The 57,671-nt window shown below is 42.2% G+C and carries 47 protein-coding genes and 1 tRNA gene (1 of these 48 running past the window's edge); 34 read left to right on the top strand and 14 right to left on the bottom strand.

The genetic code is table 11. The features are described from left to right. Both A2W93_06430 and A2W93_06425 read left to right on the top strand, forming a co-directional pair. Positions 1-426: the end of a hypothetical protein gene (locus A2W93_06430; GenBank protein OFY53257.1), read on the top strand. 873 nt of this gene lie to the left of the window's left edge; only the last 426 of its 1,299 coding nucleotides appear in the window; the start codon falls outside the window, past its left edge; it ends in the stop codon at positions 424-426. A 103-nt stretch (positions 427-529) separates the two neighbouring features. Beyond that, complete coding sequence (locus tag A2W93_06425; protein ID OFY53256.1) at positions 530-2,173, top strand: hypothetical protein; 1,644 nt, start codon at positions 530-532, stop codon at positions 2,171-2,173. 158 nt (positions 2,174-2,331) lie between these two features. Here A2W93_06425 and A2W93_06420 read toward each other — a convergent pair whose 3' ends face one another. From A2W93_06420 to A2W93_06405, 4 genes are all read right to left on the bottom strand, one after another. Next, positions 2,332-6,006, bottom strand: coding sequence for a hypothetical protein (locus A2W93_06420; GenBank protein OFY53255.1), 3,675 nt, complete (start codon positions 6,004-6,006; stop codon positions 2,332-2,334). A gap of 94 nt (positions 6,007-6,100) precedes the next feature. Further along, the gene (locus tag A2W93_06415) at positions 6,101-6,721 is read right to left on the bottom strand and encodes a hypothetical protein (protein ID OFY53254.1); all 621 of its coding nucleotides are present in this window, start codon (positions 6,719-6,721) and stop codon (positions 6,101-6,103) included. Positions 6,722-6,756: 35 nt separating this feature from the next. Next, positions 6,757-7,545: a hypothetical protein gene (locus A2W93_06410; GenBank protein ID OFY53253.1), complete on the bottom strand. Its 789-nt coding sequence runs from the start codon at positions 7,543-7,545 to the stop codon at positions 6,757-6,759. Next, positions 7,535-9,223 carry an amino acid transporter gene (locus A2W93_06405; protein ID OFY53252.1) on the bottom strand — a complete coding sequence of 563 codons (1,689 nt, stop codon included), beginning with the start codon at positions 9,221-9,223 and terminating at the stop codon, positions 7,535-7,537. The genes A2W93_06410 and A2W93_06405 overlap by 11 nt, the downstream gene beginning before the upstream one ends. Positions 9,224-9,373: 150 nt before the next feature. Here A2W93_06405 and A2W93_06400 point away from each other — a divergent pair, with 150 nt between their 5' ends. Beyond that, the gene (locus A2W93_06400) at positions 9,374-9,664 is read left to right on the top strand and encodes a hypothetical protein (GenBank protein ID OFY53251.1); all 291 of its coding nucleotides are present in this window, start codon (positions 9,374-9,376) and stop codon (positions 9,662-9,664) included. Between the two features lie 91 nt (positions 9,665-9,755). On the opposite strand, the gene A2W93_06395 is transcribed toward A2W93_06400, so the two are convergent. The 5 genes from A2W93_06395 to A2W93_06375 all read right to left on the bottom strand — a co-directional run bounded on the left by A2W93_06395 (position 9,756) and on the right by A2W93_06375 (position 13,141). Continuing rightward, a complete protein-coding gene (locus A2W93_06395) occupies positions 9,756-10,697 on the bottom strand; it encodes a hypothetical protein (GenBank protein ID OFY53250.1) in 942 nt (313 codons plus the stop codon). 106 nt (positions 10,698-10,803) lie between these two features. After that, entirely contained in the window at positions 10,804-12,219 is a 1,416-nt protein-coding gene (locus A2W93_06390; protein ID OFY53249.1) for a hypothetical protein, read from the bottom strand. Positions 12,220-12,293: 74 nt separating this feature from the next. After that, the gene (locus tag A2W93_06385) at positions 12,294-12,539 is read right to left on the bottom strand and encodes a hypothetical protein (GenBank protein OFY53248.1); all 246 of its coding nucleotides are present in this window, start codon (positions 12,537-12,539) and stop codon (positions 12,294-12,296) included. Beyond that, positions 12,536-12,757 carry a hypothetical protein gene (locus tag A2W93_06380; protein ID OFY53247.1) on the bottom strand — a complete coding sequence of 74 codons (222 nt, stop codon included), beginning with the start codon at positions 12,755-12,757 and terminating at the stop codon, positions 12,536-12,538. The genes A2W93_06385 and A2W93_06380 overlap by 4 nt, the downstream gene beginning before the upstream one ends. 6 nt (positions 12,758-12,763) lie before the next feature. Next, on the bottom strand, positions 12,764-13,141 hold the full coding sequence (locus tag A2W93_06375; protein ID OFY53246.1) for a hypothetical protein: 378 nt from the start codon (positions 13,139-13,141) through the stop codon (positions 12,764-12,766). A gap of 548 nt (positions 13,142-13,689) precedes the next feature. Here A2W93_06375 and A2W93_06370 point away from each other — a divergent pair. Both A2W93_06370 and A2W93_06365 read left to right on the top strand, forming a co-directional pair. After that, positions 13,690-14,274, top strand: coding sequence for a hypothetical protein (locus tag A2W93_06370; GenBank protein ID OFY53245.1), 585 nt, complete (start codon positions 13,690-13,692; stop codon positions 14,272-14,274). After that, on the top strand, positions 14,274-15,032 hold the full coding sequence (locus tag A2W93_06365) for a hypothetical protein (GenBank protein ID OFY53244.1): 759 nt from the start codon (positions 14,274-14,276) through the stop codon (positions 15,030-15,032). The genes A2W93_06370 and A2W93_06365 overlap by 1 nt, the downstream gene beginning before the upstream one ends. Before the next feature lie 9 nt (positions 15,033-15,041). Here the strand turns inward: A2W93_06365 and A2W93_06360 are convergent, their stop codons facing one another. From A2W93_06360 to A2W93_06350, 3 genes are all read right to left on the bottom strand, one after another. After that, positions 15,042-17,513, bottom strand: a complete 2,472-nt coding sequence (locus A2W93_06360) for a hypothetical protein (protein OFY53243.1) — start codon at positions 17,511-17,513, stop codon at positions 15,042-15,044. Between the two features lie 51 nt (positions 17,514-17,564). Further along, positions 17,565-18,425, bottom strand: a complete 861-nt coding sequence (locus tag A2W93_06355; protein ID OFY53242.1) for a hypothetical protein — start codon at positions 18,423-18,425, stop codon at positions 17,565-17,567. Positions 18,426-18,522: 97 nt separating this feature from the next. Then, complete coding sequence (locus A2W93_06350; GenBank protein OFY53241.1) at positions 18,523-19,968, bottom strand: hypothetical protein; 1,446 nt, start codon at positions 19,966-19,968, stop codon at positions 18,523-18,525. A 159-nt stretch (positions 19,969-20,127) separates the two neighbouring features. On the opposite strand from A2W93_06350, the gene A2W93_06345 reads away from it, so the two are divergent. The 18 genes from A2W93_06345 to A2W93_06260 all read left to right on the top strand — a co-directional run bounded on the left by A2W93_06345 (position 20,128) and on the right by A2W93_06260 (position 37,307). Beyond that, a complete protein-coding gene (locus A2W93_06345; protein OFY53240.1) occupies positions 20,128-20,619 on the top strand; it encodes a hypothetical protein in 492 nt (163 codons plus the stop codon). Between the two features lie 75 nt (positions 20,620-20,694). Continuing rightward, positions 20,695-21,633: a hypothetical protein gene (locus A2W93_06340; GenBank protein ID OFY53239.1), complete on the top strand. Its 939-nt coding sequence runs from the start codon at positions 20,695-20,697 to the stop codon at positions 21,631-21,633. A 35-nt stretch (positions 21,634-21,668) separates the two neighbouring features. After that, complete coding sequence (locus A2W93_06335) at positions 21,669-22,373, top strand: hypothetical protein (protein OFY53238.1); 705 nt, start codon at positions 21,669-21,671, stop codon at positions 22,371-22,373. After that, the gene (locus A2W93_06330) at positions 22,374-23,468 is read left to right on the top strand and encodes a dehypoxanthine futalosine cyclase (GenBank protein ID OFY53237.1); all 1,095 of its coding nucleotides are present in this window, start codon (positions 22,374-22,376) and stop codon (positions 23,466-23,468) included. Positions 23,469-23,841: 373 nt separating this feature from the next. Continuing rightward, entirely contained in the window at positions 23,842-25,242 is a 1,401-nt protein-coding gene (locus A2W93_06325; protein ID OFY53236.1) for an exodeoxyribonuclease VII large subunit, read from the top strand. Next, complete coding sequence (locus A2W93_06320; GenBank protein ID OFY53235.1) at positions 25,239-25,457, top strand: exodeoxyribonuclease VII small subunit; 219 nt, start codon at positions 25,239-25,241, stop codon at positions 25,455-25,457. The genes A2W93_06325 and A2W93_06320 overlap by 4 nt, the downstream gene beginning before the upstream one ends. A gap of 249 nt (positions 25,458-25,706) precedes the next feature. After that, positions 25,707-26,495: a hypothetical protein gene (locus A2W93_06315; GenBank protein ID OFY53234.1), complete on the top strand. Its 789-nt coding sequence runs from the start codon at positions 25,707-25,709 to the stop codon at positions 26,493-26,495. Continuing rightward, positions 26,495-27,649 (top strand): 1-deoxy-D-xylulose-5-phosphate reductoisomerase, encoded by a 1,155-nt coding sequence (locus tag A2W93_06310; protein ID OFY53233.1) that lies wholly within the window; start codon positions 26,495-26,497, stop codon positions 27,647-27,649. Before A2W93_06315 ends, A2W93_06310 begins: the two co-directional genes overlap by 1 nt. 1 nt (position 27,650) lies before the next feature. Next, on the top strand, positions 27,651-28,973 hold the full coding sequence (locus A2W93_06305) for an RIP metalloprotease RseP (GenBank protein ID OFY53232.1): 1,323 nt from the start codon (positions 27,651-27,653) through the stop codon (positions 28,971-28,973). A gap of 116 nt (positions 28,974-29,089) precedes the next feature. Then, positions 29,090-31,558, top strand: a complete 2,469-nt coding sequence (locus A2W93_06300) for a hypothetical protein (GenBank protein OFY53231.1) — start codon at positions 29,090-29,092, stop codon at positions 31,556-31,558. A 270-nt stretch (positions 31,559-31,828) separates the two neighbouring features. Continuing rightward, positions 31,829-32,170, top strand: coding sequence for a hypothetical protein (locus A2W93_06295; protein ID OFY53230.1), 342 nt, complete (start codon positions 31,829-31,831; stop codon positions 32,168-32,170). A gap of 264 nt (positions 32,171-32,434) precedes the next feature. Next, positions 32,435-33,763, top strand: coding sequence for a hypothetical protein (locus A2W93_06290; protein ID OFY53229.1), 1,329 nt, complete (start codon positions 32,435-32,437; stop codon positions 33,761-33,763). Next, positions 33,760-34,518, top strand: coding sequence for a hypothetical protein (locus A2W93_06285; GenBank protein OFY53228.1), 759 nt, complete (start codon positions 33,760-33,762; stop codon positions 34,516-34,518). The genes A2W93_06290 and A2W93_06285 overlap by 4 nt, the downstream gene beginning before the upstream one ends. A gap of 73 nt (positions 34,519-34,591) precedes the next feature. Further along, positions 34,592-34,876: a hypothetical protein gene (locus A2W93_06280; GenBank protein ID OFY53227.1), complete on the top strand. Its 285-nt coding sequence runs from the start codon at positions 34,592-34,594 to the stop codon at positions 34,874-34,876. A gap of 17 nt (positions 34,877-34,893) precedes the next feature. After that, positions 34,894-35,364 carry a hypothetical protein gene (locus tag A2W93_06275; protein ID OFY53226.1) on the top strand — a complete coding sequence of 157 codons (471 nt, stop codon included), beginning with the start codon at positions 34,894-34,896 and terminating at the stop codon, positions 35,362-35,364. Between the two features lie 17 nt (positions 35,365-35,381). Continuing rightward, positions 35,382-36,341 carry a hypothetical protein gene (locus A2W93_06270; GenBank protein ID OFY53225.1) on the top strand — a complete coding sequence of 320 codons (960 nt, stop codon included), beginning with the start codon at positions 35,382-35,384 and terminating at the stop codon, positions 36,339-36,341. A gap of 59 nt (positions 36,342-36,400) precedes the next feature. Further along, positions 36,401-36,610 (top strand): hypothetical protein, encoded by a 210-nt coding sequence (locus A2W93_06265; protein OFY53224.1) that lies wholly within the window; start codon positions 36,401-36,403, stop codon positions 36,608-36,610. Between the two features lie 85 nt (positions 36,611-36,695). Next, positions 36,696-37,307 carry a hypothetical protein gene (locus A2W93_06260; protein OFY53223.1) on the top strand — a complete coding sequence of 204 codons (612 nt, stop codon included), beginning with the start codon at positions 36,696-36,698 and terminating at the stop codon, positions 37,305-37,307. A 124-nt stretch (positions 37,308-37,431) separates the two neighbouring features. Here the strand turns inward: A2W93_06260 and A2W93_06255 are convergent. After that, a tRNA-Leu gene (locus A2W93_06255) sits at positions 37,432-37,515 on the bottom strand. 223 nt (positions 37,516-37,738) lie between these two features. On the opposite strand from A2W93_06255, the gene A2W93_06250 reads away from it, so the two are divergent. From A2W93_06250 to A2W93_06235, 4 genes are all read left to right on the top strand, one after another. Then, a complete protein-coding gene (locus A2W93_06250) occupies positions 37,739-38,464 on the top strand; it encodes a hypothetical protein (protein ID OFY53222.1) in 726 nt (241 codons plus the stop codon). A gap of 73 nt (positions 38,465-38,537) precedes the next feature. Beyond that, positions 38,538-39,152, top strand: coding sequence for a deoxynucleoside kinase (locus A2W93_06245; GenBank protein OFY53221.1), 615 nt, complete (start codon positions 38,538-38,540; stop codon positions 39,150-39,152). A 1-nt stretch (position 39,153) separates the two neighbouring features. Next, the gene (locus A2W93_06240; protein ID OFY53220.1) at positions 39,154-39,933 is read left to right on the top strand and encodes a hypothetical protein; all 780 of its coding nucleotides are present in this window, start codon (positions 39,154-39,156) and stop codon (positions 39,931-39,933) included. Between the two features lie 6 nt (positions 39,934-39,939). After that, positions 39,940-40,770, top strand: a complete 831-nt coding sequence (locus tag A2W93_06235) for a hypothetical protein (protein OFY53219.1) — start codon at positions 39,940-39,942, stop codon at positions 40,768-40,770. A 250-nt stretch (positions 40,771-41,020) separates the two neighbouring features. Here the strand turns inward: A2W93_06235 and A2W93_06230 are convergent, their stop codons facing one another. Next, the gene (locus A2W93_06230) at positions 41,021-42,028 is read right to left on the bottom strand and encodes a hypothetical protein (GenBank protein ID OFY53218.1); all 1,008 of its coding nucleotides are present in this window, start codon (positions 42,026-42,028) and stop codon (positions 41,021-41,023) included. A gap of 437 nt (positions 42,029-42,465) precedes the next feature. Between A2W93_06230 and A2W93_06225 the strand changes: the two genes are divergently transcribed. The 7 genes from A2W93_06225 to A2W93_06195 all read left to right on the top strand — a co-directional run bounded on the left by A2W93_06225 (position 42,466) and on the right by A2W93_06195 (position 57,484). Beyond that, positions 42,466-42,918, top strand: a complete 453-nt coding sequence (locus tag A2W93_06225) for a hypothetical protein (GenBank protein ID OFY53217.1) — start codon at positions 42,466-42,468, stop codon at positions 42,916-42,918. 48 nt (positions 42,919-42,966) lie between these two features. Next, the gene (locus A2W93_06220; GenBank protein ID OFY53216.1) at positions 42,967-44,634 is read left to right on the top strand and encodes a hypothetical protein; all 1,668 of its coding nucleotides are present in this window, start codon (positions 42,967-42,969) and stop codon (positions 44,632-44,634) included. A 551-nt stretch (positions 44,635-45,185) separates the two neighbouring features. After that, on the top strand, positions 45,186-45,500 hold the full coding sequence (locus A2W93_06215; protein ID OFY53215.1) for a hypothetical protein: 315 nt from the start codon (positions 45,186-45,188) through the stop codon (positions 45,498-45,500). Next, positions 45,487-47,859, top strand: a complete 2,373-nt coding sequence (locus A2W93_06210; GenBank protein OFY53214.1) for a hypothetical protein — start codon at positions 45,487-45,489, stop codon at positions 47,857-47,859. The genes A2W93_06215 and A2W93_06210 overlap by 14 nt, the downstream gene beginning before the upstream one ends. A 987-nt stretch (positions 47,860-48,846) precedes the next feature. After that, the gene (locus tag A2W93_06205; GenBank protein ID OFY53213.1) at positions 48,847-49,161 is read left to right on the top strand and encodes a hypothetical protein; all 315 of its coding nucleotides are present in this window, start codon (positions 48,847-48,849) and stop codon (positions 49,159-49,161) included. A gap of 15 nt (positions 49,162-49,176) precedes the next feature. After that, entirely contained in the window at positions 49,177-51,975 is a 2,799-nt protein-coding gene (locus A2W93_06200; protein ID OFY53212.1) for a hypothetical protein, read from the top strand. A 1,390-nt stretch (positions 51,976-53,365) separates the two neighbouring features. Further along, positions 53,366-57,484, top strand: a complete 4,119-nt coding sequence (locus tag A2W93_06195; protein ID OFY53211.1) for a hypothetical protein — start codon at positions 53,366-53,368, stop codon at positions 57,482-57,484. Positions 57,485-57,671 lie beyond the last annotated feature (187 nt).

Raw genomic sequence — 57,671 nt, 5'->3', positions numbered from 1 at the left:
CAGGGAATTTTTCCGGCCTCGCTGGTGTTTACAACAGATCTGCATTCGCTCGGACAATTTGTTCAGGATGGAAACCGCATTCTTTTCGAAACTTTTCTGTCAGTCGGAAAGCCGGAAAAAGACATCGAAATACCAGTGCTGAACAGCAACAGCGACGAATTGCTATATCTCGAAGGCAAGAAAATGAGTTATGTGAACCGCAAAGCCGAAGAGGCAACAAGGTTTGCCCATGTGCAAGGCGGGGTGCCGGTTTTGGCACTCGAAATGCCGGAACTGAGCGAATTCACTCTTGGCGAAATCATGTATTTCTTTGAATTTGCCTGCGCTCTGAGCGCTTACACGCTTGGAGTAAATCCATTCGATCAGCCCGGTGTGGAGGCCTATAAGCAGAAGATGTTTGAGTTGCTTGGAAAGAATAAGAAATAGCGAAGTTGAGATTATGTCACGCGTCGGGAGACGCGCGCCCAGGTTGAGGTCAAGGTGAAGGTCGAGGATGTTAAAGTTTGTAAAGTTCATTAAGTTTGTAAAGTTGAAAGGCTACATAAATAATATAACTGTGAAGGCAAGACAATTAACCATGTTGCATTTTTTCTATGCCCTTGGCGTTTTGTGTTTATTCTCAGCTTGTGCGACCGTTGAAAAACCCAATGGCGGGCCGTCGGACAGAACAGCGCCCAAAATGGCTGCAGCTACACCGGCGGACTCCGCGGTAAATTTCAGCAGCAATCAAATTGTTTTGGAATTCGATGAATTTGTAAAACTGAACAATCCGAACAGTCAGGTGCTCATCAATCCTTTTCCGCAGGAAAAACCAGCGTTGACCGTACAGGGAAAAAAAGTAAAAATTGAGCTTAAAGATCCGTTGTTGCCAAACACCACTTATCATATTTTCTTTGGCAATGCCATTCAGGACATCACTGAAAATAATCCGGCAGCTGGACTTGATTATGTTTTTTCGACAGGATCGTTTCTCGACAGCTGCTCGCTGAGCGGATTTGCCGGAGACGCTTTCACTCAAAAATTTACCGACAAAGCATGGGTAATGCTGTATAAAAATCTGAGTGATTTGCGCGACACATTGCCCGTCTATATTTCGCATGTTAACGACAGAGGCGCTTTCAAGTTCAGAAACGTTGCGCCCGGAACGTACTATCTGTGCGCTTTGGAAGACAATAATTCAAATTACAAATTTGATGTTCCCGACGAAAGAATTGCATTTTTCACGGAACCATTTGTTTTGTCTGCTGAAAAAGCCACCATTGATTCTGCCAATCTATATCTGTTTACAGAAAAGGCCACCATTCAAAAACATCTGAAAACAGAAATGATCCATTATCACACTGTGCGATCATCGTTCCGCTTACCACTTGAAAATCCAAAAGTCACTATTCTCAATAAAAAAGGTGAAACAACTTTTGCATGGAATGAAAAAAAAGATTCAATAGTTTTCTACGTAAAAGGGACAGAAGCTGACTCGCTTAAATACATCATACAGGATGGAACATTCAGTGATACATTGGCGCAGGCGCTGAAGTTTAAAGGACGGCAGAAGGATTTTTCAACTGATACATTGCTGCGGTTATCATCCTCGGCGTTGCTTGAAAAAATTGCTCCCGGAGAGGATTTTATATTGTCGTGTATGATACCGATCGAAGTATGGGACACCTCAAAAATCATCTTTGCGCTGAACAAAGACACACTTCCCGCCGTTTTTACAAAAGCTGATGAAACGGGCCAACGCTGGAAGCTGCAGCACCAGCTGAAGCCAGGCGACAACGCTGTGCTCATTATTAAAAAAGGTGCTGCCACCGACATTTTTGGATATAAAACAGACAGCACAAAAATCAGTTTCAGAATGATCGCTGAAAATGAAGTCGGGACGCTGGTGATTGATTTAATGAATCTGCCCGGCAAGCCATTGATTGTTTCAGCAAGCACCAAAGAAAAATCATACACGCAGGTATCAGCGCCCGAAAGCGATAAAGTTATTTTCAAAAACATGCTTCCCGGAGAGTACGAATTAAAAATAATAGTTGACGAAAACGAAGACGGAGAGTGGACTCCCGGGGTTTTCGATCAGCGGTTGCAGCCAGAAAAAGTATTCACAATCCCCCGCCCCGTACAGGTGAAAAAAAGCTGGGACTCGAAATTGAGCTGGAATCTGGAGTATTGAAAATCAACAGAAGAAGGTATTAAATTCCGGTCGCTGTCTCCTTCGATACGCCGCAAGCTATTTACTTCCAAAGAGCTATGAGAGCGGCACTCAGGATGACAGCAGCTTTTGAGTCATTTTTGATTTAGGTGGAAACCCTCGCTTTGTACGGATTTCACTTACTCAGCAAGCGATAATTCGACGCTGAATGTTGTGCCGGAATTTTCAATTGATTCAAACCATATGCGGCCTTCGAAGCCAGTGACAATGTTTTTCACCATGGCGAGACCCAGTCCGGTTCCTGACGATTTCGTTGTGAAATTTGGCTGGAAAATTTTCTTCTTTTGTTCCTCCGACATCCCGGTTCCGTTGTCCTGTACAACAACCAGCGCTTTCCCATCTTCAACTTTAAGCGTCACGTGGATCATGCCCCTGCGCTCAGGAACAAAGGCCTGCTGCGCATTTTTAAGCAAGTTGTTGAATACCCGCAGCAACTGACTTTCGTCGGCATACACATAGAGCGCAGTATCAGGGAGCTGCAGCGTGATGTCGTAATCTTCGCTTCTGTATAAAGTAATAACACTTGACAGCACATCGTTGAGACAAATTTTCACCACCGTGGATTCGGGCATTTTTCCAAAATGCGAGAAGGCTGTTGCAATATCACTTAAACTATCGATTTGCTCAACCATTGTCTGCGAGTAGCGTTTCAGACGTTCATTGAAATCTTCCGCTTTATCGTTCCATGCCTTTTCGAGATACTGCGTGCTGAGTTTCATGGGAGTGAGCGGATTCTTAATTTCGTGTGCAACCTGCTTGGCCATTTCGCGCCAGGCCATTTCGCGCTCCGACTGTGCCAGCAACTCAGCTTTAAAAGCCAATTCTTCGATCATGCGATTGTATTCAAACACCAGGTCGCCAATCTCATCGCGACGCTTCCACTTGATTTTTTCGTTGGTTGTGCCCAGTTTAATATTCCTCAATTTATCCTTGATCAGTCGCAACGGTTGAGTGACATAATTAGACACAACAACCGTGATGAGAACTGTAAGTAAAATGATCAGCATGTAGATATTGATGAATGTGCTGATGAACGAAGAAATCTCTCTGCTGAGCTCATTTTCACGTGCAAAATAAGGAAGATTCAGATACGCAATATTTTCATTTCTATCGTTGCGCACCGGAATATATACTGACATGAAAGCCATTTCGCCAATGTGTTCTGTGATCAGCAGAAAAGAATGATTACGCTGCGAGAGCATGGCAAACGCGCCTGCACTCATACGATCAGAAATCAGCTGCTTGTCGAATATCTGCGGACGTGTAGTTGCCAGCAGCTTTCCATTGAGAGAATACACATTGAGATCCGTGAAAAAAACCTGACTAAACTTCAGCAATAATTCCGTAACATATTGATCATCGCCCGGTGAAAGCGGACCATATTGCGAGAGTTTATGTTCTAATTCCACCACAAGCGAATGGGCTTTTTCGCTCACAATTTCTTCATTCTTGCTTTTATTAAGACTTCGCAGATTGAGTACCGATATCATTCCGGCCACGAAGAAAATAACGAGAATAATCATAATAATCATCCACTGCAAACGCGAAGAAAACGAGACTGCCAGTCGAATTCTGAATCCAAATACCCGACCTGCAATCAACATGAAACAAACAGCGAGCAAGCCGAAGAAAAGCAGAATGTAGCTGAAAGGCGCCAGTGAAGAAGGTATGTCTCGATCGCTTTCAGTAATGATCAGCACAAGCCGGTCAGAAACTGTCAGCTTAAAATGTATATAGCCATTTTCGTGAATGACCGTTTCATCAGGCATTGAATTGAACAGAGCACTTATGCGCGTCGGATAATTGAATTTTCCGTAACGCGAAACGAGCCCGTCGTCGAGATATCTTGCGTATGCAATATTGGACGGAACTGTTTTTATTCCGCTGTTTACATCAACGAGCAAATCGGGATAGCCCAGACCTTTTTCGTATGAGGCAGGAATCAGTTCCGCGAAGATATAGGATGTATCGCCCGGAGCTTCCAGTTTTATTTTGCAGAGATAATATCCTCTTCCGGTTCCGTCATTAATAAAAACCACATTATCGGCAAGAGAAGGAATCCCGGTTCTGAAAGAAATATCGTCAAAAAAATCAATACAGGAAACGTTGGTGTCTGCAGGCTGTATCAGGATTTCTTCGCCTGAATGACACCAGGTCGTCTGCAAAAAATATTGTCCCAGATAACCATTGAAATATCTGCGTTTCAGATATTGAGTTACATTGAAATCTTTTATTTTTTTATACGGATCATTCAACAAAACACTATCGCCAGAAATTTCAGGAAGCAAGTCACCGAGAAATTCTTCCGTAAGCGGATCCTGTTCTGTCGCAAGATTGAGCGAAAGCAGTTTCAGCTGATCGTATTGTTTTTGTTGTATCGCATAATTGAGCGACACCGTTGTAATCCCTGCAGCCAGCACAAGATTGAGCAACAAATACACCGTCCGGTTGCTGTACATGTGGCGCGAAAAAACAAACTGCATTATGAGCAGGTATGCAGAAATGGACAAAAACAACCAGACATTGAGGCCTGCAAGAAACGAAACAACAACTCCAATTGACAGAAACACAAGCGAGATCAGAAGCCATGTGCGGAAATACAGACGCAGACGACTTACCAGCGAAATCATAAGATAATGCAACAAAATAATGCAGCAGAATAAAAGGAAGAGCGTAAAAAGCATGAGCGCCGAGCGAATGTCGAGCGACAGAATATTATTGAACGTGAAATTGATTGACGTGTTAAAAAGAAAAGCGTTGATCCCGGAAATTACAAAATACGCCAAAGTGGCTGTACACGCATAAGTCACAAAAAGAAAAGCAATGCGTGGAAAAACATTTTTTCGTTTTCTTCCGGCAAGCAAAAGCAGTTCGCGACTAAAAAAAGAAATCCAGGTTACAAACAGAAAGGCCGCCATCAGGAGCGGTGCCAGCTGCGGAAATCTGCTGGAAAAAGCAAAAAAAGCAGGATTATTTACACTCAGTTGCTCATAGATCTGAAGCGACAAAAATTCTTTTCCAAATAAAAATAAAATCAGCGGAACTATTGCAAGATAAAGAAGCTTGAGCCAATAAAACTTCTTCAACAAAGATGCGCGTTCAGCAACGGCGTAAAACGCCATAGCAAGCAATACCAGCGAAAGAAATAAAAGCAAAACCACCGTTATATCCTGCACAGCAGATAAAGGTTTGTCTTCTTTGTTGAAAACAACAGGAATCGGATTTGTAATCCCCTCAACCGAAATCAAGGTGTCTGCTTCATTCTTTTCTGCTACAATGCTGAATCTGCAATCGCTGCACAGATTCGGACTCACACGGCTGATGAGATAACTATTCTGATAAAAATAGCTGCTTTGCAATAGCACCAGCGCGTAAAACCTATAACTCCCTTCTTGAATACTGCGAACAAGATAATAACCATTTCCGTCGAAAACGATGCTCCCCGAACGCAGCGTGTCTGCGCTATCTGGCAACGGTGTCCGGTTGTCGCTCCAAAAGATTAGAGAATCGTGATGATTAATAAAAATTGTGGCATTCAGCGATTCTGCTTTTTTACTAAACGATCCAATGGAAAGCATCGAAAATGGATCATCCAGATACATCGGATTTGAAGCCCAATTCAGCAAAGAATCTGTTTCTGAAATTGTCTCCTCCAACCCAGAGCTAAACAGATCGATCTGCTTTTCCGAATTGCGGAGATTTCCGGCAGGAATAAAATAGATAATAATCAGCAGCACTGCCGAAAGACAGAGGAACAGAACTGGTGATAATTGCCGGAGTTTTTTCAGAATCATGCTGAGAGATGTTATACAAACCTACATTATTTTTCTGAAATATCAATAAACATCACGAACCGTTTTTTCAACCACACACTTTGCAGCAAGGCAATTACAAGCCAATATTCACCGTATGGTAGTATATCAGCGCCATCAGAAAATAACGCGGAATGCGAAGTGATGACCACAGCAACATCCTTTTTGTTGGATAGTTCATCATTCCGACGATCGCCATTACCAACGTGAACGGCAGAGGAGTCAATGCTGCAGCGGCAACCAGCCAGCTACCCCATTTCTTTGTATTGCGGATATACTTTTCAAATCGCAACGTAAAATATGCATTCACTTTTTTATTTTTCCTGATCAGCTTTCCGAAACCAAAAGTGAGAATACCGGCCAGATATGACATGCTTGCAAGTATAAAAAGCGCCAGCCACTTATATTCAAGTCCTTCGCTCCAGATGATAAACAAATCAGAAGGAATCAAACCCAACAAAAGTTCAGCTCCAAATGCGACCAGAAACACCAGCCATCGCGGCACATGGTTAACCAAATAGTCAAATGTCGCGTCGATATCGAAAATGGTTTTCTCAGCAATAAGAACCAACCCCACTACCACTGCAAGCAGAAGAAGAAAGTTGAGCATGCTCTTCCCAACCTCAGTGTAGAATCCTGTTCTTTTGAAATAATGATAACGCAAGCGCCATCTTCGCAAAAATCCACCTTTTCCCATTTATAAGAATTTAGGCAAATATAATACAACCAACGCTAATCGGCAAGTAAAACAACGATGGCATCCTTAATATTTATCAGGCCAGCCATGTCGGCAGTCAAAACGACAATGACCACAATCATTACCCACCGAATAATTTCTGAGCCCCTTTTTATTGCCATGCGTGAAGCAACAAAAGCTCCAATCACATTTCCGATTGCATGAATGAGTCCGTATTTCCACATCACCTGATCGTTGATAATGAAAATGATGAGTGAAAAAGGAACATACAGCATCACCAGCAGATTTTTCATCACATTGGCTTTCATCAGATCAAGACCCAGTCCCAGCACTATGGCGGCCAACAAATAATATCCGACACCCACATGCAGAAATCCGCCATAAACGCCAATTACAAAAAACAACGGATAATTCCATTTTTTCACAGGCAACTCAAGCAATGCAGCATTACCTTTCAGCCACAACGAAGGTTTGAACAAAATAAAAGCAAGCATGATGATCATGATGATCACAAAAGCGTAACGAATAATATCTTCGTTCAGTTTTACAGCAATGAATGACCCCGCCACAGACCCGATGACCGTTGGTATTCCGACACGTAAACTTTTTTTCCAGTCGACGAGGTGACTGTTCTGAAAACTTGAAACCGAGGTGAGTGTCTGAAAAAACACCGCCAGCCGGTTGGTACCGTTGGCCACTGTAAGCGGCAATCCGAGCCATGTGAGAACCGACAAAGAAATAATGGTTGCTCCGCCCGCCATAGTATTGATGAATCCGACAAGCAGTCCGGAACAAATGAGAATAACAACAACATTAGTCTCCATGGCGCTTTCCAAGTTTGCTATGCTTGCGTCCGAAAGTAAAATAAATAACGAGGCCAACAGCCAGCCAAACGAAAAAACGCAGCCAGTTGGTGACACCAAGTTCTGACATCAGGTATAAATTAATCAGCAGTCCAACCACCGGAATAAAGCTCCATTGGCGGATTGTAGCAGCTATCATCACCACGATGGCCACACCAAAATAGATTAAAACCGGAATTCTTTCCCCCATAAATGCTTCCAACGAAAAATCGCTGGTGAACATGAACAGTGCAATATAAGCAGGAACCAGCAACAGCGGAACCCAAACGCGCGAATTCATATATGGAATGCGAAAACCTTTTCTGATTTCAGGATCGCTTTTATCAAGCAGAATGACGCCACCGGTTACCAGCACAAACGCAAACAATGTCCCGATGCTGGTCAGGTCGGTCATCTCCGTAAGATTTGTAAACAACGCAGGTACCGCAACCATAATTCCGGTAATGACCGTGCTGAATGCCGGCGTTTTATATTTGGGGTGAAGTTTCGAAAACCGCTTTGGGAGCAGTCCATCGCGACTCATGCTCATCCAGATGCGCGGCTGACCCACCTGAAAAACAAGCAGCACACCCGCCATTGCAATCAATGCAGACAAAGCAATAATGCCACTGAGCTGCGACATTCCAACTTCATCAAACACGAATGCCAGTGGATCACCTACTCCAAGTTTTTCATAAGGCACCATTCCGGTCAGAATAAGCGCAATGACAATATAAATCACCGTTGTTATACCCAGCGCATACATCATGGATCTCGGCAAATCGCGCTTCGGATTTTTACATTCTTCTGCCGTGGTACTGATGGCATCGAATCCGATGTAGGCAAAAAAGACACCAGCCACTCCTTTCATCATGCCCGAAAAACCATTGGGTGCAAAAGGTGACCAGTTGTCGGGATTCACATAAAAGGAACCCACGGCGATTACAACTATCAAAATAATCAGCTTCAGCGCCACCATCAGATTACTTGCAATTTTCGATTCGCGGATACCGCGAAAAACAAGAATGGAAATCAGTGCAACAATACAGAATGCAGGAATATCGGCAATCAGATGCACACCGCCAATTTGTGGCGCATTGATCCAGGCCAGATAACCCTCGCGCAAAGGCGCATCAATACTACCAAGTTCGGAACCTTTCGCTAACAACGCTGAAACCGTTTCATGCGCCCGAGAAGCAGTGAGAAAATCCACCGTCATAAATTCCGGCAAATGCCATCCGAAGCCCGTTAGAAAGCCCGTAAAATAATCGCTCCACGAAATGGCTACGGCAATATTTCCGATGGCGTATTCCATAATCAGGTCCCACCCGATAATCCAGGCGAACAGCTCCCCAAAACTGGCATAAGCATACGTGTAAGCACTTCCGCTGATAGGTATGGAGCTGGCAAATTGTGCATAGGCCATGGCCGAAAATCCGCACGCAATCGCAGTTATCACAAACAATAACGAAACAGATGGACCGCCTTCGACAGCGGCTTTTCCGATGGTGCCAAAGATTCCGGCCCCAATGATAGCAGCAATTCCCAGCGCCGTCAGATCGACCACGCCCAATGTGCGTTTCATGGGCTTATCGTCCTTTTCGTGCTGCGCGACAATATCGGCAACCGATTTACGTCTGAATAATTCGCGGAAGCTCATCCGGAAAATTTTAGTTGCGCAAACTTACTCAAATTTCTGAAAATCACCAGAAATAGCCGAATGAAGTTCCCGGTCACTAAATGACCACAAGCTTTGCCTGTGAAAGCCGGGATCTCTTCGTATACTTCAGACTTCTGTTGATTTTCACTCTTGCAGCGCTTTCATTTTTGGATTGAGCATCATACGAATTTTTACACAGATAATCGACTTTTTCCCGATTATCTGTGCATTTTTTGGTATCTCCCGGCCATTTTAAGTGAATTGTATTTGCAAAGTATCCAGACTGAATGGAGACTTTTGAGTAAATGTATCCATTTTGAATGGAAACTTTGTATCAGCACCACACAAAAAACATCCGGCACTGAATTGCTACAATGCCGGATGAAAGAATTTGAAAATTACATAAAGATAAGGAATGTCTACATTGTTGAATTAGTGTGATTTGTATAAACAATTTAAACACAAGATGCTACAGTTATTTTAGGAGTTTGCTGACGTTTTCGCAAACAAGAAAACAACAATGTAAAAGAAGCTATTTAAACGTGATAACACAATACTTTTCTGCACTGTCCATATACAACACTGCATACAATTCATTTGTCGATTTCCACTCGCCAACCTCAGAAATCTGAAACGAACCCGATGAAAGATCTTTTTCACAGAGCATAACAATATTTGCGCCTATGGCCGAATATATTTTATAATTGGGGTCACTCCAGGATAACCCAAAAAGACTGTTGACAAATGTGAAAAGAACTGACCCATCCGGTGATAAAACAGGCAGTTCATTAAACGTAAATTCAGCTCCGGTAGCTTTGCTGACGAATATGAAAGATGAACTTTCATAACAACCAGTTTGAACAACAAAAAAATCTTTAAAATCACCAATGTGTTCATATACAGTAAAATATTCTGGACCGACTGCCTCGCATGGTGTTTCTTTATAAACCACATTTTTGCCCGTCGCAAGTGGCAAGACTAAAACATGATTTATAGTTTTTATAAGGCGACTGGTGTCATACATATTGCTCACAAATGCTTTAGATGCAATGTAATCAGCCTGATTTATACTTCTGACTACAATGTACTTATCTTCGTAAACGACAGAATTTCCCATCATAATTTCCTTTGCATCTTTAATAAACCTGCATTCGGTTTTCTCAAAATCACCATTCATATATTGCCCATTCTCATAAGAAACCCGAAACAATTTATTTTTTAAAGAAGCATTTATTTCACCGAACCCATCACCAAATGCAGATGTCGTGGTGTTGCTAAGTAAACCAAATTGTATTGGTACGAAATCAAATGGCACATTCGAAATTTCTACAAATTCAATCTTGTTGTTTTTTGAATCATGGAACTCATAGAAATAATGAGTTACATCCATAATATCGTAATAATAGGCTGTGTCAAAAACTGCTTCGGTGGTATTTGTTTGTGCATGGCAAAACAGGCTTAAATTAATTAACATGCAAAAGGCCATGCCTGCAAATGATATTTTCTTCATTTTATCCTTTTTCAAAAGCACCTACTCTCTTCCCGCTTTTCGGCTTCCGCGTTTTTTAATCGCTCTATTGTTATTTAAAACTGTTGCAAAGGCTAACGATAATGATCGCCTCTATTGCACTACCTTTAAATAAAAACCCATCTTCAGCTTTTTCTTTGCTGTCAGCTTCTGAATCAAATCTATTCCCATTCACATATCCATAATTATAATAATGATCAGAAAGTCTCTCTCCCGTTGATTCTGACACAGTATAAATCTTAACAGAACCATCCGCCTCAATTACAGCTTCATTATAGTGTTTTTGCCGATAAAATATTTTCTTTCCATTTCTAATCAAAATTTTTGATCCAGTCGCTTTCCATTCTCCAAATGAATTTTCCAACCTACTATAATGACGTCTATATACTGTGTTATTTTGATAGTAAGCTACAAATCTGCCATCTCGATAATCACACAGTTTTGTTGATGCATATGGTAACGTTTTGTCTTCGAGCATTATCTTTTCATTTGGCGAATTTGCTGCCAATAGTTCTTCCCTTGCTTTTTTTGCTTCAACGGCATACTGTTCGTGTCGGGCAGTTTCTAATAAAGAATAAAGTATATTTTTATTGACATTATTGAGTTCTTTTAATTTTTCAGTGCACAAATCATTTATTAAAGATGAGTCCGCAATTTGCACTGGTTCTAATGAATAATAATGTGATTGATTATCCACTTGTGAATAATAACTCACTTCAGATAAATTATTACCATCCATTTGATAACTAACGCTGTTATACTTTAAAGATTTTTTTCTATTATCAAAATAACTATAAAGATTTGAACTCATTGTACCAGGGTGCTCAACCTCATCAGGAACATCTGACAAAACAATATCAATGGGCAACTTCAGTAATCCAAGTGCGGCCATTTGTTCTTTAGCAACAATATACATTTCATTTGCTTTTTTATAATCATATATTTTTGTTTCATAATAAACATGTTCAAATTCAACACACTCTGCAACAAATTTATAATGCACAATTTCATCAATGATTTCAGCCATTGCGAGCCTTTCCTTTACTTTTCTCTCTTCTTCCTGCTTTTTTTGTTGTATTTCCGCAGCTTTAATTTTAACATCATTTAATTTTTCAATATATGTATCTATGTTGCCTTTTTTAGGGTGATCATCGTGCTTCATTATTTCAAACCATACATCCGCCGAATCAGCATATTCAACTGAAATCATTGACGTAGCTTTATTGAAATAAATCACAGCTATATTTTCACTAGCTAAATACATAAAATCCATTTGTAGAATAGCCTTATTTGTCCAAACCCCATACTTATCAAGTCGTTCATTATAAAACTTTTTAAGTAAAGGCAATGCCTCATCAAACTTTTGTTCCTTCAATAAAGGCTCAATATCCTTTTTGTAATTTGTTGCTTTCTGAGCTGAAAGACAAAACGACAAAAACACTAAAGCACCAAAAATAAACAGTCGCATAAAAAATATTTATTTCAACGCCTACTCTCTTCCCGCTTTTCGGCTTCCGCGTTTTTTGAATTAGTTTTACTGTTTTAAATTTCAATTGTCTGTCCAGGATAATTGTTTAAATCAAATGTAATGATTGCAGATACAGTGTCCTTCTCTTTATGCAAATAGATGTTGTGCCCACGATTACCTACATATGAACTAATATAGTTATTGAGGCGTATTCTTGCATCATTCATCATCAGGATATCAAATGGTGGTATGATCACCCAAAATACTGCAATAAAAACACGACCATTTTGGTCTCTGAATTCTTTTAATTCTGCATTCATAGCTCTGTCTGTTTTTTAATACCTGCTAGTTGTTTCATGTCTTCAACTTCTTCTGTAGAAGATATATTTTCGAATGTAGAGAAAGTCCTATCAAAAATATTTTCATCAGATAAAATCTCAAAGAATTCTTTCAATTTTTCTACATTTTCAGTATAGAAAATCGCAGAAGTACTTTTGCTATTGTTCGCATAGTGAATAGTTATTTCAACTTTTTTCATCTTATGTTAATTAAATGGTCCAGAATTACCGCAGTAAAAATATAATGCAGTTCCGAAATCCTGCAGCGGGTCTTCATGTGCTGTGGATGTGTATGCATCAAACGCAATACTAATTTCGTCAGATTCATATTTTCCACTTTGGAATAAACCAGGAATTTTCCACGTATACAATACTTGTCTGTCGCCATCAGCATTGTGAGTTTCCCTTTTCCCTGACGGATATCCCCATGCTCTATAAAAATCCCCATATTCGTGACCTTTAATATATTTCCACGCATCCTGGCCACATTCGCAGTCATACGCCTTCCTTACTTCCTTTGGCCCGCATGCAGAAAGGCCAATTATAACAATGGATACATAAACAAACGCCAACCTATTTCTCATATTCATTTTGTTATTATTAAAATTTTGATTCACTACTATTTACTTAAATGGTCATATTGTTCCTTAGTAACTTTTCCATCTCCACCGCAAGATGAGCAAGTTGTATATTCTCCTGTTACATTGTTTATTCTTTCACCCGACCCATTACAATGAGGACAATCATAAGAAGATTGGCTAGATTCTGTAGTGACTTTAGAATCTGAAGAACTTTTGTTGTTTGATTTTTTTCCAGAGCAGCCAACTTGAAAAACTAACAAACTTGAAATGATTAGAATAGCAAATCCAAACAAAATTTTCTTTTTCATTTTTCTCTTATTTTAATCCATGCCTACTCTCTTCCCGCTTTTCGGCTTCCGCGTTTTTTGGTTTTATACCGTATTAATCAATCGAAAAATGTAAATGTTACAATGCGTAATAAATATTGTATATTTCTGATTATGATTGATTTAATAGACGTTTTGAACTTTTTCGCGATACAAAAGAATAAAGATTATTAATAATCGAAAATGCAACCTATGTATATCACATTTTTACGTAAGTTTGCGACAATGAATCCGGAGGTGTCGTTTCACATATTGCAGCAAGCTATTACAGCAGGAAACCATGTTGTTTTCGGCGATTTGTATGCCGTATACCGAAACGATTTCATACGCTTTGGCTGCAAAAAATCGGGCTGCACAGAAGAAGAATGCGCCGATGCTTTTCAGGAAGCCGTGATTGCATTGTATGAAAATATCAGAGACAAACGTTTGACGGAGATGAATTCTTCGGTTAAAACTTATTTGTTTTCGATTGGCAAATTCAAACTAATCAACCTGCAGAAAAGAAAGCTCCTGCATGGTAACTTTTGTTCGCACGAATTGATTAATGGGAACACATGCGATGTGAATCTGATGGAAACAAAAAGCAATTCGGAGCATATAAAAAAACAGGTGGGAGCGTTTCTGACCGAACTCTCCGAAGAGGAAAGGGTGATTCTGGATCAATATTATATACAGGAGCAACCTCTGAAAGAAATTGCTGCTGATCTGGGCATTAGCGAAGGAGCCCTTCGCAAGCGAAAGTTTGATATACTGAAACGCTTGTCATTAAAAGCAAAAAAAATTCTGTTGGTTTGTTTGAGTGTATTATGATGGATGAAGAAAAAGACATAGAACTGGCAGAATCATACCTGTTGCACCGGATGACGGAGCAGGAAGCAGCGGCATTTGAAAAACGCATGATTGCTGACGAAGAGTTGGTAACCAATGTTGAAATATTGCGCACATTAATTGACAAGATTAAAGAAGAAGACGAGAAAAATCTGAGGTCGGTATTAAAAAACAAAGAAGCCGGATTCAGCGACAAGCGCGGCAACAGAAAGCCTATACGGCGTATCGTATTTCGTGCAGCTGCCATTCTGATACTTATGCTCGCTTTGTTTGCCATCCTGTATCCATCATTGCGCAGTAATCAATCAAATACCATAGAACTGGCCACGAAATACAAACCCTCCGAGCCAGGTTTGCCGGTATTGATGGATCATACTACAAATATTAATTTCAACGAGGCGATGAATCTTTTCCGGTCGGGAGACTTTTCCGCCGCAGGGCGCAATTTCAACGAAATGCTAAGCAAAAAACCCGTCAATGACACCTTGTTATACTTTTCCGCCCTCTGTCATTTTGAAACAAACAATTATTCAATGGCCGAAAAGAATCTCAAAAAACTTCTTTTGGAAAAGGAATCTGTTTGGAATCAAAAAGCGGAATGGTGGCTGGCTTTAACGCTGGTAGCTGAAGATAAAAAAGCAGAAGCGGCAATAAGTCTTGAAAAAATTCAAAACAATCCGCATCACTCATTCAGTAAAAGTGCATCAGCATTGCTGTGTGAAGAGTATTTCAACAAATAAAACGGATTTTTATTTCTTATTCTGACTCAACTTTTTCCGTCGGCGTAAAAACACCAGCAACAGCAATCCAGCCAGCACAGCCGATCCCGCTACGGCTGCTAACACAAAATACTGATTTTTCCTTTGAGTACTCTTTAATGAAACAGTCAGATTATCGCCTGTACATTGTATCGAAGCCCAGTAAAACGGATGAGCCATTTCGGGATGTTCTTTCCTGAACAAAGCTTTTGCCTCAACCAAAGCTGCGTGAACGGGATATCCCTCGCTCAGAAAGCGGTAAAATGAAGACATTATCAGAGCAGAAGCCTTATCATCAGCTTTCCATAAAGAAGTGATAACAGCAGGAGTGCCGTTTACTGCAAAACTACGTCCAAGGTTATCGGAGCCTTCGTACATTTTTAAAACGCCTTTCCCACTTTCGCACATAATCAAGCAGGCAATTATTGGCGTTGATAAAAGATTTTCAATTTCACTATACGTCACAACAGCTGAATCATTAAGTAGCAATGCTGGTTTCATTATCGAGCTATCGAAATAGCCATGCGCACTTATCTGTAAAATATAGGGATTCGAATTTTCAATTTCCTTTAAATGATTTGCCGAAACAGCATCGTATTGATGTTTTAAATCATCGCACAGTTTGCGGTTGAACAATAAGTCAGGATACTTCTTATAACTTGGATTCACCGTAAAAACCGCTACATTACTATCGAAATGGTCCTTTCTGAATAGTGGATTAATCAATAAGGAAAAGCGATTCTGAATGTTGTATTCATCACCAAAAAAATGATTTTTATTTTTTAAATCGGGAAGTAATGCATCAAACGGCACATTGCAAAAATCAGCCTTAGAGGAGATGTGAACAAATCGTTTCCCAATCATATATCCGCAAACAGGCTTTATAAATGAATTGTATAATGAATTCAAAGCAATATAAACCGAATCTTGTGTGTCGTTTATAAATTCAGGATTGGCAAGTACAGACAAATCAGAAAAATCGGGTTTTGTTCCGGTATAATAGTTCAATTCCCCGTTTGACACAATGAATATCACGAAAGGATTATAATATGATGAATAATAATCAAGAAAAACATGCCTTGTATATTTAGTGAAAAAAATATTTTTTTGTATCCCATCAATAAAATATTGTTCGTTGTATTTACTGTTTTGTTTTTCCTTCCGGGAAGCAAGCAAATCAAGGTATCTCGATTGCTGACTGTGGCAAAAAGCATCCGTTAAATATTTTTTATTGCCGGTTAACTTGTACAGTTCCAGTTCGGCAAAAATCAAAGCATCAAACTGAAATAAATTATACACTTCAAAAACAGATCCCAGTTTGTCTGTTTTCAGATTATTAATTAAGTCAATATATACTTCATATGCAGCTGAAGTATTTGCATACAACTCGTTCAAATGTTCTTTCTTTTTTTGAAGAAGATATAAATTGATAAGAAAATCACTCTTAAACATCATCACATTCAATTTGCCTGTTTTAAAAAACATACGGTCAAGCTTCCCTGACACATTGTTTTCATTAAGAATCTGAATTGATTGGTTCGCATAACTCAAGCAATTCAAATTATTGTCAATCGTATTCCCAAAAGTATACTTTTGAACCAGCGCCTTTGTGAAATACAGTGTTGATAACGGATTTGGGTTGTCATTGAATTTGTTTCTAAGATACAACTCCCTGTCATAAAGTTCCTGTGCCCTGATATAACAATACTCAGAAAATGCACGATCGGGATTCTTATTGGAAGGCTCATCACGAAAATGAAGGGCAAGGTCAGTAAATGCATTTGCCTTGTCATGAATAAAATCAGGCAGGTAATAATTCAGCCATGGGTGCGGTATTGCGGCGATAGAGTCAAGTTTTGCTGCTACCTGAATACAAGTTTTCTTTTCATTACCGCGCATATAATAAATTTTGTACGCATAAACATATGTCCGCAAAATCTCCGGAGCATTTACTTTGTTACGCTCTTCAATGGAGCATGAATTAATTAGCTCAACTGCCTCTGATGAATAAATCATGGCGCTGTCGATGGCAATCATATAATTAAAACACCGCGCCAGATTACTGTAACTTTCGGCAAGCAGGCCTTTCCTGTTTGAAAAAAAACGGCGCTTAACTGATAAGGAAAGTTCCCACACACGCTTTGCTTCTTCAATATCATTCACAGAATATAAAATGTGACCTTTAACATCCAATGCTCCAGTCAATGCAGGGGTTACTTTTATTCCATTTTTATAAAGTGATTTGATTACAAAATCATTAAGTGATACTGCTTCGTCAATGTTTCCATGTTTTATATATAAAAAACTAAGTTTGTTCAAGTTTTGCAGAACACTATCCGAAGCACTATTCTGAGTGCTGCAATTCATTTTAAGGACAGCAATTTCAGATTCAAGTGCGCAGGGTTGAGCATTTAAAAAACGTACAACAAATAAAGAAACAGTAAAAATTATTATTCTATTCATCAATGTTTGTAGTGAAAAATATGAAGCCCGTGAATTATTAGGAGGCTACTATCAATACGTCTTCGTCATCGAAGCCGGAACAAGAATGGTGAAATCACCTTTGTTCAGGTCTTCCGGAGCGGGATTCAGAATGTCATCCACTTCTGAAACGGAGATGACTATGATTTTTAAAGCAGAATTTTTCTTTTTAATATACCATGCAATGCCTTCGCCGTAATCGCTGTGAAAAGAGCCATTATAATGAATAAAGGTGTGTCCGGGTTTCATGTTCTGCAGAATGAATTGCGCCATGGTTGCATCTTTGGCGGCCTGCGCCTTTGGCAGATTGGCGTTTGCGTGACCTCCGCCCATGCCGCCCATACTCATCATACTTTTATAGCAATTCAGATTTTCGTCGTAGGCCATGGGCAATGTTGCCATAAAATTTTTTGCGTCAGCACTTAATGAATCAAGTGCCTCAAATCCGCCTGCAGCCACCATCGACGCATAGCGGCGCGGAATGTTTGAAGCTACAAATGTCAGCTTCTTTTCTTTGGCAAATTCAATCAGTGGTTTATAGTCGGTCTGATAATTATTCCACAGTTTTGCTTCGTCCTCGAAATTTTTCTGTTTGATTTTGCCGGCCAGATATTCATCAAGCAATAGCTGGTTGTCGGTTTCGAACATTTCGGCACCCAATATAATTTTTCCGGCCTTCTTTTCGTGAAGCGCCGCAGTAATTTCATATTCCATCCAGTGACAGATCGGGTTGTTGTGGTATTCGCCGATAAATACAATGTCGGCAACAGCGAGCTGATCAATAAATGTTGTCCAGCCAACTTCTTTACCCGCAGGATTTGAAAGCACATAGGCGGGTTTCTGCGCTGTTGCGCTAAATGAAATAAGCAGAAGAAAAAATGAAAGATATTTCATATTCTGGAAAATTTGGAGGTTCTGGTTATTCTTCTCACCGACTCTTCCAGGACACTTCGTGACTCTGGACGGTCGGGAGCAAATCGAATATCTGATATCATCTCTTTCGCTCCGCTTCGTCTTTCAGGAACTGATAGAAAAGCCGCACGCCGACACCGGTTCCGCCCTGTGGCCAGTAATTCCAGGCGCTTTCCATAAAGGCAGGGCCAGCGATATCGAGATGGATATATGGATAGTCGGTAAATTTTTCGAGAAACTTTCCTGCTGTGATGGCACCGGCATACTTGCCTCCGATATTGGCCATGTCAGCTACACTCGATTTAAGCTGTTCGGCATATTCATCCCAAAAAGGAAACTCGACAATACGTTCAAAAACCTCTTCAGCAGCAGCATGCAGACGTTCGAAATAACCAGAGGCTCCTGATTCCATACCAACAATGGCATAATGACCTATAGCAGCATGAGCGGCTCCGGTGAGAGTTGCAATATCAATAACAACAGCCGGATCATATTTCTGAGCATAGGCCAGTGCGTCGGCGAGAATGAGACGGCCTTCGGCGTCGGTGTTTTGTATTTCGACCGTTTTTCCGTTCATCATAGTGAGCACGTCGCCAGGCGCATAGGCATTGCCTCCCGGACGATTGTCGGTAGCCGGAATCAGTCCGACCACATAAACCGGCAGCTGCATGGATGCAATTAATTGCAGGGCACCGGCCACAGCAGCTCCGCCCGACATATCGCATTTCATATCGGCCATAGAAGCGCCGGGTTTAAGATTCAGTCCGCCTGTGTCGTACATTACCCCTTTGCCAACGAGAATAAATGGTTTTTTATTGACATGTTTTTTGGGCTTGTATTCCAAAATAGTAAAAGTTGGTTCATCAACGCTGCCCCTGTTTACGCCAAGCAATCCACCCATTTTCAGCGCTGTGATTTTTTGTTTTGAAAGTACCTCAACTTTCACCGGAACATCTTTCAGAAAAGAAGCAATCTGCTTAGGAAACGAAACAGAAGTAAGCGCCGATGGAATCTCATTCACCAGATCACGAGCAAAAGAGACAGCATTATGCATACGCATCAATTCAAATATATGAACATGTTCCACCATTGTCTGGCGAATCAAAATTGAATTAAGGTGCTTCTTGGGTTCGTTGTTTGTTTTATACTTCAGAAACTCGTAATTGCCAAGCAGCATTCCTTCCAGAAAATATTGCGTCAGCGCTTGTTCTTCGAGATAAACATCCAGCGATATTTCCTGAATTTTCTCCTTATTCGTGATTTTTACAACATCGTTACCAAGGCGACGAAGCTTCTCAAGATCCGATTCCTGCTTGATTTTTTCAGGAATAAAAGCCACAATGTCCAAATTTGGAAGTCGGTTGAAATACACAATTTTAGCTTTGTCTTTTCGCAGCCGGGTTTTCATATACGCCTTTTCCTCCTTCGAAAACAAGCCGGCAGGCAGACTTTCGGGCGAATCGGTCAGATAAACGGTAGTGCCTACTACAGTGCGGCGGCGATATAGTCCAATTTTGACTTCCATGATTTTTGTTTTTACAAAAATACTAAATATTAAGGCTTGTCAAATATTCCTGTATAAACCTTTTGTAAAACTAGAGACTCTGTCGATAATAACATTAGGCTGACCCTTGCCATTATGAATAATACCGAACTTTGCATATTAATCAATATCGACAATTTAGTGAGAAAAGAAATGAAAGAAAAAGACAACAGACAACAAAAAAAGGGTTCTGAAGTAATGGAGAAAGCCATAAAGGTTGTTTTTCCGGTAGTCGCAGGATTATTCGCCAATATTCTGATGTTGCTTTTGTTTTTCATAATTGTTGGCCAGAATCACGCACTTTCACTAGGATACAAACATTTTTTCCTTTATTATGCCCCATTGTGCCTTATTATTGCTATTCTTTTTCAAATACTTATTGTTATTCCTGTTTTTTGCAAATATCAGTTTACAACAATCCGACAGCAAACCATTGGTATAATTGCCCTATTTATAATTTCCGTTTTTGGCTCAGTAGCATTCGCATACCAGGTTTCAAGCTTAGATTCAACTCCTTTTGATTATATTACTGACGCGATATATAGCTTTATGTTCATTTTCGTTTACTGGCTCATCAACATTTATGTCATGGACAAACTGTGTAAAATTGAAGACTCTGAAAGACAGGATTAAAATCGGATGACTTTCTGAGATTAGTGCAATTTGCCGTGATTTTATAAATGTTTTTTATCTTCGCAAAAAAACGGCATGAAGAAATTTATACTATTCTCTGCACCCACTGCGTTTTTCCTGACTCTGTTAAACATCGTATCAGCTCAGAATACCCAGCTCGCCGGAATGGATTTCGAAAATTGGAGTCAGAATTATTACAATGTAATGTTTCCTTCAAATTGTTATTGGGAAAATCAGCCAACAAGTTTCTGGGCCAACTCAAATGCTGCGACTACCATTGTTAATGATTTCTGTTGCGAACGCACTTCAGACTGCAATAGTGGAAGCTATGCGGCACATCTTGAAACAAAAAGCATTTTTGGTGTTCCTGCTGCCGGCAATCTTTTCACAGGAACATTTGTTGCTGATGGATTCAATTCGCAGGCCCTGCGGGGCGTTCCGTTTACTGACAAACCGAAATCTATTAAGGGATATTACAAATATACGCCGGCCAATTACAACAATGGAAGCGCCACTGTTCCGGACACCTGCGCCATTTACGCCATCCTTTCCTATTGGGACGGCATGCAAAGAGTGGAAATCGCCAGAGCTGAAATGTATTCAGCCAATATTGCATCTTCTTACACTTTGTTTGATCTTGATTTTATATATTATTCTAATACAACGCCCGATACTGTTTCTGTGGTTTTTGCATCTAGCAAATACGGCGATCTGTTTGAGGGCGGCATTGGAAGCACGTTGATGATTGACGATGTGGAATTTGTTTACCCGGTTGGATATGCTGAAGACAATACCTTCAGCAAAGTTTGGAACGATGGCGAAAACTGGATTTTTTCTTTCCGAACGAATGCTGATCGCAGCATTTTTCTGTACGATGTTTCGGGCCGTTTAATTTACAAAAAGTCAACTTCTGAGCTCAATCACAAGACGTCGTCAGACTTCTTGAATCACGGAATATTTCTGTACAAAATTGTTGAAGGAGAAAAAACCTTCAGCGGCAAACTGGTCAAATAATGCGTTTTTTTGTTGCCTTCTTAAGTATCTTTTTTTTGCCGAATTATTCGTCGGCACAGGATGTGACCATTGGGCCAAAAATCGGATTCAACATCGGAGCTCCGCTGCCTCTTGGCAACATTCCGGAAGGCGCCAAAGGTACGCCGCTCGCCTGTCATAATCTGGGCGTTTTTGTCAATTACAAAATCTCAGAAAAATTCAGCATTCAGGCAGAAATACTGTACAACCGCAAAGGAGCTCATTTCACCACTCCGCTCGACAGCATGTCTTATACCGACCATATGCAGCATCCTTTGTATCCCGATGTCTGGCTTGATGTGGAAACATTCTTCAATGGCACTGCTGAAGGCGCTTTCGATAATTATTATCTTGAATTTCCTTTGTTGCTGTCGTACAAAATCGGTCAGTCAAAATGGTCTTTAATGGTGGGTGGATATTATGGTTGGCTTGCACAGACAGAGACGCATGCAACAGCTACCGGGTATGTCGGTTACGATCCGGCATTACGTGAAGAAGTGCTTGATTTTGCCGAAAATACTCGAGAATACGATTACGGAGCATTGATAGGCACTACCTATAAAGCCAGCGACCGCATCGATATCAACATCCGTATTTCATTCGGAATGGAATCTGTTTTTGTTGATGACTACGAAAAAATCGATTACTCGCTCAACAATATGTTCGCACAGTTTACCGCCAGTTATTCATTCATACCAGCCAACTGGTTTACAAAAAAATAAATGCATACCGATTGCTCTACCTTGCTTGCAAAGCCACTCAATGGAGAAGAACTTTCTCCAAAAGACGCTTTGCAAATTTATGAACAGGCATCCTTTCCTCAGCTGATGGTCGCTGCGCATGCAATGCGTATGAAGCTACATCCTGAAAATGAAGTTTCATGGATCATCGATCGTAATGTAAACATCACCAACATTTGCATCACCGGATGCCGGTTTTGCAACTTCAGCTGCTCAAAAAACAGTACTTCGGCTTATGTTACAACACGAGATGAATACCGCAAAAAAATCAGCGAATTGTTTGCGCTTGGCGGCAATCAATTGTTGTTGCAGGGCGGCCTGAATCCTGCGCTGGATCTGCAATTTCATTGTGATCTATTTCGCTGGATGAAATCAGCATTTCCGGAATTAAAATTACATGCATTGAGTCCCGCCGAAGTGGATTTTATGGCGCGTACCGAAAAATTGTCACACACAGAAGTTCTGCAAACATTGATGAATGCAGGCCTCGACAGCCTTCCGGGTGCCGGAGCTGAAATACTGAGTGATCGCGTGCGGAAGATTGTATCACCTTCTAAAATCAGCGCTGATGGCTGGATTGAAGTGATGCGTGCTGCACATAAACTTGGGTTGATTACATCAGCTACCATGATGTTTGGTCATGTGGAAACCATAGAAGAGCGCATTGAGCACATGATTCGTATCAGAGATTTACAAAAAGAAAAACCCACAGGTGCGCCTGGATTTTTATCGTTCATTCCCTGGCCGTTTTACGGAAAAGATACGACACTCATGAAAGAAGGACTGGTACAAAACTTTCCAACACCGCTTGAATACATACGTTTGATTGCCACGGCCAGATTGGTTTTGAACAATATTCCGAACATTCAGGCATCGTGGCTGACGGTAGGAAAAACAACGGCTGCGGTTTGTCTTTATGCGGGCGCCAACGATCTGGGCAGCATCATGATTGAAGAAAATGTAGTGTCATCGGCCGGCGCATCGTATCGAATGCATGCTGATGAAATGCAGCAGCTGATCAGCGATTCAGGGTTTGGGCCACGTCGGAGAAATCAGGACTTTACAGACGCAGAGTAATTTCGCCACAAGGGCACGACGTGTCACGTTTTACGTGAAGACACAAACATCTTTCTTCCGCGAATGACGCAAATTCACGCGAAAATCATTTTTTATTACTCGATATAACCCTTCGATTAACGCTAATAGAATCACCCTTCATCTGCGATGAAGACTGATTCAGTTGGTCGCTCGAAAATCGCGCGCAGAGGGCGCAAAGTCGCAGAGAGGTTGAAGAAAACGCTGCATCGCTCAAAAGACAACGCGCTGAGATTGCAACGACGCTGAGGATTTTCTCGCAGAGAGATTGAACCTAACATCACCGTACGGACCTGATATTTTTCATCTTTGTTGACTTGAGAATTTGCTATCTTTACAAACAAATTTAATTTACATGCCTGCGGCAAACAACACCAACAAATTCCTGACTCTGAGCGAGATTCTGTCGCAGGTTCGGATTGTTGTTGCCCGTGAGTTTTCGATGCCGATATGGATCAAAGCCGACATGCTCAAGCTGAATCACTATTCGGCATCGGGCCATGCTTTTCCGGAGCTGGTGGAAAAAACCAATGGGAAAGTCACCGCCAAATGTCAATCAATGATCTGGGCCGACGACCTGCAACGAATTGCCACAAACTTTCGTCAGGTCACTGGCAAAACACTCTCCGACGGTATTGAGATTTTGTTTCGCGCCGAAATTCGATTTCATGAACAATTCGGAATGCGGCTCCGCATCATTGACATCGACGCGCAATACACGCTCGGTCAGATGGCGATGGAACGCAAAAAAACCATTGAAAAACTGAAAACAGAGGAGCTGTTTTTTTTAAACAAACAGATTTCTCTTGCTGAAATTCCCGGACGACTGGCCATCATCAGTGCCGCTACCAGCAGGGGTATGCACGATTTGAAAAATATTATTTTCACAGCAGGTGCCGCCTATAAAATAAAAATGACATTATTTACAGCAGTGCTGCAAGGCGCTCGCGGAGCCGAAACCATTGCGTCGCGAATTCTACAGATTGGAAAGCGCGCTGATGAATTCGATGCCATTCTCATCATTCGCGGCGGCGGCGATGACACCGGAATGGACTGCTACGACGATTATGCGCTGGCCCGCACAGTGTGCGAATGTCAGCTGCCGGTTATCACTGGAATCGGGCACTCAACGAATGAAACGGTGACCGAAATGGTTGCACATACAAACAAGATTACACCGACCGATGTAGCCTATTTTGTTGTCGGAAAGTTTTCGGAACAACTGATGCGACTGCAGGATCTCACTGCGCAACTAAGCGCTCAAGCACTTATGACTATAGCCGAACAAGAGCAGTTTTTACAGGATTTGGCGCAATCGGTTTCCGAAATCGCCCGCGAAGAATTTCAGCAACAAAAAGACTTTCTGATGCAGGCCGGAAACATTATTCAGCAGAAATCATTTCAGAAAGTTGCAGCTGCAACAACAAAACTTGATTCAAGCGCTGCTGAACTCCGGACGGCTTCACAGCGGGTTATTATGACACAACAGCACCGCACCGATATGCTAAACTCATCGCTAAGTCAGCATTTTCAGAGTTTTATCCGGAAGAATAATTCAACACTCGATATTCTGGAAAGCAAAGTGACGATGCTCGATCCGCAAAATATTCTTCGTCGCGGATACTCCATCACATTGCATGAAGGTAAGATTGTGAAAAGCGGCAAAGCTCTTAAAGACGGAAGCGAAATTGAAACGGTGCTTCTTGACGGCCGCGTCAAATCCATTGTTCAGAAAAATAAAAAAGATAAAAAATGAGTGAACAAAAGTATTCCGAAGCCATGGCGGAGCTTGAGGAAATTGTGAACGCCATTGAAAACGACAACCCGGATCCGGATGAGCTGATTGTTAAGGTAAAGCGTGCTGCCGAGTTGATTCAGTTCTGCCGCAAGCGGCTGCTGAACACCGAAACGGAGATTAACACCGTGTTGTCGAAATTGAAAGAGATGTCGGATGGTAGCGAAAGCCAATAAAAAAATATCGATCGTTTTCAGGCAAACATAATATTCCATCGTCTGATGGCGACGCAGGAGCCAGAGGATATGGAATCGTTATGTTTGCAGCAAAACCGACGATTCCATATTCTGCGATTCCCTCCGAACGATGGAATATCGGTTTTGCACTTCTGCATGAATTTGAATAAAGCAGTTGTGCGATATTGTTTCAGGATTAGCCCCAAATGGAAAATTTTAACGATATTTGCACCTCTTCTTAAAAAGCAAATGAAAAAAGACAATGCATTCAAACGACTGCTTCACAAGCTGCGGATACCATACCGGCTTGTGATTATGAATGACAGCACCTTTGAAGAAAAATTCTCTCTCAAGCTGTCGCGTCTGAACGTATTTGTAGTATTTGCCCTGCTTTCGTTTCTTTTAATAACCCTGACCGTTTTTCTGATCGCATTCACTCCAATACGTGAGTACATCCCGGGTTACGGCAATGTTGAAGCTCGGGAAATGGTGTACGAACTCTCGCTCAAATCCGATAGTCTTGAACAGGAGCTGGTTGCACGCGATGTGTATTTTCGTAATTTCTTTGCTGTTCTGACCGATGCAGATTCAAATATTCTCGTCAGCAATTATTCCAATTACTCCGAAAGCAGTACCAGCAGCGTTGTTTCAGAAAACACAGACGCCACAGGACTTTATTTTCTTACTCCACTTGAAGGAAGTATTGTAAGTAAATATACGCCTGCAAACAGGCATTACGCCATTGATATCAGTGCTCCGAAAGGCAGTCTTATCAGCAGCATTTCTGAAGGAACGGTGCTTTTCTCCGACTGGACTCTTTCCGGCGGAAACACGCTCATCATCCTGCATCCCGGAAAAGTTATTTCAGTGTATATGCACAATCTTTCGCTATTTGTAAAGCAAGGCGAAACCATCCGCGCAGGCGATCCGATTGCCGTCATTGGAAATTCGGGTGAAAATTCTACTGGACCTCATTTGCATTTTGAACTCTGGATTAACCTGCAACCGGTGAACCCCGAAAATTATATTACTTTCTGATGAAGCAGCGATTAGCCATACTTGGTTCAACCGGTTCTATCGGCCTGCAAACACTGGATGTTTGCCGAAAATTTCCTGATCGCTTCGAAGTTGAAGTACTGACAGCCGGAAAACAAGGCGGAGAGCTCATTCGACAGGCGCTGGAATTCAATCCGAACATGGTTGTCATAGGCGACGAATCGCAATATGACGTTGTTTCCGAAGCCTTAAAAAATACCGATATCAAGGTTTTCTGCGGCAGCAAATCCATCGCAGAGGCAGCAACCGTTGAATCAGTCGATACGGTGGTTCTGGCCCTGGTGGGAATTTCAGGACTTGCACCCGCCTATGCCGCATTGAAAGCCGGAAAGAAACTTGCCCTTGCCAACAAGGAAGTGCTGGTTGTGGCTGGTGAACTTATTGCAAAAACATCCATCGAAAACCGCGCTGCCATTATTCCCATCGACAGCGAACATTCGGCCATCATGCAATGTTTGCAAGGTGAATCGTCGGCTACTATTCAAAAAATAATTCTGACAGCATCCGGTGGTCCGTTCCGCGGATTCAATATGGATCAGCTGCAAAATGTAACTCGTGAACAAGCGCTTGCACACCCGGTTTGGAGCATGGGAAATAAAATTTCCATCGATTCAGCAACCATGATGAACAAAGGGTTTGAGGTGATCGAAGCACGCTGGCTTTTTAATGTTCCGGCAGAAAAAATCGATGTCGTCATTCACCCGCAATCCATTATTCATTCGATGGTGCAGTTTGTCGATGGTTCGGTAAAAGCACAGATGAGCCGCCCCGACATGCGTCTGCCCATTCTGTATGCACTCACCTGGCCGGAACGCATACCAGCACCTTTTCAAACCGAAGGCATAAAAGACATCTGGTCGCTGACCTTTGAAAAAGCCGATACTACCACATTTCGTCACCTCCAATTTGCCTTTGAAGCGCTGAATAAAGGTGGCGGCGCACCTTGCGTACTCAATGCTTCGAACGAAGTCGCTGTCGAGCTTTTTCTAAATAATAAAATTTCATTCACCGGCATGCAAAAAATGTCGGAGTCTGCACTCAACAACATTTCTGCGGGTGTACCTGCCAGCATCGAAGAATATCTGGCACTCGATCTCGAAACCCGCGCCTATTGTCAAACTTTGAATCTCAAGTAAAATGGAAATATTCATCAAAATCGTTCAACTCCTTCTCAGTCTTTCAATTCTTGTTATCCTGCATGAATTCGGACATTTCATTACTGCCCGCATGTTTGGAACAAGGGTGGAAAAATTCTATCTGTTTTTTGACCCTTGGTTCTCGCTGTTTAAATTTAAGCGGGGCGATACCGAATACGGAATTGGCTGGCTGCCCCTCGGTGGCTATGTGAAAATCTCTGGGATGATTGACGAGTCGATGGACAAGGAGCAGATGAAACAACCGGCTCAGCCGTGGGAATTCCGCAGCAAGAAAGCCTGGCAGCGCTTTATAATCATGGTAGCCGGCGTTATGATGAATGTAATTCTCGCCATACTTATCTACATAATTATGCTGGCAGCCTGGGGTGAAAAATATTTGCCCAATGCTGAATTGAAGGATGGTATTGCCGTTGATTCACTGGCCATGCAGACCGGACTTCGCACCGGCGACAAAATCATGAAAGTGGACAATATTGTTATTGAAGACTTTTTCGATATTGTTCCCAACATGTTGCTTGAAAACGCAAAAACACTGACGGTTGTTCGCAATGACACCGAAAAAGTATTGGATATTCCAAGTGACTTTCTAAAGAAAATGATCGATTCGGAGCGCGCCAACATGATTATGCCGCGTATGCCGATGATCATCGACAGCATTGTGCCCGGCTCCGTTAATGCCGCATCAAAGATTAATAAAGGCGACCGCGTGATTGGAGTCAATGGAAAACTGATTCATTACCATGATGAGTTTAAAGCTGAAGTTGAAAAATATAAAAACCAGGAAATCACGCTGCGCGTTCTCAGAGGCACCGAAGATTTGACTTATCCGGTCAAGGTAAACGACAAAGGCCAGCTCGAAGTGATGATTGTGACCGACCTGAACCGCTTTTTCAATATTGCAACGCACGACTACACCTTTTGGGAAGCCATTCCGGCAGGATTCAGCAAAGCCGGCACCAAGATATCGGAATACTGGAAACAGCTCAAGCTCATGTTTAACCGTGATGTGCGCGCCTATGAAAATGTAGGTGGATTCATCACCATGGGCAAGATTTTCCCGGGTGTCTGGGACTGGCAGGCCTTCTGGAATCTGACCGCCTTTCTGTCGCTCATGCTTGCTGTGCTCAACATTCTCCCCATTCCGGCACTCGACGGAGGTCATGTAATGTTTGTACTCATTGAGATGATAACCGGCCGAAAGCCTTCGGAAAAGGTGCTCGAAATTGCCCAATACATCGGGTTTGGGCTTCTGCTCACGCTTTTGGTCTGGGCCAACCTCAACGATATCCTGAAACTTTTTTAAGCTCTGTTAACCGTTTGTAACCCACCTTTATTGTTAAAGGTGTTGCATGCGCGTGGGTGGGGGTGTATATTTGTGGGATTGATTTTGCCAGAAAATCTCTTCAAAACCATCTGCTTATGAAAATTACAGGAGCTATTTCATTTTATGTCAGAGAAATGCATAAGCAATTTACATTGGTTTGCATATTGATGGCCTTGTGTTTTAGCTCTGGTGCAGCTACATATACTTCTTGCGCAACAATGATCTGGCCAGGTGTTGTTGGTAATTGGAATACTGGAACTGGCTGTAATGCACTATTCCCAACAGGAAGCACAAGCCACAGTATGTTGATTTCAGCAGGGCATGTCGTTACTTACAATCTCACAACATTAAACACCTCAGGATCATTAACAGTAAATGGGACCTGGAAATGCAGTACAAATGGGACCGTTGGCGCCTTAGTTATAAACAGCGGTGGAGTATTCACAATTACAGGAGGAACTTTTACCTGTTCCAGCATTACAATTAATTCTGGTGGAACTTTGAATGTAAATGGCGGAACAATTTCCTTAACCAATACTAGTGGAAACTCACTTGTTGTTAACGGAACACTTAACCTTGGAGCTGCAGGAATTGGCGGTGGTCAAATTAATAATAAAAGCAATATAATTGTTTCAACTACAGGAGTTGTTAATATTAATCACTCGAGTGCAAAATTGAATTATACAGGAACCGGCTCAAACACAACAAATCCAATGGATGGGACCATTGAGTGCAATGGAATATTGACTTCTTCAAATTATTACAACTTTGACTTCGGATTTATTATGGTCACCTCAGGAACCTCAACAGGACTAATCAGATCGCAAACTGCCTATATTCCCTCCAATAATACCTGGTCAGCTGCAAATAACTTTTTCGGTTTCAATTCAACATATGGGGGAACCGTTGAGTATTATGGTACTTCAGACATTTCTTTTGGTTTATACTCACAGCGAACTTATCACACATTAAAAATTAGCAACACCAATGCATTATGTGTTTTATTGTATTCAACATATTGTTACTCAACAAGCATATTAAACCTCGCTAATACTTCATCTTTCATAAATATTGGCAGTGCCAAATTATTTATCCGCGGAACGATCAAATATACTGGAAACAGCTATATTAAAACTTCAAGTTCCAGTAATCTGGCTGTTCACGGCTACATAGGGGCTTCAACAATTTGTGCAGACAATACTGCTGGAGTTGTATCAACTGTAAGTTCTGAAAACACATCAGTCAACATCATGCAACCTCTCTTAAGATTTTCGCCAGCTGGAGGATCAACTGGATTTTTAAATAGTCTGGATTTATATAGAGAGGATGTAGTGACAATTAACGATAATGTTAATGTTAGTGGCACATTGTCGCTTCGCAGAGGCATTCTCAAAACGAATTCTTATATTTTATATTTAAGTAACACAACTCCTTCGTCTTTGACATACAATACTGTTGGTTTTTCATCGACAGTAGGATGGGTTTCTGGAAATTTGAAAAGGGCCTGTAGTTCGGGACTGTATTATGAGTTCCCTGTTGGCAGAACAGATGTAACAACTTTTGCAAGTGATTACCCGAAATACCGTCATTTTCAAATCCAGTTATTATCTGTTGCAGCAAGCCCATGTAATATCAAAGTGAATTTCAACACAGTTTTTAATCCTGATGTTTGCAGTGGCACATTAATTAATGCATGGGATGATGGAATAAACTATAATCAACTTCATCCCGAAGGATGGTGGAGCGTGATTCCTGATGCTGGAATAACTTCTACCACCTATAATGCCCGAGGATATATTTATGGATTCACAGGAGCCCCTGTGCCAGTAAATAACAAATATGGATTATTAAAACGAATAGATGGAAGCTCACTCTGCAGTGACTGGACAAATGGCAACGGAACTCTAAATACTGCAGGGACATCAGGAAGAATTCATGAATATAGTAGTACTCTTGAAATTGGATATGCCCAAAGAAATGGATTAACCTCTTTTTCTGAATTTGCAATCGGTATTACAAACGGACCACTGCCAGTTGAGATAATTGAATTGGCAGCTCTCAACAAGAATAATAAAATAACCCTCTCCTGGACCACCGCCACCGAAACCAATAATGATTATTTCACCATTGAGAAAAGCATCAATGCCGAAGATTGGGTGTCAATTGAAACAGTAGATGGTGCGGGTAATTCCAATGAGCTGGTCAATTATGAATTCGAAGATGTGGAGCCCATGTCGGGGACATCGTATTACCGGTTGAAGCAGACGGATTTCGATGGAAAATTTGAATATTTCGGACCGGTAACTGTCAATTGCAATGAAGGCGCGAATGGGATTATCGCCTACCCGAATCCCGCACAGGAAAATGTGTTGGTGGTGGGTAGCCAGGATGTTCCAGCCAACATTTATCTGTGCGATCTTACCGGTCGAATCATAGCAGCATACAGCTGCAATCACCTTTCAGAGCCATTCAGCATTGATCTGCAGAATATTTTGCCAGGCATTTATCTGATACGCGTTGACGCTCAAAACAGCCCGGAGTATTTCCGGGTGGTGAAGGAGTAGCTCCTTCCTCAACCTGAGTGCCTCGCGGCTGTGTCACGTGACTCGCGGAGCGAGCTCTCTGCGTTGAGGAAGACACGTACTAGCCAATGCACTCAGGTCGATTTCATCGACGCAGAGAGATTGGCTGTTCATCACATAGCGATTTCTCAACGCAGTGAAAAAAAACAAAGCTCTTCCAACACCCACCCCACAATAAATATTTGTTATTGCACGAGGCCATTTGCATCAGAAACACATTTGTTCTTTATCTTTGGCCCAAACACAAAACCTATGAGAATAAAAATTCCTGAAAACCAGATCACATTTGAACAGTTGAAAGCTGATGTCGAGAACCAGTTTCCGCAGTATGCTTTTCACGTGAAGACAAAGAATTTTCTTGTGGCCCGCAAAAACGGTAGCACCGGCGCGAATATCCTTTTAAGAAAATCGAAAGTCGTTATCAATGGCGGTTTCCCAACAATGGGAGGCACATTGCTTTTCATGCTTTGTATTTTCCTGCTTGGTTTTCTGATTCCGCTGATTGTTTATTTCATCGTTTTTCACAAGAACCAGAAACAGCTGGAGACCGAAATCGGCACATTTATTCAGCAAAAATACGGGCTGAAAATCTGACCCGCATTATGAAAAAAAAGAGGATTTGCATTGCAAATCCTCTTTTTTGTTACTGTACCCGAGGCCGGGATACTAATATTACTTTTTATTACTTCGCAAGCAAATTTGGCATTTCCTTATATTACTGATATACAACCGCAAAGATAATATTTATATTCATACTGAAGTGATAATAGAATATCTTAAAATGTAATTAAATGTAAATAATGTTTCCGCAATGTTTCCGCAGACCTTAAATTTTGTATCTTTGAATCGGGATACTTAATGAAAATCAAAATGGCAAACAGCGAAATTAAAAAGGCCAAGGCTGATAATATTACATACAATGTGATGCTATCAGATAGGGCAAATAAGGATGGCACATTCAATCTATATCTGCGGATCACCCAAAACAGAAAGCATCGAAAGCTGAAATTAGATATAAGGTTAGAAAAAGCAAGGTATTTTCTAAAGAAAGCCAAATATGGCAAATGGATTACCGAACACCCAAAAGCCAAGGCCTATAATGATTCAATCGAACAGGAAATTGAAAAGGCCAAGCAGCATCAAAGGGATATAAAAAAATCAGGTATAGCCACACCCGAAGTGATTATATCAAGAATTGCCGGCAGTGATTCGGATTCATTCTTTCAGTACGCAAATATGCGGGCGCAATATTTCTATGATTCGGGCGGGTATAGGAATTACAAGAAATACAAAAGCTTCATCAGTAAATTGCAGGCATATCTTAAAGGAAAGGATTTGACCTTTGCAGAAATCACCTTAAAACTGATCACCGGATTTGAAAGCTATTTGAAAAAGCAGCCAAATTCAAGGCAGCCACAATTCATGCTGCATAAGAACACCGTAGCCCGGCATTTGATAGTATTTCGATCAATCGTAAATGAAGCAATAAATAATGGCCTGATGAATGCCGCAGATAACCCATTTTTAGTACATAGGCCGAAAGAAACCAAGACCACCAAAGAAAAGCTAACAGCTGAAGAAATAGATGTCTTAAATGGGCTTGAATTGGCTAAATACAGCCCGATGTGGCATTCCCGAAATTACTTCATGTTTTCTTTCTATTGTGCCGGAATCCGGGCGGGTGATTTAATGTCGCTGAAGTGGAATTCTATTTCCAAGGCGGGCAGGTTGGGATATCAGATGTCCAAAACAAAACAAACCAAGTCCATAAAACTGCAGCCAAAAGCATTGGAAATTCTGAAATTTTATAAGCGCAAGGCATCAAAAGCAAATGAATATATCTTTCCATTGCTGAATAATGCTGCACCTTATGCAATAGCAGGCAATGAGCAAGAAAGGGCATCGCTGCCGGCAGATATTCAAGTAATGATGTATAAGGATATCAGCGCAAAGAATGCAGCAATCAATAAGCAGCTGAAGAAACTGGCCGAATTGGCCGGGATTTCAAAAAAGATATCATTTCACATCAGCCGGCATTCATTCAGCAATATAGCCCGGCAAAAGGGCATCAGTGTTTATGATGTTTCAAAGATGTTAGGGCATAGCAGTATTAAAATTACGGAAACTTACTTACAGGAATTCGACAGTGAAAGTATGGATGAAAGCATGGAAAGGATATTTGAATGAAAAATGACAGAAACAAACTTGCCCGGGATCTATTGCTGAAATACTTTTCACAGGAAGTCGATGCAAGCTACATTGAATTTGCGTACAAATTGGGATGGGAATATTTTGAATATCTAACAAAAAGCCTATTTGATTCATACGCACTGCCGGCCTATAAAAGAGATGTTATAATCTATATGGGAATCATTAATTCAAGCAGAATAAATAATACAATATTGGGCACCCAATATGATAGCATACAATATACAAATGAATTTAATAATACACTAATTCGGCTTTGCCATTTGTTAGAAAACTACTTTGAATCAAGCAAAAAAACCCAAGATTTCGCAATGCAGATATCATATTTGGATGGTGGCATTGAAAAGAAAATAACAATTAAAGATTCGATGTTTATTCAGAATTTAATAGATGGATACATGGAATCTAAGGGTGCCAAATTTGTGGATGGCATAATTAAAGAATTGGAAAACTATAATGAAAACAGCAAGCCGAATTCGAATAAAACCGGCAGAAAGAATATCCGGGCAGCTTTAGCGGCATTTGCAAATGATCTTAATGGATTGCTGACAGATGAAATATCGGCCAACACTAACAAAATAATTTCCGATCAAAATGCAGGCTTTATCTATGATCTCTTTTTATTATATGGGTATGGCATTGAAAAGGAAACCAAAGCCGATGGCATTAAGTATATTAGAAGCCTAATCAGTAATTATCAACAAAAAATATATAAAACAGCTAAAAAAGAATAGAGTTTTATATCAACTTGTTTATATTCAATGACTTACATTTGTACTGGAATAATCAATTAAAACCAGTACCAATATGGAAACAGCAAGTATTTCAATTACTGCAATCCCGGAAATAAGATTGCAACAGCTCGAAGCCGATATTAAATTAATACGGTCGGCAATCTTTGATAATAAAAAAGAATCTTTCATGGCCGAATGGCTCGAAAGTGAGCAAGCCCGGAAAGAATTGGGAGTGTGCCGTAAAACATGGCAGAATTACCGAAACAAAAAGGCATTGCCATTTAGTCAATTTGGCCGAAAAATCTATGTCAGGCGGTCGGATTTGGATGCATTCATGCAAGGTAATATCATTAAATAATCGGGAGGGATACTGATATGAAAAATGACTTTATCGCAGCAATGCACCGCACAGCCATATACAAGCTGAAGCCCGGCACCTCCACAAGTTACTATTATCAATCCGGTACTGATTTACTGCCAAACAGAATTTGTATTACACAGGATGCATTTGCAGTGATACGGCAGACCGGAAATCATTTGCATAAGCCAGTCGGCCAAATAAAAGCGACTTTCACCAAGAAAGAAAGTGCAGTATACAAGCTGAATTATCCTTTCAATGTACATACAAGCATTTATCAATATCCCGATTGTCCCTTGTTTATAGGATATGGCAGCATCGGCATTTCCAATAATAGCGGCAAGATATCGGAAACCGGTGATTTGGTGATTCTTTATTGCAGCACCTCCGCATGGGATGAAATCGAATTGCATTTCTTTCCGGGTATGCTGAAGAAACTGCCCGAAGCATTTGAGTATTTATATAAAATCAAAAGGTGCAATCCTTAATCGGGCTGCACCTTTCAATGGGATACTGCATGAATGCGATGTATGACTATATCGGCATAACAAAACAGCTGCACAAAGATAATATTAATTTGTCAAATTTGGAACATATCGCAAGCAGCCGTAATTGTGAACACTACCTGATCCCGGGCATTAAGCCAATGAAACTACAATACAATAAGGATAACAAACTAATGCGGATCACCGGCAGTGTGCCGTATTGGGTAAATGGCCACAACTTCAGTATTACGATGGCCGAATATAATACCGGACTGGATTACATGGCAGACTTATTAAAAGTGAAAATATCCGATGCTATTGTGGATGTGATGGAATTTGGCGCAATCGTAAATACATCGCTGCCGGCAAATCAGATTATATCCGCTCATTCATCAGCCAAGGGCATGAAGTCAGTAATATATGACAATGGCAGATACTTCAGCGATTCGGCCTGTAAAGTAAAAATGTATAATGCAAAGGCCAGGATCTTTCAGAATTTAGACAAAGGCACACAGCATGAAATTGAGGCCGCAGGATTCGACAGAAAGGCTGATTGGGTAAAGGTGGAGGCTCACTATTTAAAGCCACACATGGCAATCAATAAGGGTGCAGGAATCATTCTTTCTGATCTGTTTCGGCCTGATTTCATACGCAAGACTGAAGAAAATTTCCTGTACCAATATAGCCGACTTTCTTTCATCAAATCAGTTGAAATACCCATGAATAAAAAACACCTCAAAACAGATAATTTGCTCATGCTCGCATTAGCTGAAGTATCCGGAAACATTGGTAAATCACCCAAAGATTTAGCCTACGGCATACTTAATCAGATACCCGATGAAGTACTATCACCAAATGACAAAAAAGCCCGCAGGGCGCAAATAAGAAAGCTACTGAAGCAAATTTCAACTGATATAACAAGTAAATACGATTTATCACCCTTGCTGCAGGATGCAATGTTATATCACCGGACAGCCTAACCCTTTTTATTACCCTAATCAAATGGGTATGATTTCTTACCCTACACAATAGAAAATATATGCATGAAGAAACAAGATTTGAAGAAATCAGATTCGATTTGGAATTACCGAAAATCAATTTGGAAATACCGAAAGTGGAATTCGACTTTCCAAAGATGGATTGGGACTTTCCAAAAATGGATTGGCCGGAAATTACATTGGATTGGCCTGTTATTGATTTGGATTGGCCTGTTATTGATACTGATTGGATAAAGTCGGAAACAGAATGAAGTGGCTGCATCGCACATCAGGACAGCTATACAGCTCATTTGATGCATCACTAATCAGCTGCAAACCTTAAGAATTTAGGTTATTATGGGCAGAAACACAACCGGATCGGTATGCACCAAGGAAGTATTAAGAATCGAACTTTCGAAACTTTTGCGCCAAGGCTATATTAAAAAGGGCTGCAGAATCAAAGGAGTTATCGAATGGACTGATGGCAGCAATATCAGTATTGAAACAAACTACATGGCAGCTGAAAAGTGGATTCAGCTAACATATACAATCACATTGGCATCAGGTGAAAGCTTCGGATATCAGCGGCAAATATCATTCACCACAAAAAAATCAAATTTGGGCAGGGGTGAAGTATTGTATTTTATCTGCCCGGAAACAGGCCGCAAGTGCAGAATCTTATATAAATGCTACGGTAGCCACATTTGGAAATCCCGGCAGGCATATAAGCATCGGATATATTACAACAAACAGATGCTAACAAAGCGAAGCTATTACATTGAATCATATTTTGAAGCTGAAGAAAGGCTGCAGCAAATGCATCGGCAGCGGAAATCCTATACATACAAAGGAAAGCCGACAAAAAGATACATCAGATTAATAAAGACTGAAAAGGCATTGGACAAATTCGATATGCTGCGGTGGCAGCTATCACCAAAAATGTTTCAACTGATGTTTCAATCAGAATAAATTTGACCGGGTAAAAAACACCTCAAAAGGCAGAATTTGCCCAAATGTTTCCGCAATGTTTCCGCAGCTATACAAAAAACCCATGCAATTAACTAAATTACATGGGCTTATTGTTTATAATCTGTACCCGAGGCCGGGATCGAACCGGCACGAGCTTGCGCTCACAGGTTTTTGAGACCAGCGCGTCTACCAATTCCGCCACTCGGGCAAATGATTTGAGAAATTAGATATACGATTTGAGATTTTCAATCTCATATTCCAATAACTCGTTCGCGGGGTGCAAAAATACAAAAAAATCAATATCATTGTCAATTCATCTTTCCCTCAAAAATTATTATCTTTGACTGATTGTACCTATGAGGCCTTTTATTTTATTCAATATACTCCTTTTGTGTGCGGCTTTTTCAACACACGCGCAGAACCTGCAACAAATGCGGGAATACATTCTTACTGAACAACCGGCTGCTTTTTCCGTTGACCCGATGGGCTCCATATATGTTGTTTTCGACAACGGAAGCATGTTGAAATACGACACCACCGGAACACCGGTAGCGATTCCCGGCCGCAAGGGTAAAAGCAGTGTTTGGCAGATTGATGCTTCGAATCCATACAAAATTATCGTTTTCAATCGCGACATGCAGGTGGCCGATATCTACAGCTCGCAATTTGCAAAAATAAATTCCATCGATTTCACATTGCTGGAGACTGGTGATATTGCCATGCTTTGCAGTTCGTACGACAACGCCTTCTGGACACTTACATCTTCAACTGTAGAGTTGGTGCGATTTTCGGAGCAACTGACCGTGACTTCAAAAACAAACGCAGGGCTGCTGATGGATGTAAAAATGTACTCACCCACCGTTCTGCAGGAATCGGATGATCATGTTTTGCTGGCACAAAAAAAAGGTCCGGCATATATTTTTGATCAGTTCGGAAATCTGCAATTGCGCTTTAATGAAGCGGCTGATTACTGGTCGCTCGATGGAGATGTATTGTACTATGTACTCAACGATACGCTCCAGGCCTATCACACCCGGCTGCACGAAAAAGCAATTGTTGAAACAGAACTTAAAGACATTCGCGGAATAGCTGTCTCGGCCCAATGGATCGCCATTCTAGTTCACAAAAAAATTCTCCTCTTCAGAAAAAATAACTGATACGTCAATTTATTTTTTCTTTTTTTGAAATAAAAATCTGAAATTAGCACCCTGATTAAATAAATATCGTCTTATGCACATAGCAATCGCAGGAAATATCGGAAGCGGCAAAACCACCCTCACCGCGCTGCTGGCCAAACACTATAAATATGCTCCGCAATATGAGGATGTTGACACCAATCCCTATCTGACCAGTTTTTATGAAGATATGAAGCGCTGGTCGTTCAATCTTCAGATTTATTTTCTCAACAGCCGGTTCCGCCAGATTGTTGAATTGCACCGACAGGCACAGAACGTTATTCAGGATCGCACGATATATGAAGACGCCTGTATTTTCGCTCCCAACCTGCACGACATGGGTCTTATGTCGTCGCGCGACTTCGCAACATATCAATCCATTTTCGAGCTGATGGTGTCATTCATCAAGGCGCCTGATCTTCTTATTTATCTTCGCGCTGATGTTCCCACACTTGTGAGTCAGATTCAGAAACGAGGACGCGATTATGAAGCTTCGATTCGTCTCGATTATTTGAAAAGTCTGAATGAGCGCTACGAAAGCTGGATCAGCGAATACAAAGACGGCAAGCTGCTCATCATCGATGTGGAGAAAGTGAAATTTCACGAAAGCAAGGAAGACCTGGGACTCATTATTGATAAAGTAAATGCCGAACTTTTCGGACTTTTCTAATATGAAATTCATCGGAATCATACCTGCACGCTATGCCTCACTGAGGTTTCCCGGAAAACCGCTCGCCATCATTGCCGGAAAGCCAATGATACAGTGGGTATTTGAAAATGCGTCGAAGGCCACCTGGTTGTCGCAATTATTTATTGCTACCGACGACAACCGCATCCTCCAGAAAGCAGAAATGTTTGGGGGGAAAGCTTTAATGACGGCATCAAATCATCCAAGCGGAACCGACCGTTGTTTCGAAGCTGCTTTGCTGGCCGGTGCAGATGCCAACGATGAGGAAACTGTTATCATAAACATTCAGGGTGATGAACCATTTATCGATCCTGCTATTATTGATCAGCTTGCAGCAGCATTCACCGACCCGAGAGTAAACATTGCAACCCTTGTAAGGCCCTTCGATTCGGATGATGCATTGTTTTCGGAAAACTGCATGAAAGTGGTTGTAAATACTTCGGGCAATGCCATGTATTTTAGCCGGTCAATAATTCCCTTCATCCGGAATCCGCGCCGCGACAAGTTTCTGTTCGAACAGTTTCCGTTTCGTCAGCACATCGGTGTTTATGCATACCGCATCAAAACGTTATCGCAACTTATAAAGCTGCAGCCATCGCGACTTGAGCAAGCCGAATCGCTCGAGCAATTGCGCTGGCTCGAAAACGGATATTCTATCAGGGTAATTGAAACCCGCTACCGTGGCCATTCCGTAGATGTTCCCTCCGATATCGAAAGTCTGAAAGAGCATTTTCCCGATATCTTCAGAAATTCGTTATTGTAGGTGTTTATGAGCGAAGCCGGTGCAATTATTTTATTTGCTGTTTTTTTGGGGGGAATAATGTACCTCAAATTAAAATTTCCCTCCATGTTTCTTACAGCAAGCGATACTGAAACCGAACAAGGCGTTCATATACCGCTGCATCGTCACGAAGCAGACATTGATAAAATTCTGCTGAACGAAATGTATTATTACAAAACATTATCTCCGGAAAAGAAACGGGAATTTATCTGGCGCGTAATCAAATTTAACCGCAGCACCGTTTTTTATCCGCAGGCCGGATTAATATTGGGCCCCAGACAGGTAATCCTGATTTCAGCAACATTTGTTGAGATTACTTTTGGACTTGAAAAAAGTCTGTTGGGCTATCTGAATAAAATAAAAGTTTTTCCTGCACATTATCTCGACCCGCGCACCAAGCGACAATACAAAGGGGAGGTGGATGTAAACGGAATGATTTGTCTTTCATGGGAAGATTTTGAAATAGGCCTTCGCGATGCAACAGATGGCCGCAACGTTGGGCTGCACGAGCTCGCTCATGCATTTGCGATTGAGATCATTGAAAAAGATGCGAGCTATCATCATTTACTCATGAAACTGAAACCGGTTTTTATGCGCGCAAAATTCGAGATCTACAATCCCTACCAGCGTCATGGATTGCTGCGTGAATACGGTTATTCAAACATTCACGAGTATTTTGCAGTTTCCACTGAATTGTTTTTTGAGAAACCCGAATATCTGGCTAACTCTGGATCACCGCTCTACAGCGAGCTTTGTGATGTATTCAATCAGGACCCGTATAAGCAGTATCTGGCGTTTGAGGCTGGGCATAAGGCATGAAGCATACGGCATGCGGCACAACGCGCAAACTCACTGTCACGAATGACAGATCCGCGCCAGTGCGAAGAAATATGTGAAGATGTGCTGCTTCGCAGATGTGAGGCTCACGTAAAACGTGACTCGTTCGCCGGTGTGGAAATGTGTGAAGAGAGATTTAACTGAGAATCCGTAACGCCTTCCGCTTTCAGCGGAATAAATTCCACGTGTAACGATTCCCGCTTGCATCGGGATAAATTCCACGTGTAACGACTTAATTCAAAAAATCATCAATCTTTGTCGAGAGCGTAATCACATTGGGAGAACCGGCCAAATGATAGGCGCTGCGTGCATAGGAAAAATAGAATTTCTTTATACGGAATCCAAAGCCCCAGCTGAGTCCAACTGTTGATAAACGCGAGGACACGGTAAGTTCTTTTCGTCGCTGATAATTATATCCAATACGAAAGGCAAAAGATTTCGACGGAGCAATCTCTGCGCCGATAACGAAATGCCTCATCAGCTTATCGCCGAACGCGCTCAATTTTCTTTCTTCAATAATCAAACTTGTGAGTGGGTCGTATTCGGCATCAGCAGGATTATTATAGCGGATATCCCATTTATACAGATGGTGCGCGAGTACAGAAAACCGCAGAGGCATGTGCAACAATCGTTTTGAAACACCGAGTTGAACATCGAAAGGCAATGGTTCGGAAACGCCCTGAACGTAAGTATTCATCTGCCGACCAGCGTTCCGGACAGCCAGCGTAGCACTGAAATACTTTTTGTCGTTAAAATAACTGCCCGCCAGATCTACCGCCAGGCCTGATGAAACAACTTTATACAAATCGGAATAAATTAATTTTGCATTGGCACCGATAGAAAAATTATCATGCAGTTTGCGGCCCCAGCCCAAGGTGACGGCCATATCGTAAGCATTAAAATCACCGAGTGTGTTTCCATAAATATCGGTTTCCTGAAATGATCCGTAATTCAGATACTGAACGCTTGCTGCAAAACTTCCGATCTTTTTTGCGGTATGCGAATAAGTAACAAAGCCGTAATTGATGTCAGAAAAATAATCCGTATAATTAAGAGCCAGTGCCGTGTGCATCGAATCGTTGATATAGGATGGATTGGCAAGTACAAGGCTGACATCATTATCGTGAATACTCGCCATGTTGCTACCCAAAGCCGTCAATCGGGAACTATTGGAAAGTTCAAGAAAAGGAAACACTCTGTTGGCTCCGTTTTGTGCGAGGAGAGCCAAAGGCATCAGCATCGAAATAAAAAGGAATACGCGTTTCACAGATTGGTTTTGTGTGTAACAACGAGTAAAGGTAGAAAATATTTTATTGAGACCGTCTGAACATTGAACAAGGAACAAGGATGTGAGAATTATGAAGGAATATTGATCAAGGAATAACGAACAAGGCTGTGAGAACGTTGAAGGATACTTTAAACTTACTTCATAATTACTTGTTCTATGTTCATGATTTAAGGAGATTACTTCTTCCTTCAAAATTCCTTGCTCCTTGTTCATGATTCATGGTGGCTGACCTAGGTCTTGTACTATATTTCACCGACCAACACATTCTCAACATCCCCCAAAGCAGTCGATTTTGACTTTAATAACATTTTAATGATTTCATATACAGAAATTTTCGTAATTTTGAAACCGAATATTTTTGTTATCGTACAAACGGGGACATTACCAACTTGAGAAAAATGAAAAAGTTACTCTTTCCGCTGATGATTCTACTCATTGCCTTGGGAAGCTGTACGACCAGCAGTCAGCTGACCGGATCTGAGGATGAGTACGAATTATTGAAAAAAGGATACAATCGTATTTCAGTTAAAGACTACAAAGGGGGAATTCAGATTTTCACCAAAGTGTCTGAAATGAACCCTGACAATGCAGAAGCTGTAGCTTACCGCGGCTTGTGCAAATATCATTTAAAAGATTTTGAAGGTGCTATCCGCGATTATAATAAAGCTTTGGAAATGCAACCCGGCTATGCCGAGGTGTATGACCTGCGCGGAATTGCCAAAGGCGAGCTCGGCGACAAAGAAGGCGCCTGCGCTGACTGGAAAAAAGCTTTTGAACTTGGTTTGAAAGGCGCTTTTGACCTAATCAAAGAATTTTGCTGGGACGAGCAGATTGAAAACTAGAATCTGGCCCGAATTTATTAATTTTAGCTCCTCAATGGAGCTTTTTTTATGCGATATATCCTCACTTTAATTTTTCTCACAAACGCACTGGTCGCTCTGACACAGGTAAGCAGCAATGCCTATCCTCCAATGACAAAGCCGATTCAGCTTACAAGCAATTTTGCCGAATATCGTAAAAACCACTTTCATTCAGGCATTGATGTGAGTGTGAGAAACCGGACAAACATGAATGTCTTTTCCATCTGGGACGGCTATGTTTCGCGTGTGCGCTACAATTCTGCGTCATATGGAAGAGCGGTTTATATCACCCACCCCAACGGCTATTCATCGGTGTATGGCCATCTCGATTCCTTTGCACCATTCATCGATTCGCTGGTTTTAGAATACCAGTACGCAAACAAAGTATTTGAAACCGATATTCAGATTCCTGCCGGAACCGTCACTGTGAAAAAAGGACAGGTGCTGGGAATTGCAGGAAACAGCGGCTTTTCGTTTGGTGCTCACCTCCACTTCGAAATACGCGATGCCGCCACCGATGATCCGGTGAACCCGCTCAAATTCATCCCTGTCGATGATCTGATGGAACCGCAGTTTCGTCAACTCAGCATTTACCGGATGCAGCCAGGTGGCTTCCTGCCTGCAAAAGCAACCTATTACAAAACAATAAAAAAAGGAAATATTTTTACCACGGCCACCGAAATCATTGTCCCCGACACGTTTTTTCTGGGCTTCGACGTTCAGGATTTTCAGTCGTTTTCCTACTACCGGCTCCTGCCGCAAATTATAGAAGTCCTGATTGATGATGTTCCAATCTGGAGTATCAACTTCGACCGTTTTTCATTTGACCAGTCCGGCGCCTGTCGCGGCGTTTTCGATCATTATGCGGGATTAAACAGCAACAAGCAGATCGTTACAACATACACCGGGAATCATCTCAGGCAGCGCTTTTTCAAACAATATTCAAACGATGGATTGATTATTCTGACGGACACACTTCGGCACAAACTCACAGTAAAAGCTACCGATACGGAATTCAACCCTTCGGTTTTCAGCACCACCATTCGAAAAGGCAACATTGTTGCGCCATCTGTTGGAAAGCATGTAATCTGTACAAAATATTTTCATGAATTCTCAACAGAGCATCTGACAGTGAAATGCGATACCGGGACTTTTTACAGCGATCTGGCCCTGGACGAGCCTTTGCTGGCCGAATTCGGAACAGGTGCCGACGTGTATTGGAAGATTGGTTACAACGAAATTCCGTTGATAAAACCCATTCACGTTTCATTCGCTCCGAAGGAAGAAAAAAATGAAAAAATACTGTTGGCAAAAGTATCCGGAAAAAACATTGACAAAGTCTGGAAACCCGCGATGAATGAGGATGGTAAAATGACTGCGGACATTGATCGCAGCGGTATTTTCCGACTCATGACCGACACTATTCCACCGGTGATTTCAAAAACAAATATTCCCGCCACTTCAAAACTTACATGGCAAAAAGAAATCTCACTGCAGGTTACCGATAACAGCACCGACATTGACCAATTCAATGCTTACATCAACGGCGAATGGACGCTGATGACTTATGATTTAAAATCGGACACCTTCACTATTCCGCTGAGTACGGCAAAAAAAACCACACTGAAAATACTCCGCGTCGATTTCACCGATTTGGCCGGGAATAAAACGGAAAAAGAATACCGGCTTATGCAATAGCGTAACACGCGGGACGTAGGGCATGAGGCGCAAAGCACAAAGCACAAAGCGCAACGCGTGAGACACAACGCGCAAGGCACAAAGCACAGAGCATAGGGCATGGCTTAGCTCCCGACCTTCAAGAATCACGCAGTGACCTGGAAAAGTCGGAGAGATGATGAGGCATGCGGCACAAAGCACTCAGGTCGCTTTGCGACGCAGAGAGGTTGGCCTTTAAAGCTCCTTCTCAGAGCTGATTGTTGATTACTGACAGCTATTTGCAACGCGTAACGAAAGCAATGATTTTCCAACAGTCTTAACACACCAAAGATGAGGACTGAAGAGGGTTTTGTTAAAAATAATCAGCTGTTTTCATTTATAATTAATTTTTGAATCGTTCATTTAATTTGAAATCCAACAAATAATTTCAGACATCCGCTTTCCAACTCATTTTTGTGTATTCACAATGCAATAACCGGAAATCGATTTTTGGTTTATGTCGTTAATTAACACTTTTTCGCCTATTTTTTTATTGTCTTTATATGTGATGTTTTGTAACTTAAGGCAATAAAATGTGGGAGGGATATAATATGAAAACATTACTATTTGTAGTCGTTTTGTCTGTATCGTTTTTGTGGAGCGAAACAATCCTTGCTCAAGGGATAAGCAATCAGACTCAATCCATGAAAATACAGACTTCTGCAAATGCTGTAAAAGCAGATGCCGGGCTGGTTCTCCAGACATCGAAAATAATGCAGAAACCGGAGACAGAAGACGTTGCTTCGGAAAATAAAATTAAAGTTGTTGTAACCATTCCGGGAGAAAAAATCACAGCAGTGGTTGAACCCCGCGATGAATCAAAGAAAGGAGGCGATGATGAAAAATAAAGCGCTCCTTACATTACTATTACTGTCGTTGAGTTGTGGTTTACACGCTCAGAAATACCTTATTAATTTATTCGATGGCGATACTGTTACAACCTGCAGCGGCACTTTTTACGACTCCGGCGATTCCACCGGGAACTACAATGGCTATGAAAACTATATTGTGACCTTTTGCAGTCCCACAGGACTGTTGTATATCGATTTCACAATGCTGAATATTGCACTGAAAGATGTAATGACAATTTACGATGGCCCAAGCACCGCAGATCCGTTAATCAAAACTTTCAGTTTAGGGGCAACGCCTCAAATTGTTTATTCCAGTTGTGGCTGCCTGACTATTAAATTTGTCTCTGATAAAATTGGCGTCCTGGCTGGATGGAGAGGTGTGATCGGATGTTTAACCTCAAACGATAACATTCATAGTGCAGTAACGCTTCCGCTCAATGGAACATACCTGACATCGCAATCAAATATAGGGGCTACGGCTGATTTCAGTTCCGGCTGCGCGACCTCCGGAAACACCGTCTGGTACGGATTCTCAACCGATGAAGGAAACAACACGGTGGATGTATTTATGCAAAATGCCACGATGAGCGATGTGCAATATTTATTGATGTACGATTACGTATGTACACCAACCGGGCAAACAGCGTCTGTTGCTTCTGCGGTGTGTGCTTCATCTTCAGACACAGTGCAGTTTACAGGGCTGACCGAAGGATATTACTGGCTGGGTGTGACCAGCATAACTGAGGGCACATTTGATATAGGAGCGACGGAAAGTTTTACAGACATTTGTGGCGACTATTTCTGCGGTTCGTCGGAATCCTGCAACAACTGTCCGTTTGATTGTGGTGCGTGCCCCGAAGCCGAGGGTGGGCCCTATTTCCATCCTGTGGTCGGAATCCAAAACACTTATTTAGGCATCTGCCTGGTGAATACCTGCACCGGATCTTACTATGACAATGGCGGGCCTGGCAATCCATACAACGACAATATCAATTCGGTTTACCGCACATTTTGCCCGGGCACTCCTTACAGTGCCATTCAGGCCTCGTTCAACCTGCTCGATATTGACTACACCTTAAATCCAAATGTCTGCAACGACTATATTATCGTTCGCAACGGACCTACTCAAAACAGTGATATTATCTGGGCCGGTTGTGGAAACAGCATCAATAAAAAAATAATTACACTGGCCGGGATATACACCAGCGGCATTTTTCGCTCTACTCATCTAAGCGGATGCCTCACCTTTACATTCTATTCCAACAACAGACCCAACGGAACCTGGGAAGGATGGAATGCCGAGTTGGCCTGCGTACCAAGCCCTGCGGGGCCTGACTCTTCGTACAACAACGATTGTCCAAGAAACACAGCCATCTGCGATGATCAAACAATTTCATCTGAGGTATGGGGTCCCGGAACCTCATCGGAAGGCTGTGGAAGTTGTGTGACTTCGGAAAACTTCACCGAATGGTACAGATTTAAAGTGAGTTCAGGAGGCATCATGGAATTAGAGCTAACTCCGCTCGGCAACAGCGATATGGATTTTGCCATTTACAAGTCCAACGCCTGCGGCGATATTGGAATGCCGATCCGCTGCAGTTATGCCGCCTATGTTCCTCCAGGAAAAACCGGGCTTACTGTCGAAGCCGGAGATATGGCAGAAGGCGTAGCAGGCGACCAGTGGGTGGCCGAAATGGAAATTAAGGCAGGTGAAGAATATTTTCTCATGATCAACGAATGGGACAAACGAGAGCCCAACGCCTACACCATAGATTTTCAGCTATCAGGGGGCGCCTCGTTCGATTGTTCAGAAGTGTTGCCGGTTTCGTTTCTCGATTTCTACGCTGTAGTGAATGAAAGCACCATTGATCTCATCTGGAAAACAGCTACGGAAAGCAACAACGCATATTTTACAATAGAACGTTCAACAGATGCTTTCGATTTTTACCCGCTCTACGACATTGACGGAGCAGGAAACAGCAACACAATTATCCGATACATATATTCCGATCCGGAACCGGTGAAAGGAGTGGCTTATTACAGAATAAAACAAACCGATTTCGACGGAAAATTTAATTTCAGCAATGTAATTGCGGTGGATTTTCTCAGTAACGAAGAACCATGGCTCAACATTTATCCCAACCCCTCCTCCGAAGCCATGTTCATCTCATGCGACGCTACTTTGCTTGACAGGGAATACACGATTTACAATTCTGCCGGAGCCGAAGTGGAATTCGGAATAGTTACAACAACCCACTTCAAACTACCGGTGAGTGATCTCGAAGAAGGCGCGTATTACTTTGAAGTAAAAGGGCTTTCGCGGCATTCATTTATGGTATTAAGAACCGACGATTAATTCATCCAACCGCAAGAGCATTGAAAAGCCAGGGAAATCACCTGGCTTTTTTTGCGCTGAGCCGCAGAGAATTTCGCGCAGAGATCGCAAAGCCGCAGAGAGATTGCACGAAAATATCGCGCGGAGGGCGCAGGGGCACAGAGAGATTCGCCACCAAGGCACCACTTGTCACGTTTTACGTGAAGACACATAAATCATCACCACTGAGTTCCCGACCGGAGCTTTCGAATCATGAACAAGGAACAAGGAATTATGAAGTGAGGAGAAATTTTACTTCGATATTCTCACTTCCTTGTTCGCTGTTCAGTGTTCATGCGAGCCGGAATCTCCTCGAAAACCTTCGCAGCCTCTCTGGGCGCGCGTCTCCAGACGCGTGACCTGATCCTATTATAGCAATAATGCCAGCAAAATGTAGAAGCATAAAAAAACTTGTGTATTCGTGCCCTTGTGGCGATATCCGCACTATATTAGGATTATGCGTCTTAAGCCATTGTGGCAAAATCCAATCACTTTGTTAAATTTATCGCGAAATAATACCAAATATCACGTACTGATAATCACCAAGATAGCTTTTCCCAATAAAAATATTATAATTAAATCAACTTGTAACCAACTGTCTTTTAAGACGTTAAAACTCATTTAAGTAATATACAACCATTTACATATTTTCAGAAAAAACATACAAAAAGAGGTCTTATGTGTTAACTTTGTCCACAATATTTGCGTTTTCACTTGAAATTTATTATTTTTAGCTGAGTAATCCTGGCTTTACGTGTTTTATCGCCTCACTATTTCTGCCTTAGCGACTTTTATTTAATACTTACATCATTTTTTTTTCGACTTGTTTTTACTTTTCGGCGCTCAAACAATCTTATGTAGACTGATTTATTTCGCATCTCATATCATTCAAAAAATATATGCCATATGAAAACGCTATTGTTATTTGGGACGGGGGTCTTTTTGCTTTGTGTTTTCGCTTGTTCTGACGTGGTTGCTCAGAACAGCATTACTGTGGTTTCTGAGGGAACGACGATAAGCATCGCCCCGAATGAATCGAAGATGCAGACTGAAGCTGTTCAGCCGGTTCAGATACAAAAAACGCTTCCGGCGATAAATTCGCAGCGCGAAGATGAAATTCATGTACAGATACGTGCAAAGAAAACCGAACTCGAAAACTCGGCCGACAATGTGCGGAAAGCAACCCTCAACGACGAAATCCAGCAGCTGCAGGATGAGTTGAAAATTATACAAAACCCACCGGTTCAGATTCATAAAGACCCGGTTCTTCCGGATTTGAACTAAAAGAAAGGAGGGCCTATGAAAAGATTTATATCCATAATTACCGCTGTTTGTTGTTTATCGGCTGTCTCCGTTGCTCAGCCAGCCAATGATAATTGCACCGGAGCCATTGCACTCACAGCAAGCAGTTCATGCACCTTTTCAACTTATTCCAACGTTGGCGCAACTCCTACAACCTCGCCAACAGTGCCCCCGGCCCCCGGCTGCGGCAACTATCTGGGCGGCGATGTGTGGTTTTCGGTTACTGTTCCGGCCTCCGGCCATCTGATTTTCGACACACAAACACCCAGCGGTGGTCTGACCGATATTGCCATGGCCATTTACTCCGGCGATTGTACCACAGGTCTAACCCTGATTGAATGCGACGACGACGACAGCGACAACGGTTATTATATGCCAAAAATAGACCGGATCGGACTTGCACCAGGCACAACCATTTATATCCGTGTCTGGGAATACGGAAACAATTCATTTGGAAATTTCAATTTCTGTGTGTATGAACCACTTGGAACCGGGCCCTGCGCGAGCGTACCAACCATTCTTTGCGGTCAAACACAAACACTGAATTTCCAGGGAGGCGGAGATTGGAATAACCAGTATTGCGGCAATGCTGCACCTGGCGAAGAAGCCATCTTTGCTTATACCCCCACCCAAAACACTGGTACTTTTCTGACACTTTCGGGAAACCCCAGCGCAGAATATATCAACTTTGCCTACAACACAAGCTGTACTTCAACTGGTTGGACTTGTATTGGTCGCACCGCTGCCAGTAGCGCAACTTTTGGACCTCTTGCTCTTGATTCAGGTGTTACTTACTATTTCATTTGCGACAACGAAGATGCTTCGAGCAATATCACCAATGTTTCTTTTTACATTAACTGTCCTGAAATTCCCGGCTATTATGAACATCCAACCGAAGGAATACAGGGGACATACAACGGAGCCTGCATGGTGAACACCTGCTCCGGAACTTATGTAGATGACGGAAATGCAAATCCATATTCGCCCAACATTAATGAAATTTACAGAACTTTTTGCCCGGAATTTCCTGGCAAATGTATGACTGCCACCATTAACAGTTTAGTTATTGAGAGTTCATCAGGTTGTGTAAATGACGCTCTAATTATCAGAGATGGTCCAACACAAGGCTCGCCATTTTTATGGGGTGGTTGCGGCAATTGGTCTGCATCATTGCCATTGACAATAACTTCTACAAACAGCAGTGGCTGTTTGACATTTGTTTTTTACTCAAACGCAATTACAAATTTAGATGGCTGGAACATCACATTGGGGTGTGTTAATTGCAGTCAAGTATCTCAAACAAATAATGACTGTAATACTGCAATTCCAATTTGTGGAGCTACCAATCTGAATTCATCCAGCCCGGGACCAGGCCTCACTTCTACTTGTGGTGGCTGTAACCTGTCGGAGAATTTTTCAAGCTGGTACTATTTTGAAATTACTGCCGATGGAAAACTGGCGTTGGATATGAAACCGGAAGAGTTTTTTGAAGATTATGATTTTGCCTTATATGAAGCAGACACTTGCGCAACACTGGGTGATCCGGTTCGTTGCTCTTATGCCATGTCTCCAACATATTGCAGACAATCCTATGCAGGGGGGTTTTCAACTGGCATTTACAATGTAGTGTTTAACACTATTAGTAATAACAGTAATGGCCTTACTTCAGGACATTATGCAAACTATACAAGTCTGTCGACAACCGTTAATGCTGGGTCCTCGTATAACTTAACAGTAAATGTTATAGGAGCCACAGGAGCCCAAACATGGAAACAAGCTTACGTTAGAGCTTGGTTCGACTGGAACAAAAATCTTGTTTTTGATGCAGGAGAAATATTTGATCTTGGGGGCGCCACAGTTAGTCCGCAAAACCTTACTTTATCAATACCGATTCCATTAACAGCTCGTCCTGGCAAAACAGCTTTTAGAGTGTTTTCTCAATACGCAAGCTATCAAGCCAACCCTTGTGCCGCCACCCCCACTGGTGAAGCCGAAACCTACGCCATCTTCATCAGCGACGGCACCCATTGCAGCAACAACGTGAAAGACGCTGACGAAACCGGTGTTGATTGCGGTGGTGCAGATTGTGTTGATTGCAGCAAAAGCAGCTGGCCAACCAATACCGGAATGAACGGAACCTCCACAGATTACAGCGAAGATGTATCGGGCGACAGCTGGGTCAATTGGCAGAGTGTGACTGCCGGCCAGCGCTATTATATTTTAATCAACAACTGGTCGCCGGGCGCCAATGGCTTTGACCTTGTATGGCAGTTCGCAGAAGGCGGCGCTATGGATTGTGCAATTGTGTTGCCGGTGGAACTACTCTCATTCGACGCAATATGCAACGATGGACTCGTTGACATCGCCTGGGAAGTGGCTTCGGAAACAAACAACGATTACTTCGTTGTGCTGAAATCGTATAACGGAATTGCCTTTGCAGCGGTTGATACCATCGACGGCCGCGGCAATGCAAACAGCTACATGAAATACGAAACCAGCTACCTGGAAGAAAATCCGGGCACCGTATATTATAAATTGAAGCAAATTGACCTTGATGGGGCCTTTGCTTATTCAGAGCCAATTGTTGCCAATTGCGGGGCCGACACCCGCACGTTCAAAGCTGTGCCGAATCCCGCAACTCAAGGCGAAAACTGGAAAATTGAAGGCATGGTGAGCGGAGACGAGATGCGGATTTTCGATATATATGGCCGCGAACATTATAAAGAAAATCTTGAAAAAGGAATGTACACGATTGTTATAAACGGTGAACCCGCCACAAAACTGATTGTTTATTGAAAAAGAAAAAATAATTTCAACCCAAATAACACCCTAAAACCCTGACCCGGTTTTATGAGAGCCAGAAGAAATTCTGGCTCTCTTGTTTTGCCACGAAGACACCAAGACACAAAAACTGAATCTTGAACATGGAGCAAGGAAATATGAGGTAAGAAGTAAGTTTGAAGTAAATAATCCTTCATCATTCTCACTTCCTTGTTCGCTATTCAGAGTTCATGCGTGCCGGGATCTCCGCGAAAACCATTAAAGCAACAACTTCGGCGCTCCGCTTGTCCGCGAATTAACGCGTATTATTCACTCATTATTTTGTATTTATCGGTGTTCATGAGCTCGTGCCTGTTAGGCACTTCGGTTCACGCGAAAGATTTTGCCTCCCTCAGCAGGGCTAATGAACGCGAATTCGAACCAATCTTCATCTGCGATGAATCTTGGTTCAGTTTCATCGCGCAAAGCTCGCAGAGGCGCAGAGAGTTCCGATAGCTATCGGAATTGCCACAATGGCACGAAGGCACAAATAAATTATTCATGGGCACGCGTCGGGAGACGCGCGCCCAAAGGTGCTTAAGCCACGAAGACACCAAGGCACATAAATCATCACCACTGAGTTCCCGGCCGGAGCTTTCGAATCATGAACAAGGAACAAGGAATTATGAAGTGAGGAGAATTTTTACTTCGATATTCTCACTTCCTCTTGATCCGTAAGAATGCACGGATTGTTCGCTGTTCAATGTTCATTGAGAGCCGGGATCTCCTGAAAAACATTCGCAGCCTCTCTGGGCGCGCGTCTCCAGACGCGTGACCTGATCCTTTTATTGCAATAATGCCAGCAAGATGTAAAAGCCTCAAAAAAACTTGTGTCTTCACGTAAAACGTGACACGTCGTGCCATCGTGGCGAAATTCCAACGCACCTCAATGCAACTAAATATTCAAGTCGCTACATGTGCTCAAAATCGACATATGTAGGCCATATTTGCTCCTTTCGACAAGATATTTTGTTAAATCATCGGTGAACATCAAAAAACCCCGGGGTTTAATTTACAAAACACCGAAACACCGCGGCCAATGTCTTAAGCAATAAAAAACTCACCTTATGTTGCATAAACAGTATTTTGTCTACGTATTCTTGCATTAACAAACACAACATATATTGCTATATATCTTATAATCAGATAATATAATTGTTAAACACGCTCCTTTCATATTAAACCTCACGGGCTTTTTCGTATCTTAGCACCGTTATTTGGGGGTTATTGTCATGTTCAGAAATTCTATTCGCTGTAATTACAGCTGTGTTTTTTCGCCTGATTTATTTCAGCGCGAACCTCTGTTTATACTTAATATCCAAATAGCACCGAGTGTAGAAAATATCGCATTACTAAATTATGCCTTATGAAGAAACTTTATTCGTTTAAAGCGGGCTTTATTAGCCGGATTTTGTTGGGGTTGGTGTTGGTTGTTGTGTTTGGGCTCAATGGTATTGGTCAGGTTACAATAATGCCCGGCTCGGTTAGTATTGATGCCTGTAATAATTTCCCTGTGTCAGGAACAGTAACAAATATTGTATTAACAGAAACAAATACTGCTGACCTTACTGACGGCACCCATACGATTATTTTAGCAGCTCCAGCAAATTATATTTTCACGAGTCCAGGAACGGTTTCTTATACAGGGCTTAATATTTCTTCCGCATCAATTGTTCTCTCCAGTTCTACAACTTTAACGATAACAATTAATGTCAGCGGTGGTAATAAAATAAATACAGTTACAATTGCTGGAATAGTTGTGCAATCGTCATCAGTTTCAATTGGAGATATTACACGCAATGGTGGGACTGGCGTTTCAAGCATTCTTAACGGAGCTGTTTTTGCCACATTATCAACTACTAGTACATCAGCACCTACCCTCACCGCCCCAACCAACGGCTCCAGCCTTACATGCAATGCGACATCCACCACTCTTTCCTGGAGTGCCGGCGGGTGCTCACCTTTATGGGATGTATATCTTGGAACAACAAATCCGCCAGCAACATTGGTCAGCAACGATCAGGCAGCCACGACATACAACGCCAGCGGTCTTACACTAGGGACAACTTACTACTGGAAAGTTGTGCCTGCCAGCGGAAGCTTGAATGCCTCTACTGTGAATTCATTCACTACAGTTCAGCCAACAGCGCCGGTTGCACCCGATGTCATTCGTTGCGATCCGGGAACAGTCACGTTGGGAGCCAGCGGCGGCTCGTCTTCAAACTATTTCTGGTACGATGCTGCCACCGGAGGAACATGTTTGGGCACTGGAAACACCTATACAACACCGAGTATTTCGACGACAACACCATATTATGTTGAGAGCGTTTCGTTGAGTTCTGAAACATCGTTGAATAGCGGCTTAACAGTTGTAACTGGCGCCCTCAGCGCTAATTCCTTTGCTGCCTATAATATCACAAACCTCTCTTCTGATCCTTTGATTGTCACACAGATTTCAATCCGGGTAAACGAAGGAAGTGTTTCAAGAAACTTTCAGGTATATTACCGTACCGGCACCTTTTCTGGCAATGAAGCCATTCCCGGAAACTGGACTCAAGCTGGAGGCACATATACAGTAACTACTGCAGCCATCGGAACACCAACGATTATTGATGTAGATGACTTTACAATTCCTGCCGGGCAATTGACGGGAATATATATATACACAACCAGTCAGGTTATTTACTGTACCGGCACATCTACAGCAAATGACGGAACGCTCTCGATGTCAGGAGGAAGTGTACAGGGAGGATTATTAAGTCCATTATCAGCTGCCGGCGTAAACGGCTACGGAATTATTGGAGCTGTATATTACCAGAAAAAATCCTGCATCAGCTCCCGCACCGAAGTTGACGCCATCATCAATGGATTTGTTACTCCTGGTGGAACAATTGCAGCCGATCCAGGAAGCACCATAGCGCCTTGTCAGAACGTATCCTTTACATGTGTGCCCATTAACGGAGGCACCTCTCCTGAATATCAATGGAAGCTGAATGGTGTTGATATTGCCAATGCCGATGCATCGACCTATTCAACAATGACACTCAACAGTGGAGATCAGATATCCTGTGTTGTGACTTCCGACTTCATGTGCGCATCGCCGGCAACAGGCTCCTCCAATGTAATAACCATGACTGTTTCGGGCTCTGGAGCAACAATTGCAACTTCCCCAACAGATGCGCAGGCTTGCCAGAATGGCTCGGCAATCTTTACGGCCACAACCAGTCCAGCCGGAGGGCCTTATCAATGGATGGTAAGTTCTGACGGAGGAACGACATGGGAACCCATAACAGACGCCGGTTCAGAACCAACCTATTCAGGATGGAACACCGGAACACTTGGATTGACCGGTATTGGCGCCTCCAATAATGGCTTTTTGTACAAATGCATGACCGAGTGTAATTCTTCAGCTTCAGCAATACTTAACGTAACGCCTACCGGTTATCCATCGGTAACAGACGGCGGAAGTTGTTCCACCCCTGCAACCATTACACTTGGTGCATCAGGAGCAGCTGCAGGAGAGAGTTATCACTGGTACACCGCCGCTACAGGAGGTGCCCCGGCTGCAACAGGGTCCAGTTATGCACCAACAGTGGGAACCACTACAACTTTCTATGTTGCTACATTCAACACAACAACACTTTGTGAAAGCTATCCAAGAACACCGATTGTAGCAGAAATTTATTCAGCTCCGGTAGTTACATCACAACCTACTGATGAAACCGTTGCCGAAGGAAGTGGAACAAGTTTTTCCGTTTCTGCAAATGGTGCAACCGGTTTTCAATGGCAGGTTTCGACCGATAATGGATCTACCTGGACCAACATAGCGGCAGCCGGAAGTTCGCCGACGTACAGTGGATGGACAACCTCTTCTCTATCATTATTTAGTGTTCCCGTTAGTTGCAATTTATATCAATATCGTTGTATTGTTGATGGACATTGCACATATGAAACCAATTCAAACGGGGCAATACTCTCAGTCAGCACGTTACCGCTTATTTATCTGCATCCAACCGTAGGTCTCCAGAGTACTTATGTAGGCGCCTGTATGACTGCTACCTGCAATGCCTCTTATTATGACGATGGTGGCGCTGCTAATCCTTATTCCAACAACGTCAACCAAGTATTCAGGACTTTTTGTCCGAACACTCCGTTAAAGGCTGTTCGTGCTACTATATCCATGATTGATGTGGAATATGCTGCAGGGCCGGTTTGCAGCGATGTTCTTTATGTTCAGAATGGCCCTGGACAAGGATCTCCAAACATGTGGTATGGCTGCGGCAGTAGTCCCGCACCAGTATATACCGCTGGTGGCGCTTGGAATGGCGGAGTTTTTACATCTACCCATGTAAGTGGATGTCTCACCTTTAGATTTTCATCGGGAGCATCAAGTGTCGGCCCATGGGATGGCTGGCAAATCAATCTCACTTGTGTCGATTTCCCGACCGGACCTTCGGGCGAAACCAACACCGACTGCGTTAATTCCACGCCGGTATGCTCCGATGTCACTGCCAGTTCGTTTACTTATGGGCCCGGTTTGACCTCGGATAATTGTGAAGGATGTATTACCTCTGAATATTTTACAGAGTGGTATTATGTTCACATTGCCACAAGCGGCACCGTTGAAATGGAAATTGTTCCCAACGGTGTCAGCGACCTCGACTTTGCATTCTTTAAGGCCAACAACTGCGGATCGCTTGGAACACCTATTCGTTGTTCCTATGCTGCAAGAACGTCGCCTGGCAAAACCGGCATGGAACAAGCGCCGGGCACAACTGATTTTTCCGAAGATGTTGCTGGAGATCAATGGGTAGAAGAAGTAAATGTGGTAGCTGGTGAGTATTATTATCTAATGGTAAACGAATGGGACAAACCCAATCCGAACCAGTACACCATTGACTGGACCCTGACCAACGGCGCATCGTTTGATTGCGACATTACCGAACCGCTGCCGGTATCGATGATTGGCTTCTATGCAGAGAAAGTATTTGATGGCTCAGAGCTCACGTGGATTACTGCCACCGAAAACAACAATGATTATTTCACTGTTGAGCGCTCGCTCGACGGCATTGAATTCGAGGCCATCGGAATTGTGGATGGCGCCGGCAACAGCAATGTGGTAAGGACATACCAATTCTCCGATTACGGCCCACTTAGCGGTGTTGTTTATTACCGCATCAAACAGACCGATTTTAATGGAGAATTTGAGTATAGTGATATTGTAGCCGTTGACTTCGCAACAGATGAAGAGCCTCTTATTGTAGAACTTTTTCCAAATCCGGCTGATGACTACATGACTGTGCGCGCCAGCCGCTACTTTGTGAATAAGCCGTACAAAGTGTTTAACCTGATGGGAATGATAATCATGGAAGGCACGCTGGATGGCGTGATGCCACGAATTTATTTCGATAATCTGCAGGATGGTTTATATCTGTTGAATATTGAAGGACTCGAGAGCCAGCGCTTCACAATCCTGAATAAATAAGTTTTAAAGACAACCCAAATAACAACAAAATCTTTTTAGATTTTACAGGAGCCAGAAGTGATTCTGGCTTTTTTTGTACTTGTAAAAAGCGGGTCACATCAATTTCTTGGGGAGAAAGCAAAAAGTTTGTGCAATCTGAATAGGAAAAAACTTGTGTCAACAACACCTCTTTGGTTAGCTCTGAAGA

It is taken from the genome of Bacteroidetes bacterium GWF2_43_63, from assembly GCA_001769275.1.
Classification (GTDB): Bacteria; Bacteroidota; Bacteroidia; order Bacteroidales; family DTU049; genus GWF2-43-63.
Note: the sequence above shows the minus strand (reverse complement) of the source record. Positions and strands in the feature narration are given on the sequence as shown.

What these genes read in the sequence shown, in the direction of transcription:
- A2W93_06200 (OFY53212.1), top strand. Translation starts at nt 49,177, where the DNA reads ATGAAAAGATTTATATCCATAATTACCGCTGTTTGTTGTTTATCGGCT.
- A2W93_06250 (OFY53222.1), top strand. Translation starts at nt 37,739, where the DNA reads ATGCGGGAATACATTCTTACTGAACAACCGGCTGCTTTTTCCGTTGAC.
- A2W93_06305 (OFY53232.1), top strand. Translation starts at nt 27,651, where the DNA reads ATGGAAATATTCATCAAAATCGTTCAACTCCTTCTCAGTCTTTCAATT.
- A2W93_06275 (OFY53226.1), top strand. Translation starts at nt 34,894, where the DNA reads ATGAAAAATGACTTTATCGCAGCAATGCACCGCACAGCCATATACAAG.
- A2W93_06415 (OFY53254.1), bottom strand. Translation starts at nt 6,721, where the DNA reads ATGGGAAAAGGTGGATTTTTGCGAAGATGGCGCTTGCGTTATCATTAT.
- A2W93_06260 (OFY53223.1), top strand. Translation starts at nt 36,696, where the DNA reads ATGGGCAGAAACACAACCGGATCGGTATGCACCAAGGAAGTATTAAGA.
- A2W93_06340 (OFY53239.1), top strand. Translation starts at nt 20,695, where the DNA reads ATGAAGAAATTTATACTATTCTCTGCACCCACTGCGTTTTTCCTGACT.
- A2W93_06300 (OFY53231.1), top strand. Translation starts at nt 29,090, where the DNA reads ATGAAAATTACAGGAGCTATTTCATTTTATGTCAGAGAAATGCATAAG.
- A2W93_06375 (OFY53246.1), bottom strand. Translation starts at nt 13,141, where the DNA reads ATGAGAAATAGGTTGGCGTTTGTTTATGTATCCATTGTTATAATTGGC.
- A2W93_06315 (OFY53234.1), top strand. Translation starts at nt 25,707, where the DNA reads ATGAAAAAAGACAATGCATTCAAACGACTGCTTCACAAGCTGCGGATA.
- A2W93_06365 (OFY53244.1), top strand. Translation starts at nt 14,274, where the DNA reads ATGGATGAAGAAAAAGACATAGAACTGGCAGAATCATACCTGTTGCAC.
- A2W93_06380 (OFY53247.1), bottom strand. Translation starts at nt 12,757, where the DNA reads ATGAAAAAAGTTGAAATAACTATTCACTATGCGAACAATAGCAAAAGT.
- A2W93_06245 (OFY53221.1), top strand. Translation starts at nt 38,538, where the DNA reads ATGCACATAGCAATCGCAGGAAATATCGGAAGCGGCAAAACCACCCTC.
- A2W93_06240 (OFY53220.1), top strand. Translation starts at nt 39,154, where the DNA reads ATGAAATTCATCGGAATCATACCTGCACGCTATGCCTCACTGAGGTTT.
- A2W93_06215 (OFY53215.1), top strand. Translation starts at nt 45,186, where the DNA reads ATGTGGGAGGGATATAATATGAAAACATTACTATTTGTAGTCGTTTTG.
- A2W93_06405 (OFY53252.1), bottom strand. Translation starts at nt 9,223, where the DNA reads ATGAGCTTCCGCGAATTATTCAGACGTAAATCGGTTGCCGATATTGTC.
- A2W93_06330 (OFY53237.1), top strand. Translation starts at nt 22,374, where the DNA reads ATGCATACCGATTGCTCTACCTTGCTTGCAAAGCCACTCAATGGAGAA.
- A2W93_06265 (OFY53224.1), top strand. Translation starts at nt 36,401, where the DNA reads ATGCATGAAGAAACAAGATTTGAAGAAATCAGATTCGATTTGGAATTA.
- A2W93_06390 (OFY53249.1), bottom strand. Translation starts at nt 12,219, where the DNA reads ATGCGACTGTTTATTTTTGGTGCTTTAGTGTTTTTGTCGTTTTGTCTT.
- A2W93_06420 (OFY53255.1), bottom strand. Translation starts at nt 6,006, where the DNA reads ATGATTCTGAAAAAACTCCGGCAATTATCACCAGTTCTGTTCCTCTGT.
- A2W93_06355 (OFY53242.1), bottom strand. Translation starts at nt 18,425, where the DNA reads ATGAAATATCTTTCATTTTTTCTTCTGCTTATTTCATTTAGCGCAACA.
- A2W93_06285 (OFY53228.1), top strand. Translation starts at nt 33,760, where the DNA reads ATGAAAAATGACAGAAACAAACTTGCCCGGGATCTATTGCTGAAATAC.
- A2W93_06230 (OFY53218.1), bottom strand. Translation starts at nt 42,028, where the DNA reads ATGCTGATGCCTTTGGCTCTCCTCGCACAAAACGGAGCCAACAGAGTG.
- A2W93_06395 (OFY53250.1), bottom strand. Translation starts at nt 10,697, where the DNA reads ATGTTAATTAATTTAAGCCTGTTTTGCCATGCACAAACAAATACCACC.
- A2W93_06360 (OFY53243.1), bottom strand. Translation starts at nt 17,513, where the DNA reads ATGAATAGAATAATAATTTTTACTGTTTCTTTATTTGTTGTACGTTTT.
- A2W93_06270 (OFY53225.1), top strand. Translation starts at nt 35,382, where the DNA reads ATGGGATACTGCATGAATGCGATGTATGACTATATCGGCATAACAAAA.
- A2W93_06370 (OFY53245.1), top strand. Translation starts at nt 13,690, where the DNA reads ATGAATCCGGAGGTGTCGTTTCACATATTGCAGCAAGCTATTACAGCA.
- A2W93_06310 (OFY53233.1), top strand. Translation starts at nt 26,495, where the DNA reads ATGAAGCAGCGATTAGCCATACTTGGTTCAACCGGTTCTATCGGCCTG.
- A2W93_06350 (OFY53241.1), bottom strand. Translation starts at nt 19,968, where the DNA reads ATGGAAGTCAAAATTGGACTATATCGCCGCCGCACTGTAGTAGGCACT.
- A2W93_06220 (OFY53216.1), top strand. Translation starts at nt 42,967, where the DNA reads ATGCGATATATCCTCACTTTAATTTTTCTCACAAACGCACTGGTCGCT.
- A2W93_06280 (OFY53227.1), top strand. Translation starts at nt 34,592, where the DNA reads ATGGAAACAGCAAGTATTTCAATTACTGCAATCCCGGAAATAAGATTG.
- A2W93_06385 (OFY53248.1), bottom strand. Translation starts at nt 12,539, where the DNA reads ATGAATGCAGAATTAAAAGAATTCAGAGACCAAAATGGTCGTGTTTTT.
- A2W93_06320 (OFY53235.1), top strand. Translation starts at nt 25,239, where the DNA reads ATGAGTGAACAAAAGTATTCCGAAGCCATGGCGGAGCTTGAGGAAATT.
- A2W93_06325 (OFY53236.1), top strand. Translation starts at nt 23,842, where the DNA reads ATGCCTGCGGCAAACAACACCAACAAATTCCTGACTCTGAGCGAGATT.
- A2W93_06410 (OFY53253.1), bottom strand. Translation starts at nt 7,545, where the DNA reads ATGGAGACTAATGTTGTTGTTATTCTCATTTGTTCCGGACTGCTTGTC.
- A2W93_06290 (OFY53229.1), top strand. Translation starts at nt 32,435, where the DNA reads ATGAAAATCAAAATGGCAAACAGCGAAATTAAAAAGGCCAAGGCTGAT.
- A2W93_06295 (OFY53230.1), top strand. Translation starts at nt 31,829, where the DNA reads ATGAGAATAAAAATTCCTGAAAACCAGATCACATTTGAACAGTTGAAA.
- A2W93_06195 (OFY53211.1), top strand. Translation starts at nt 53,366, where the DNA reads ATGAAGAAACTTTATTCGTTTAAAGCGGGCTTTATTAGCCGGATTTTG.
- A2W93_06210 (OFY53214.1), top strand. Translation starts at nt 45,487, where the DNA reads ATGATGAAAAATAAAGCGCTCCTTACATTACTATTACTGTCGTTGAGT.
- A2W93_06235 (OFY53219.1), top strand. Translation starts at nt 39,940, where the DNA reads ATGAGCGAAGCCGGTGCAATTATTTTATTTGCTGTTTTTTTGGGGGGA.